Below are 57,671 nucleotides of genomic sequence, written 5' to 3'. Positions count from 1 at the left end.
TCCATACCGATGTCAGACGATCCGCGTGAGGACGTTCGATAGCTGGACTCGTTACTTGAATTGAAAGGCGCGTTAGCGTCAGATCTCAAGGATGACACGTAGGCTCATGGCAATTACTGTTCCCCAGGAAGTAAAATTTGGCAGCTTGCCGCTGCGACGCTGGGCATGGAGAGCTTGGCGCACCTGGTTGCTGAGCTCTTGGCCAGCTACGTGAAAACCCGCCCAGTGGATATCCTCGGTTACCTACGAAGTGAGTGGTTGGGTGCTGAAGCGTTGCAGGCTCTGCGTGAAGGACAGCGTTTGGCTGCAATGGGGCCCCGGTTGTTCGAAGACAATCCAGACGCAGTCGCGTTGCCTAATGGCCAACGCTACCATCTGTTGCGCGGTATCGTAGTTGCGTTGCCACCAGATACGTTGACGAAAGACTTGTTGGAGTGGAGATTGCAACTCGACCTCGGGGTGTGAGGCTCAGATCACTGAAACAAACTTTTCATGCTTTAGGTGGCTTCCTGTCTTCCGTCGGCAGACGTTGCGTCGTGCGTATAATGCACGCCCCCTAATTTTCTAATGTTTTCCAATGAAAAAACTGCTGTCCGTAGTAACGCTCTTCCTCGCAGTAATTACCCCCGCCTTCTCTAGTCCTCCCTCGACCTTCTCCGAAGCCAAGGTCATAGCAAAGCAGAAAATCTACCTTGACCAGGCTAACAGTGCCTTTGGTGAGCTGTATTGCGGATGCAAATGGACATGGGTAGGCAAGTCAGGTGGCCGGATCGATGCTGAATCTTGCGGTTATCAAACCAGGAAACAGCAGAACCGAGCTGAACGAACTGAGTGGGAACACATTGTTCCTGCCTGGACTTTCGGTAACCAACGCCAATGCTGGAAGAACGGCGGACGGGAGCACTGCGTAGACGATGATCCCGTGTTTCGAGCAATGGAGGCAGACCTGTTCAACCTCTACCCATCTGTTGGGGAGGTGAATGGCGACCGTAGTAATTTCAACTACGGTATGGCCTCCGGGATAGCGCCGCAGTATGGGCAATGCAAGACACGGGTTGATTTCGATCAACGAACTGCGGAGCCGCGTGACGAGGTTAAAGGGCTGGTCGCCAGAACAACCTTTTACATGTTCGACAGATACAACCTGAGCATGTCTCGTCAGCAGCAACAGCTACTGATGGCCTGGGACAAGCAGTACCCGGTTTCGGCCTGGGAGAAAGAGCGGGATAAACGCATTGCGGCAATCATGGGGCACGCCAATCCTTTCGTAACCGGTGACCGACGTTGGTCGCAAGGATACAAAGCGGTTGGTGATGGGGTAGTTAGCGCCCTTCCCGTTAATCCTCCGCGAGCCGCAGCCCAGCCAACCCTGGCGAGCTCGACCGGGGTAGGTACGATCATTGCTAATAGGAAGAGTCAGGTGTACCACCTCTCAATGGGGTGCCCTGGTTATGGTCAGGTGTCGGCGAAAAACCAAATTACTTTTGATTCTGAATCTGACGCCCAGGCGGCGGGATATCGAAAGGCTGGCAACTGTAAATAGCTGCTCCTCACGGAGTGAACGCAGGCATGACATTAAGACTGCTCAAAGCTTAATGGGTCAAGGGACACCTCGGCGGGGGCAGATGCAGACATGCTCTCTCACTCCCGCTGAAGAGCAAAAATCAGAAGCGCAGGGATCGACCACAGGCTATGCTCGATTCACCAACCCGTTCTGGGAGCGTCGCCATGTTGATTGAAATAGCTGACCTACCGGAGCTGATGCACACCGCCGACGAAGCCATGCAAAACCTGCAGGCCGCTCGCGAGCAGTGGCTGACGCTACAAGCCAAGCTGTTTGCCGTTCCACCGGATCCGGTCGACGTCGCCGCTTGCGAGGCCCAGGCAGAGGTGGTCAAGCAAGCCAAAGCCGACTATGACTTTCACGCCGGTTACGTTTTGGCCAGCCTGCGCAGCGCGCTCATCAAGGCTAACGTTCGAGTCAAGGCGGAGGCAGAGCGCTCGGAGTAACACCGCTTGTGTTTCTTCACTCGTCCTCTCGTATGCTGAAAGTTGGCTACGGATGCTCACCCGAATTTTTTACACAATGACTGCTGGGTGCGGAGCTATTCAGTAGCTAGCACCATCTACGTTGGTATCGCCATCTTTGATGGGTGGAACGCCAGTGAGATGCTTACCGAACATCTTACAGTTTCATATCGCCTCGGCATGCCTAGGCAAGGCGATAGAAATTAGGGCGGCCAACAACACGAAGGCCGTGGAAACCCACAAGCAGGCCTCCAATCCGTAACCCTGATAGATCCAGCCGGACAGCACGGTGCCGAGCAATCGGCCCAGGGCGTTGGACATGTAGTAAAACCCCACATCCAGTGACACCCCATCCTCTTTGGCGTACGAGACGATGAGGTAACTGTGCAAAGAGGAGTTCACCGCAAATAGCGCACCGAACACCATCAACCCACCCAGCAGCACAATGTGCGGCGACCAACCCGTCGAGAGACCGAGAGCGATTGCTGCAGGCAGGCCCGCGAGCAAGGCCGCCCACTCGAATGCAGCCTTTCCATCCGGGACGTGGCCACGCTTCTTACCGGTTATGTTTGGGGCCAACGATTGAATAATGCCGTAGCCGATGACCCAAGCCGCAAGAAAGCCACCTACCTTCCAGAAGTCCCACCCGAACACGCTACTCAGATAGACAGGCAGCGCAACAACGAACCAGACATCGCGGGCACCGAATAGGAACATTCGCGCCGCCGAAAGGATATTGATTGCTCTGCTCTTGGAGAGGATGTCGCGAAACTTCGGTTTGGCTTTGGCCTTGCCCAGATCCTTCTTCAGCAGGAACAGGCTGGCTATCCAGATCAACGCCAGAGTCGCGGCCATCGCTAGCACGGCAACCGTAAAGCCCAGCAATGCCAGCAGCGCACCGCCCAGGAAGAAACCCACGCCTTTGAGCGCGTTCTTCGAGCCAGTGAGAATTGCCACCCATTGATAGAGGGTGCCTTGTTGGTTGTCGGGCACCAGGAGTTTGATGGAACTCTTGGCGCTCATCTTGTTGAGGTCTTTGGCTATGCCCGACAACGCCTGGGCCCCCATTACCCAAGGTATGGTCAGCCAAGCGGCGGGCACAGTCAGCATCAACAAGGCTGCCACCTGGAGTCCCAAACCAATGTTCATGGTGCGATTCAGACCTAGACGGGCACCCAAGTAACCGCCGACCAGATTGGTGATGACACCGAATATTTCATAGAACAGAAACAGGAACGCAATCTGTAACGGGCTGTAGCCCAACGCATGAAAGTGCAACACCACCAACATGCGTAGCGCACCGTCGGTGAGGGTAAAGGCCCAGTAATTGCCGGTCACCAACAGGTACTGGCGCACTTGCGGTGAAAGGGCTGACAACGCGTTCATGATCTCTTCCTGTTAATCGGCCAAACCGACCAGTTTGGCCAGCTCAACAGCGCGGTTGGCGTAACCCCATTCGTTGTCGTACCAGGCATAGATCTTCACTTGAGTACCATTGATCACCATCGTCGACAGCGCATCAATGATTGATGAACGCGGGTCGGTTCGGTAGTCGATGGACACCAGTGGGCGCTCCTCATAGCCGAGGATATTTTTCAGTGGGCCTTCTGCCGCCGCCTTGAGCAACGCATTAACCTCATCCACCGAGGTGGCACGCTCCACTTCGAACACACAATCGGTGAGCGAGGCGTTGGCCAGTGGTACACGCACCGCGTGACCATTCAAGCGGCCACGCAGTTCGGGGAAGATTTCCGCAATGGCGGTGGCCGAGCCGGTACTGGTCGGGATGAGGCTCATGCCTGAAGCGCGGGCGCGGCGCAGATCCTTGTGCGGCTGATCCAGGATGCTCTGGGTGTTGGTCAGGTCGTGAATGGTGGTGATCGAGCCGTGGCGAATGCCCAGGTTCTCGTGGATCACTTTGACGACCGGGGCCAAGCAATTGGTGGTGCAGGATGCAGCGGTCACAATGCGGTGCTGCGCCGGGTCGAACAAGTGCTGGTTAACGCCCATCACCACGTTCAAGGCGCCTTGCTCCTTGACCGGCGCACAGACCACCACACGCTTAACACCCTGATCCAGGTAAGCCTGTAACACCGCCACGGTTTTCATCTTGCCGCTGGCCTCAATCACCAGATCGCAACCCGACCAGTCGGTATCGGCAATCGCTTTGTTCGCAGTGACCTTGATGCGCTTGCCGCCAATCACCACATGATCGCCATCTGCGCTGGCTTCGTTGTGCCAACGACCATGCACAGAGTCAAAGTTGATCAGGTGCGCATGGGTTACTGCATCGCCTGCCGTGTCATTGATTTGCACAAACTCGAACTCTGGCCAGCCCCAGGCTGCACGCAGGGCGAGACGACCGATGCGACCGAAACCGTTGATACCTACTTTGATGCTCATGCTGTTGTTCTCTTGGGACTGCTGTCTGGGGGCAATTGCGACTTGGCGATGTCGAATTGGCTGATGTAGTTGATATGCGCAGGGTGTTGAATCGCACGCGGACGCAGCGCTTGTACTTCGCTTACTGCCTCGCGGAACGGCACTCCGCATTCGATCAGCAGTTGCGCTGCAATCAATCCGGTACGGCCCGAGCCGCCCTTGCAATGAATGGCAATATTCTTGCCTTCGGTGAGCAGTTGCTTGATCCGCTCACGATTGGCCTCCCAGGCAGCCTGGAACGACTCAGCAGGCGCTTGGTTGTCTTCCACGGGCAGGTGAAACCACTCGATGCCGTGCTGTTGGCATTGCTCTGGCAGATTCTCGGCTTCGTTCTGGCTCAACTCTTCGCTGGGCATCAGCGTCAGCAATGCCGACGCACCTGCGGTCTTCAGAGTGTCCAGCGCCTCAGCGACCGACGCGTCTTTGGTACCTGGGCAAGGAGTGAAGATCAGTTGGCCTTGCACAGCTGTCGTGGTGAGCACGGAGTACGGATGTAGGTGCACGATCAATCGTCCTTCAGATAGAGCGTTGATTAACGCGTTTGGAAAGTTCTTCCGCCGATTCCTTACGCTCGGAATAGCGGTCGACCAGATAGTCCTGCCGTTCGCGCAGCAGCAATGTGAACTTCACCAGCTCTTCCATTACGTCCACGACACGGTCGTAGAATGAGGAAGGCTTCATGCGCCCGGCCTCGTCGAACTCCAGGTAGGCCTTTGGCACCGAGGACTGGTTAGGGATGGTGAACATGCGCATCCAGCGACCCAGCACACGTAGCTGGTTAACCACGTTGAAAGATTGCGAGCCACCACAAACCTGCATCACCGCCAGCGTCTTGCCCTGAGTTGGGCGCACCGCGCCCATGGTCAATGGAATCCAGTCGATCTGCGCCTTGAACACCGCGCTCATCGAGCCATGGCGCTCGGGGGAGCACCAGACCTGACCTTCTGACCAGAGCACCAGTTCGCGTAGCTCCTGCACTTTGGGGTGGCTGTCCGGTACGTCATCTGGCAACGGCAGCTCAGATGGATTGAAAATGCGTGTTTCTGCGCCGAGGTGCTGCAACAGGCGCGCAGCTTCTTCAGTCAGTAGGCGGCTGAACGAACGCTCGCGAGTCGAGCCGTAGAGCAGCAGGATGCGCGGCTTGTGCGTGGCCGACAACGTACTGCCGAGCTTATCGAGTGTTGGCAGATCGACCAGTTCGGCATCGAGGTTGGGGATCATTTCTTCAGTCATACATTTACTCCTGAGCGAGGGCACCCTTCGGATGATCGAACCAGCGGCGCTTGAGCCAGAGGGCCACGCCGACCAGGGAGATCAACACCGGCACTTCAACCAGCGGGCCAATCACAGTAGCGAAGGCCACCGGCGCGGCGAGGCCGAAAGTCGCGAGGGCGACGGCTATGGCCAGTTCGAAGTTGTTGCTGGCAGCGGTAAAGGCCAGTGCAGTGGTGCGTGGATAGTCAGCGCGGAGCAGCTTGCCCATCCAAAAGCTGATGAAAAACATCACCACGAAGTAGATAGTCAGCGGGATAGCGATGCGCAGCACATCCAGCGGCAACTGCAACACCATGTCGCCCTTGAGGCTGAACATCGCCACGATGGTCAACAACAGCGCGACCAGGGTCAGTGGGCTGATGCGCGGAATGAAGCGCTGGCTGTACCAGGTTTCGCCTTTGCGGCTAATGAGGATCCTGCGCGTAAGGAAACCGGCCAGAAACGGGATGCCCAGATAGATCAGCACGGACTCCGCGATGCTGACAAAGTTGGTGTCAATCACACTGCCCTGAAGGCCGAACAATGGCGGCAGTAGACCTAAGAAGATCCATGCATACACGCTGAAGAACAGGATCTGGAAGATGCTGTTGAAGGCCACCAACCCGGCGACATATTGGTTATTGCCGCCTGCGATCTGATTCCACACCAGCACCATGGCGATGCAGCGAGCCAAACCGATGAGGATCAGGCCGGTCATGTACTCTGGCTTGTCAGCGAGGAAGACGATGGCCAGTACGAACATCAGCACTGGGCCAATCACCCAGTTCTGGATCAACGATAGCGCCAAGATGCGCTTGTCCTTGAATACCTCCGGCAGCTCTTCGTACCTGACCTTGGCCAACGGCGGATACATCATCACAATCAGGCCGATGGCAATCGGGATGTTGGTCGAACCCACCGAAAGGCTGTTAAGCCAGACCGGTAGCCCTTCGAACAGACTACCCAAGCTCACACCAATCGCCATGGCGAGAAAAATCCAGACCGTTAGGTAGCGATCTAAAAAAGAAAGACGACTTTTACTCATTGTCATATCCCCAGAGTCAGAAAGTGCCAATCAAGGCCAGTTCGGCCTTGAGTTGCTCGGCGCTTAACTGCTTGAGTGGTAACGCCAGGAAGGCTTCAATGCGGGTTCTGATCTGTTCCAGAGTGGCTTCGAAAGCCGCCTCCATCTCTTCTTGAGTCCCTTGATACTCAGAAGGATCTGCCAGCCCCCAGTGGGCCTTGGTGGCCGGGCCAAAAAAGACCGGGCAGGCTTCGCCGGCAGCCTTGTCGCAAACCGTGATGACAAAATCAGGGGCCAGGTTCACATGGACATCGCTGGACTTGCTGTAGAGCCCTGCGGTCGAGATTCCAGCCTTATTTAACGTTTTCAGGCTCAATGGATGGACTTCGCCCTTTGGCTGGCTACCGGCGCTGTAGGCTTGCATCTCAGTCGGAGCCAAGTGATTGAACATAGCTTCACAAAGAATGCTGCGGCAACTGTTGGCGGTGCAGAGAAACAGAATCTTCATCGGGCTATCTCGTAAAGGTCGAGCGCTGCTCGGGCAGGCGTTAACTCAGCAACAAGCGGCCAAGCGCTGTGGGCGATCACCCATCACGTCGAGGCGTTTGGCGTCTGGACTGAGCCAGTGCTGGTTGGCATCCAGTGTGGTTTTCAGTACGGCAATCACCCAATCCGGCAGACTGGGATGCAGGCGGTAATACACCCATTGACCTTGCCGACGATCCTCCAGCAAACCGCAACTGCGCAATTGCGCCAGGTGCCGGGAGATTTTCGGTTGGCTCTCATCGAGTGCGCAGGTCAGTTCACAAACGCACAGCTCTTGCTCACGGGTGATGAGTAACATCAGACGAACGCGAGTTTCGTCAGCCAAGCATTTGAATACGGTGGTCGGTGTCAGATGGTCAGCCATAGGGGGTCTCAACGTTTGGTTTTCACCAACACGAACATCTTGATGCGTTCATGGATCTCGTGAAGGGTGTGACGGAATGCATCGTGCTTGGCGCTGGTCACCGGATCTTCAAAGTTCCAGGCCAGTACCTCTCCGGCGCCTGGAAGGGCATGACATTCCAGAGATGATTTATCGCATAGCGTGATGACGTAATCGAAACGCTCTCCCGCAAACTCATCGATAGACTTGCTGTGCAACCCTTCAGTACTCACACCCAGGTGCTGAAGCGATCCCAAGGTGCGGGGATCGATCTCGCCGGGCGCAGTACCTGCACTGAATGCGTCGAATTGTTCGGAATCAGTGTGCCGCAGAAGTGCTTCAGCCAGTTGCGAGCGGGCAGCGTTAGCCACACAAACAAACAGCACGCGGGTCTTATCGGTCATCGCCAAGTCTCGAATTGGATATGGTTTTCCGAATATACGTTTTTTCGAATATACAGTAAATCCGCAAAGGCGAATACGCGCACATGCACAGCATCCAACCCCATACGCTCACGACTCGAAGCAAAATCTCGGGAAACGAGCACACATTCAGCTGCATTACATACGCCTTCTCGCATATACGCGAGGTAATTATTCTGTCATCACCGTGGCTTTAGGCTGTCCAGCATCTCAATCCCAGACAGGAGCCTTGATGAGCAGAATGAACTTGGCTGTCCACTGATGAGGCGTAACGCCACCCTCCGAGAAGCGCTTTACATGTGCACGAAGACGCACATATATTGTCGATATGAACGTCACCACTAGCCGATCTCAAGCCATTGAGTCTGCCATTGAGTCTCTCGATGGCGCATTCTTCAAAGCCCTTTGCGAGCCGCCAAGAGTCGCCGTACTGAAGCGCGTGATGCAATTAGGTCGAGCAGATGTAACCGCGATTGCAGCTGATTTACCCCAGGAGCGCTCGGTGATATCTCGTCATCTTCAGGTGCTGCTGGACGCTGGGATCGTGCGTGCGACGAAGGTGGGGCGCCAAGTCTTCTATGAGGTGGACGGCCCAGCCATCGTCAAGCGACTGGAGGACATCCTCCATCACACCAAAAGCATTGCGTCGTTGTGCTGCCCAGGCGGATCTCACTGATTTTTATTTATCGCAATATGTGTATAGGTGCGCATATATGAACGCAATAGATCACCGATTCGATGTTGTCGTAATAGGCGCAGGGCAGGCAGGACTGGCCTGTGGCTGGCATTTGAAACAGCAGGGACTCGACTTCCTGATCCTGGATGAGCAGCAGCAATCTGGTGGTAACTGGCGCAACTATTACGACAGCCTCGAACTCTTCTCGCCGGCAGCATACTCCTCACTACCGGGGCTGCCGTTTCCTGGAGAGCCGGCGCACTACCCCTCCCGAGATGAAGTAGTGCGCTACCTAGAGCAGTACGCCAATTTCTTCCAGTTGCCGATTCTTCCAGGGATACAGGTCATAACGGTGGATCAGAAAGCTGGGGGGTTCCAGATAGTGGCTGCCAATGGGCAGAGCTGCTTTACCAGGGCTCTGGTCGTGGCGTCCGGGGCATTTAGCCGCCCCTTTACCCCGGACATTCCGGGGCTCGAAAGTTTTCGGGGCGTTCAACTTCACAGCGCCGAGTATCGAAATACACAAGCGTTCAGAGGGCAACGCATCGTGGTCATTGGCGCGGCGAACTCGGCAGTGCAGATAGCTTACGAGCTAGCCACGGTGGCCGAGGTCACGCTGGCCACACGCGAGGCGATTCGATTCTTTCCGCAGAAACTACTCGGCGCGGATTTCCATGCTTGGCTGAAATGGACAGGCCTGGAAAGAACCCGCTGGCTCAATGATCAGAGCACGCCAGTACTGGATGACGGCACTTACAAAAAGGCGCTGAAGTCGGGCCTTTTCAATCAGCGGTCGATATTCGAGCAAGTACCCCCTACCGGCGTTGTTTGGGCGGATGGTCAGCAGGAAGCCGTTGATTGTCTGTTATTCGCCACTGGGTTCCGCCCAAATATTGCCTTTCTTGAAGACTTAGCGGTAACGGATGATCGGGGGAGGCTAATGCAGCGTGATGGACAAGCGCGCCATGTCCCAGGCCTGTACTTTGTGGGTCTACCGAAGCAGCGCAATTTCGCCTCAGCAACCCTCAGAGGTGTGGGGCCTGACACTGAGGTCATCCTCCCACATTTGCTACGCCATCTGCGTTCCACAGACACTGAAGCAGTGATCGCAGCGCAGCGATGAACAGCTAAAGCAACAAAACACTATGCGAATTCCGTCCCCTTACCACAGCGTTGCATTGCCATTGATCGGCCATGTGAAATCACCCGAGATCTAAGTCGGTGCGGCTGATGATTAGTGCACTTTCAGGAGCAGCATTTGGAGCTGACTTTGATCCCGGATTCGGCCAGCGCTTCGACGATGGGGCAATCGGGTGCCATTGTTCCGGGACAGCAGCTTTGGCAATCCTTGGCCATAGACAGTAATTCTTGTCTGATGGTTTGCAATCGGGCCATTTTTGCTTCCACGGACTCCAGATGCTTTCTGACCACAGACAATGCCTCACCGCAAGAACGCTGCTGATCGCCTGACAGGCTAATCAGTTCGCGGACTTCATCCAGAGGGAATCCAAGCTCCCGTCCTTGGCGGATAAACAGCAGTCGCGCTCGGTGCTGTTCCGTGTAAACCCGGTGTCCTCCAGATGAACGATTGGCGACGGGTAGCAGGCCAATCTTTTCGTAGTACCGGATGGTTTCGATGTTACATCCGGTCTGCTTCGACAAGGCGCCGATTCCCCACATATCGCTTCTCCAAAGAAATCGCTTGAACCTGTAGTAGCTACAGATATTACTCTGGTTCGGCTTGATATTGATAACCAGCGCACGGTGATCAGCTCAAGCTTTGTTTTTCTAAAGAGATGCTCAATGATGAAGGCCACAAGCCTCAATAGAATAGGCGGTGCAGTGGGCCTAGGTTGCCTGGCCTGTTGTGTCACCCCGGTGCTTGGGCTCATGAATGGGCTGATAGGGCTGTCTGCAGTTTCCATAACAGCCAGAATCGCCAATGACCTCTGGCTTGCGCTGACCCTAGTGGCCCTATCGGTTGGAACCCTGGTGTATCGCAATGTCCGCCGCAAAGGGAACCGTTGCGCGAATTCGCAAAAGCCTTGCAAAGGAGCGGAGTGCAGTGGTCACTGATATCGTGGGCACCTCCCGCTTGATCGCCCTGCACAAGCACTTGGTACGCGTATGCCTTACGTTGTTGCTCGGTATCTACGCGGGCGCGCTATGGGCATCCACTGCGAGCAAGGTAGTCACAACCGAGCACATGAGTGCGCAGTTGGTGGCAGAACACCAGGAGCTGACGCCGGGAAAAACATCGTCAATTGCGTTGAAGTTAAACCACCACCCACAGTGGCACAGCTATTGGCGCACCCCTGGCGATTCCGGCTTGCCGACGCAGATCAAGTGGAACGTGCCTGCAGGCATCAAAATGGGCGCGATTCAATGGCCCGCTCCCAAGCGAATACCGTTTGGCCCACTGATGAACTTTGGCTACGAGGGTGAAGCTTGGCTCATTAGTGACATCACCCTGCCACCGGACTTCGCCAAACCGTCGGTCACGCTGAGTGGTCAAGTGGAGTGGCTTGTTTGCAATGACGTCTGCATCCCTGAAGAGGGGCAACTGACACTAACCCTACCAGTTGGATTGCCGAACTCTACTCCCATCGCCAATCCCGAGGCCGTTCGGGGCTTCGAGACGGTGCGAACCCTGTTGCCAAAAAAGGCGAATGATTGGAGCTTTACTGCGGAATCGACGAGTGCCGGTAGTACCCTTTCTATCGTGCCTCCACAGGGGCGATCCCTCCCTCAGAGCGTCAGTTTTTTTCCTTATGATGAAGGTGTGATCGAACCGAGCGCGGCTCAGACCTTGTCACACGATGGCGCTGGCTATCAGCTTTCCATCACACGTGCAGTTCAGCCAGTGGCTCCCCTGGTGAGACTTCGCGGCATTGTGGTAATGGAAAATGGCACGGCCTCACCAGAAGCTCTGGAAATCGATATTCCAGTCCAGGGTGCAGTAGCTGACAAGCCGGACACCAGCCTCGATACAAGTGCTCAACTGGGGTTGGTTGCTGCTGTGTTGCTGGCTTTTTCAGGCGGGATACTGCTCAACCTGATGCCTTGTGTCTTTCCGATCCTCTCGATGAAAGTGTTCGCATTTGCTCGCGAAGCAGATGCTAACAAATCGCGTCGAAATGGCCTGTTTTACTCAATCGGCGTCGTCATATCGTTCTGGCTACTTGCGATTGTGCTGATGGGATTACGGTCAGCAGGGCATGAATTCGGATGGGGCTTTCAGCTTCAATCACCGGTAATAGTCGCCAGTCTTGCGGTGTTGTTTTTTGTGCTTGCGCTCAATCTTTTGGGTGTTTTCGAGATGGGCAGCTTGCTGCCGAGCCCTCTTGCATCCATCAGCCCTCGTCACCCAGACGTCAGTGCATTTTTCTCCGGTGTGCTCGCTGTTGCCGTTGCCTCACCCTGCACCGGCCCGTTCATGGCAGTGGCGCTTGGTTATGCGGTGACCCAGCCCGGATGGACTTCGTTGGCCGTCTTCACCTCGCTGGGCCTCGGTATGGCCTTGCCATATTTCCTGCTGGCTTGGTTTTCCGGCATCAGGAAGTGGTTGCCACGACCAGGGCCATGGATGGTGCAATTACGTCAATTTCTAGCCTTTCCACTGCTTGCAACCGTCATTTGGCTCGCCTGGGTGCTGGGCGTTCAGGCAGGTGTAAGCCCGTTGATCGACCTTCTTTTGGCACTCTGGTTAATGGGTCTTGGCCTGTGGTTTTTCGGCAGGTTTCCCTCTAGGTTGGGTAAAACAATTTCGTGGGTTTTGGCGTTAAGCGTCCTGATACCGATGGCCAATATCGCCGGCTCCGCGACCTCCGGGTTAACACCCCAAGCTGGTAAGTGGGAGGCCTACTCGCAAGCAAAGGTTGAACAGCGACTGGGCGATGGGAAGACCGTATTTGTCGACTTTACCGCTGCCTGGTGCGTGACCTGCCAAGTCAATAAAAAGCTCGTGCTGAATTCCGATGAAATCGACCAGGCCTTTGAGCAAAGCGGCGTGGTCAGAATGCGGGGCGACTGGACAAATCGAGACCCTGAAATCACCCGTGCCTTGGCGCGCTATGGCCGCTCTGCGGTTCCTATGTATCTCGTTCTCCGTCCAGGCCAATCGCCAGAAATGCTGCCAGAGTTGCTGACTAAATCACTGGTGAAGGCTGCACTAGCTTCGCCCGTGTCACCTGGCAACGAATCGTCAAAGCCCATTCTGGGCACTCTTTAACCGAGGAAATCCCGACATGAAAACGTCCATCGTCGCTTCAATGACATTACTGCTTGTATCGCTCTGGGCGAACGTAGCGAGCGCGACGGCAGTCGTAGGGCAAGCTGCTCCGAACTTCACCGCCACGGACAGCAACGGCACTTCTGTCTCGCTGGCGGACTACAAAGGGAAGTACGTGGTTCTGGAGTGGATGAATCCTGTTTGCCCGTTTACCCAAAAACACTATCGCAGCGGCAACATGCAGGCCTTACAAAGCGAGTACCGCGCAAAAGGCGTGGTGTGGTTGTCAGTCAACACAGCAGAAGCAGGAAGCTCTTCTTACCGTCCAGGCTCAGAAATGAATGCATGGGAAACTGAGATGAAAGCAGCCCCATCTGCCTTATTGATGGATTCAGACACCAGCTTAGCCAAGCTGTACGGCGCTAAAACGACCCCTCACATGTTTGTGGTCAACCCTGCCGGCATGGTGGTATACGCGGGGGCAATTGATGACAAGCGCAGCACGAAGCTTGAGGACGTCAAAATCGCAAAGAACTTCGTGAAAACAGCTTTGGATGAAAGCCTGGCTGATAAGCCGGTCAGCATTTCTTCGACACAACCCTATGGGTGTTCCGTCAAATATCAGTGATGGCCTTCGCACGACGCTAGAAATGCACACATCACTCGACGGACATGCTGTGGTTGCTTAGGCTGACGACCTTTTTGATACTAGGGGAGCACGATGGACAGGGATGCACTTGAACAGAACCAAATACCGATCTATTTCGTCGCGGTTATAGCCGCAGCAGTCGGTGGATTGATGGTTCCTTCAGCGGCGCAGGGACTGAATGCTCTGGTGACTCCGACTATCGCCGTGCTGATGTATGCGATGTTCCTGCAAATTCCCTTTCTTGACCTGCGCGAAGGCCTAAGCAACAAACGCTTCATGTCAGCCCTGCTGATCGCCAACTTCGTACTGATTCCGCTGTTGGTGTGGGGGCTTACCAGAGGACTCACGGATCATCCGGCGATCCTTGTTGGTGCTCTCCTGGTACTGCTGACACCCTGCATCGACTACGTGGTGGTCTTTACTCATATTGGCAAGGGCGACTCTCGTGGAATCCTTGCGGCGACACCAATCCTGCTGCTGCTTCAGCTCGTTCTGCTACCCGTGTACTTGGCCTTCATGTTGGGTGGAAAGTCCGAAGTCGTGATTTCGGTAGGCCCGTTTGTTGAAGCCTTTCTCGTGCTGATTGTCGCGCCGTTGTTGTTGGCCGTGGTTACAGCGGCGTTGGCCAAAAGGTCGAAAATCGTCGGCGGTTGGAACGCCGCCTGGGCCTGGCTACCCGTTCCAGCAATGGCAGCAGTTCTGGTCGCGGTGGTCGGTTCTCAAATCTCCTCGGTCGTTCGCGACATCGACAAACTTGCTCCGGTTATTCCTGTGTATATCGGCTTCACGCTGCTGGCACCGCTGGTGGGCGCCTTGGCTTCGAGAGCTTTCAAGCTACCTTCCACCGCTGCCAGGGCGGTCACTTTCAGTTCGTCAACGCGTAACTCTTTGGTCGTTCTTCCACTGGCCTTGGCATTGCCTGAAGAAATTCGAGGCCTTGCGGCGGCGGCGGTGATCACCCAAACGCTAGTCGAGTTGGTGGGTGAGCTGATCTACATCCGAGCAATACCGGCTCTGGTTTGGCGTAAAAAATCGCAAATTGAGTCGATGACTTAGTAATTACATCAGCTGCGTGCAAGTGGTCAGGACGAACTCAAATGCCTGACTTATGCATGTAGATTTGCACACAGTTACGAGCAGCAGGAACCCTTCAACACAGGCGAAACTTCGGCAACCTTAGCCGAATCGGTGCAACAACTTGGCTCGCAACAGCCAGAGCTTGCCGCTCGGTCGCAGCACTCAGAATCATCGAACTGCGTGCTGCACACACCTGTCTCTGGCAAGACCAATTCAACTCGCTTGGCAGCATCCCAATCACCGGCCAACGCCGCTACCACCGAACGCACCTGCTCATAGCCTGTCAGGAGCAGGAAAGTCGGGGCTCGGCCATAGCTCTTCATTCCTACGATGAAAATCCCTTCATCAGGGTGAGCCAGTTCGACGGCACCATGTGGGCGAACAGTGCCGCAACTATGCTCATTCGGATCAATTAGCGGGGCAAGATTAATGGGGCTTTGAGTCGCCGAATCCAGCGCCAAACGCAGCTCGGCAAGCAGCTCCAATTTAGGTCGGAAGCCGGTTGCGACCACGACTTCATCCACCACCGGGAGAGCATGGCCGTCCGCCTCAACAACGACGCCGTCGTCAGTTGCGAAAACCTTGTTGATAGCGATGTTGGTGAACAGCTCAATGGCCCCATCGTTCAACAACTGGCGAATCCTCTGCCCTAGTTTCCCCCGTTCCTCCAGTTTGTCGTTGGCCCCTCCGCCCAATATGCGATCCAAAGAGGAGCCGCGAATTACCCAGAAAATCTTCGTGCCAGGCTCCTGGAGGGCAAGCCGGGTCAAGTCTTGCAAGACGCTGAACGCAGAGTGCCCACTGCCTATCACCATGACACGCCGATTGGCATAGCGTTGGCGTTCACTATGAAGCACTTCGGGAATGCCATAGGAGATACGTTCAGCCAAATCCTTCTCGCCCACCGCAGGAATACCATGAGCTCCCATCCAATTTGGCGAGCGGAAGGTGCCGGATGCATCTATGACGGCGCTGGCGAGCACATCCTTTTCGCCCTCTGGAGTCCTGACCCGTAGCAGAAATGATGTGGCTGCACGGTTCTTCGTCTTCATGACGTCCTGGCCGAACCGAGTCACCGCCAAGACTTCGGTGTTCAGGCATAGATAGCTATTCACGGATGGCAGTGCTGCAAGTGGATATATGTAGTCATCCAGCAGTTCACGCCCGGTGGGATAAACGTCCTCAGCGGGCGCCACCCATCCTTGGGCCGTGAGCAGCGTGGCGGCCTGCTTGTCGATGTTGAACCCCCATGGAGAAAACATCCGCACGTGTGCCCAGTTTTCGATGCTTGCCCCGGCACTGGGCCCTGCCTCGAAGATCGAGGGAGTCAGCCCTCTCGCGATGAGATGGCAGGCAGCAGCCAACCCCACAGGGCCGGCGCCAATGATGGCGATAGGAAGTTTTCTGTCCATGACTTACACCTCGCTTTAGTGCGGCTGATTAGCAGGGATTAGATGCTCGACGATCACACAATCAAGCCACTGGCCTTCTAGGCAAGCGTGTTTTTCGTACACACCCACCTCCCGAAATCCACACGAACGGCACAACGCCAAACTGGCCGCATTAAAGGTGAAGATGCGTGAAAGCACCTTCCAAAAGCCTTGAGCCTGGGCCTCGCCCAGTAGCGCTTGAAGCAAAACTCTTCCTAACCCCTGACCTCGAATGCTCCGATCCAGATAGATCGAGAAGTCTGCGATACCGTCGTAACAGGTGCGGGAACGGTAACTACTCAAGCCTGCCCAAGCGACCACCTCGTCCGCATCGCTGACCATTACCAGGGTCGGATAGCGCTCCATCAACGCGATGCGCTCAAGCATGTCCTCTGGCCTGCGCGGCGTCGTCTCAAATGTGGAGCTTCTCTCTTCAATACCCTGGTTATAGATGTCAGCTATTGACGCAGCATCCCTGACTTCAGCGTATCGAATGTGCATACCTGACTCCCTCCAGTTGGTAGTAACAACATTTCAGACAAAAAAGGGGCTTCCCCCTCATTTCAGCTCGGACACCGGCGGGCAACAGCCACTGACCAGGCCGCAGCGAATCTCAGTCGTTCGAGTAATCTGCTTCAGCAAGCTCAACGCGCCTTGCCGTGCTTCAGGTGACAAATGTTCGATCATTGCCCGCTCTTCATTGATCAGGTCAGTGCGGATTTTCTGGTAAAGATCATGACCAGATTCAGTAACTTCAACCTGCACTGCCCGACGATCCTCACTGTCCTCCACCCGAGATACATAGCCCTTGCGTTCAAGCGTATCGACCACCCGGCTCGCGGTGCTTTTATCCAGGAACATCTCTTCTGCCAGCGCTTGTAGGCGGAGTCGGCCTGTTTTGACCAAGGTCTCAATGGCATAGCACTGCGTGACCGAAACGTCATAGCAGCAGATGCGATCCCGGTCGCGGAACTGATACACCCGGACGAGCTGGTTCAAGGCTTCGTATAGATCCTCGGAGTCTTGAGTCAACTGGTCTTTTTTTCGCTTTGCCATGGTCGCCACAAATTAGTTGTTAGATACAACGATAGTCCCGACTTCAGGAAATGGTCAACCGCTCCTTCATTTTGATTGACGACGCTGCACCGGTGTAGCTAATTTGTTGCACCTAACAACTAAAGTGGGCTCGCACCTTGTGAGTTATCCAATCAGCCGTCCTCACACAATCAACCGAACTGGATTGGTCTGGGCGATGGGCATCGCACAGATACTGGCGTGGAGTACAACGTACTATTTGCCCGCAGTCCTTGCGACGCCGATTGCACGAGATATGGGATGGTCAATTACCAGCACTGTAGCCGGACTATCATGGGGTCTGTTGGTCGCAGGGGCTTGCTCTCCTATGGTCGGGAGACAGATAGATCGGCATGGTGGCCGTCCCGTCCTGGCAACCAGTTCAATACTGATGTCACTGGGACTGCTGCTGATGGGCATGGCTAGCAACCTGGGCATCTACTACCTGGCCTGGACATTCATTGGCGTCGCTATGGCTGCCGGACTGTATGACGCTGCCTTCTCGACTCTCGGACGTCTATTCGGAGAAAGTGCACGGACTTCAATGACCGGTCTTACTCTGTTGGGTGGCTTCGCGAGCACTTTGGGCTGGCCACTGATAGCCAGTCTTGAGCAGCAGATTGGCTGGAGATACAGCTGTGTGGCGCTAGCTGCAACTCACCTGGTCATTGGATTGCCAATTCATCTCTTTGTAATTCCAAAGAGTGAGAGGATTTCGAACAGCGGAACGACGCCTATCCGTGATCCCTCCACCACCACTGCCCACCGCACGAAATCCTATAATCGCCTCTTTCTGCTACTGGCAACTCTTCTGACACTCCAGTCGCTAGTGGTTTCTTCAATTTCTGTCCATCTGCTTGATGTGCTGAAGCTGCTCGGCATCGCTACGGCCACCGCACTGGCCATCGGCATGATGATAGGGCCATCTCAAGTCGTAGCCCGTCTTGCAGAGTTCTCCCTTGGGCGAAACTTGCATCCGACCACATCCGCCAAGGCCGCGATATTGCTAAGCGGGATAGGAATCGGGTTACTGCTACCGGCTATTCCATGGCTGGCATTCGTTGCAATGGCGCTGTACGGCGCTGGAAATGGGATTCTGACCATTACACGTGGGACGCTACCACTGGCTCTCTTTGGGCAAGATGGCTACGGTGCTCGCATGGGCTTATTGGCCCGTCCAATGCTGATCGCACAGGCCGTAGGCCCAGTGGCAGCTGCTATTATTCTGGACAAACTCGGCTCAACACCATTGCTTGTTGTGATGTGCACTCTAGCGACGGCAAGCCTCATCGCCAGCTTCGGCCTTCCGTCAAAGTAAACTGTTGATTGAGGGAAAGAGTCCAACTTGAGCCGAAAGCAATTCGTTAAGGCCGGTAGGTCTGCCATCTAAAGCCAAAAGCTTAGGAAACTGCTCTGTCTCTCAATTTTTCTCCATCCTCCTAGCCGACAAAAAGAGCCCTCAACGGGCCCCTTTGTTTGTACTCAAACAAAAATCACTTGGTCAGCCAGGACTCAACGGTCGCGGAGCCGTGCTCAGCTTTCCATTCCTTCAGAGTCTTGTGATTACCGCCTTTGGTTTCGACGACTTCGCCGGTGTGAGGATTTTTGTAGATCTTCACTTGGCGTGGTTTACGAGTGCCTGTCTTGGACTCGGTTGCTGGTGCGCGACGACTGGCCTGCGGATCAAGCAGATTGATCACGTTTTTCAAGCTGTAGCCGTACTCACCAAGCAAAGCGCGCAGTTTGCTCTCAAACTCCATTTCCTTCTTAAGGCCGGAATCACTTTTCATGGACTCAAGTTCCGCCAGTTGGGCGGCCAGTTGCTGTTCAAGTTTGCGGTATTCAGCCAGACGAGACATCGGTAATTTCCCTCAATTTGGATAACACGTAGTGTAGGGACTCATAATAGATCGTTTTACAGCCCCAAATCTCTTTGGAGTTGCTCCTCTTGGATCTCCTCAGTTGCATGTCCACCCTTCACCAGATACCACTGGAGCTGAGAGCGTAGGTGGTCTTTGAGTCGAGACCGCAGTTCAAGGTAACCAGGAACATCAATACAGGACTCAGGATCAAGCCCTCGTTGCTGCAGCACTGCACGCAGTACCTGAACACCTTGCGGGCCAATGTCGGAAGCATGCAATCGCACTAGAGGATCAAATCCCGGGTGCCTCTTGAAACTATCCACGGCCGCAGAATTAATGCTTCAAACGCTATGGCGTCACATGCTTGCTGAACCGATAGCCACACTTTAGATTCGAGTTCATTCTGCATGCATACCTCACTGCTCGCCCACTGAAAGCCCCATCCAGATGTTGTCCGACATGGGTCTTTTTTTCAAAAAAATGGATCGTTGTTTGAAATCAAACTGGAAAGCAGCGGCTTTCGCCGCGCAGGGGGCGATTTTGCTATGTCCATACGGCAGTCATACATCAGCGTCAGCAGGATACATCGCAAGAAAAGGCCAGAAGCAGGAGCACCGCAAAGCAAAAACCAACACCGTTTCCTCAGCAGGATCGGCGGCAGGTGGAGCGCCGAGATCGCTGCTTTTTTGTTGCTCTCAAATATAAAGATCCGTTGCTGAAAAAAATTTTCAAGGGGCCTTCTAAAAAAATATTTTCGTTGACACTGCCCAGCAATAATTCACGACGCTCCGATATTCTTTTTGCTTGAAGAGTGTGCGATACGTGCATTCAGATCTAAACGCCCAACAGCGTACAATTGCGCTTCCCGTAGAAACGTCCGGGTCGTCCAAGAAGGTGGTGGCGGAAATTGAATCCCCTCCTGCCGATACGCGCTAGCGCAGAATGTTAATTATTAAGGAAACCTTGATGGCGGTCGATTTGAAAAGCCTGTGGCAGCGTGAGCGTGCAAGGCGGGCGGCTCTATGGGATCTGGAGGAATTGCGACCCGGCGATGACCGCGCAAAACCTCACCTGAGCATTCTCGATGAAATTGATCGGCAAGATCTCGAACAACCTCATGAGGAAGCTCAGTTTATGACGATTGAGGAGTTGAGAGATTCTGTGCCGGAGACGCAGTTCGAAAGCAGCGATGGCCACCATTTCGTGATCGTTCTAGACCAGCACATTCCGGAAATTTGGCGAACGAGATTTGAAGCAGCCAATGCACTCGCTGAACGTTTTTCGGAAGGAAGCTATGCCCACGACTGGCGTCGATTTCTGAGGGGCTGGATTCGAGACATGGAGCATTTAGCGGCTCACCGTCTCTCATAATTTCTCTTGGTTCGCGACGGCGACTATCCCCTCCTCGCCAGCAGCCTGTCGCACACAAAAAATCAGTCCTGAAAGCTGACCTGGTTTGGTAACGCAAGACTGCTTTACCCGAGCCTCAAGGTGTGGGCGGAAGTAAATGAAGCGCATGAAAAAGTTTGGCTCGAAGATACGGCGACGCGTCAGCAAGTGGCCCGGTTACAGACCTAAATCCATGCCCAATTGATCCTCCTTCATTTCGTCGGTGGCCAGGTCATTGACCACTAGATGCCATTGCAGTTGATGCGACAGATGATTTGTTAAACGCGATCCGATCTCGATGTAGTTCTCTGAGATGCTGGCATATAAATCTCGACCGCTCACTACGTTTTGCAATACCTGAACGCATGGTAACCCGAGTTCGGATACGTGAACTCGGGTCGGCCAATCATATATAGGTACACGCTTGTAGCTGTTGAGCGCCTCTCCAACCAGCCGCACAAATTCAGTGACACCGCATGTCTCATACACTGAATACCAAATGGCTAAATCACGTTCCCTATACATCACTTTCCTTTATTACGAGGCTTTGCGTGGCATGAGCCGGTGAAACCCGAATTGGACGAAGATCAGAAAGCTAGCCTGCATCATTCATCATCGAACACGAGCGGCACTTTCAGATCAACGTCTACATCACCGACTAGCGAGGTGATGCGTGCGATCAACCCTCAGTGCAACGGCTGCAACCGTTCGGGCCTGTGAAAAATGTCAGCGCTCAACAAAGTCAGCATCTGGACTACTGCCCAATACTCTTTCAAGAAGCTCCCTGTTCGGCGTCGTGTTTTTCAGCGCGTAAAAAAGGAAACCATTCAGGTGAGCACGCCGTGTTCGAGCTGTCCGATCAGATCGATCACTGCGCTCGCGCCCTCATCGGTAATGAGCATTTCCAAAGGTGCCTTTGAGTTAAAATAACGCAGCGGCGAGAGTAAGAAAGCCCTGGCTGCCTGGATATCGCCTTCGAACAGTTCGCAGGACGCTTGTAGAGCAACAATCAATCCATATAGGCGTCTGCTCTCGTACAAAGAAAAAAAACTTTCGGTCATCGCGTTCGACAAGAGTTCGGAAGAAATCCCCATGTGCTTACCAAGCAGCTCTTCATCGATACACAAAATCTCAGCTAGAAATTGAAATGAGGGAAAAGGCATACGGCGCCGAACGACATCGTGAAGTTCAATGCCTGGCGAAGGCAAATTCACAGTGACCCAAATGTCTGTTTTCATGGATTCAACAAGGTGCTTTCCGTGAGCTCATGCGCAGTCGCCTGAGGGTGACCAGTTGACGTGATCGAGGCATCGTACGCTGAGCCAACGTTCCCCTCCCAAAGTCCCAGCTTGCCCACAAACCTCGCAGATCGACATCGATCTCTCTTCTGAGCAAGCGACCAACTCTCGGCACGTCGTATCACCACCAGAATAGTAAAACCGCAACCCCCCGAATTTTTCCTTGACCTGACGGACTTGGATTGGCGGCATCTCAGGGTGAGTATCCATGTGATTTTTCAGGGTGCGGCATAGCTCATCTATCAAATCCAGCCAGCCCGGCAAACAGGCGATTTCGCGAAGTGGCGCGTGGGAGAAAAACTCCGGATAGCGATCGCGCAAGATCGGCAACAGATTTTCAACCATAGGTTTTCTCTACTCGCTTTATGGCAGCGGCTATTGCTTCAACAGCGGGAAGGCTCGCGTGCTTGCGTGCTCCACGACCGGCCAAGATGTAGAGGGTATCTTTGCTTTCAAAAAAACAACCGTGGAAATCTTTTTGATAGCCTGTGACAAAACCATTGCCGATAGAGACGCGGGCTTCGCTATCGAATATGACACGATGGAAGTATAAGACTGTGGATTGTAGCCCCTGATTTTTGATTTCATTTTCTTGGCCCTCGGGGAGCATAAGGTCGAGAATCATCCAGTCACGGACGACGCAAAAAGCTCTATCCTCAAACTCCTCGCGCGCTAGTTTAATCAAGTCATCATCATCCATTCGTGAGCCGCCAAGCATCCTGGCTGGGCCGAAAAGCACTTCTGAAACCAATTCCGCTTCCACACCACCGCCTACATTTTCAAACTTTTAAAAAGCTGCTCGAAAGCCATTCACACGCGAATCCTGGCTAGCTTTACCTGTCAATACCTGCATTTTTCAGTGGATCATATTGACCATGGGCACGGCGCCGTTCTCGTGCCACCAATGGCAGATTACATATCGGCTACCGCTAAACGTCTCGCAGAGCAGATAGCCCTGGAGCTGAAAGACCTTTTCGATCTTGGACGTACGGATCTTTCTTCCATCAACAAAGCGGCCCTGTGCGTCTGTAAAAATAATGCCAATCAAACACGGCGGTTGGAATTCGGTGCAGCACAGGTACCCAGTAATGTTGACGCCAAAATCAATATTTTGGGCATCCAGAATGCTTCTCGGGACAGCCATTTTTACTTCCCTTTACCTTCGATTTTTTGATACACAGAAACGCCCCTGGACGACATCAATGAACCCTGTCGAATCGATCTAAAGCACCATTCTCGAAAAGCCAGTGAGCGACGACGTAAACGCCGCCATCGATTGTGGTAACGACCTCATATCCTGCCCGTCGGCATCGATCGGCAATGGCTGGTGTATGGATGGGTAGCCCTTCCGGAAAGCCCCGCGTGTGATCACAAAACAACAGCCCGGTCATTCTTGGAGGCCTTTCCAGCGCACACAACAGATACCCGACAACATTTGGATCAGCGATAGCCGCTCGCGCTCGCTCTATGACTGTCGGCAATCTGTGTAGCCGAAAGTCGGAAAGCGCTGCTCCGAATGTTTTGATCCAGTACATCCGGTTGATCCCTCTTCGTGATCAGATTTCAATCGTGAGATCCGAAATGAAGCCTGTTTCTTCTCTGGGATAACCACGCGGATTTGAGATGAGCCGGCAACCGCTCAACTCGATATCCACGGCTCGATGCGTATGTCCAAAAATCCAAACGTCCACCAACGGCAGTAGCGAGTGCCATTGGTTCGAATAGGCCGCGCTCAAGTGCCCGTCATGCTTATCACCAGCAGCCTCCAGGACTGGGCAATGGTGCGTCACCACGATGGTTTTTCCTTCAAACGGCTTACCGAGCTCGCCGACCAAAAAATCAAAAGCTTCGTGGTTTCGCTCGATGACGTCTGACGGGCGTAGTCGTCGAAATCGCTCCTCTGCTCTGATCGCTTGGAAGTCATTCATCCACAGCCCGCAGGTCACCATCGCTTCCACCGGGTCTCCGGTGGATGAGAAATCCGTCCAAGAAGTTGTGACCAAAAAACGTATTTGGTTGCAAATCCAAACTTGGTTTTCCAGGACGTGCACGTGAGGTGCAGCCATCTCTCGCATTTTGCGCAGCGTGTGATCGATGTGGCCTTTGTAGAACTCGTGGTTGCCGGCGCAATAAATGACGGGACAGCTAAACGTCTCGTTTGCCCTTCTGACGCCTCGCGATTGGATGTCGATGTCACCGGCCAACACGACGATGTCAGCATCCGTTGTAGACGGTTCGAACTGGGCGAACTCGTTGTGCAGATCCGAGAAAATCTGGATTTTCATAATAAATTGCCGATTTCAATTGGCTGGTGTGTGGCGCCCTGCCAGCCTATGTGAGCTGTAGATCGGATGGTCAAGGACGACGATATGGATTAGCCATAAATCGCGAGGCAACGCTGTGCAGTCATTCTGCGCCGATGCCCAGAAACGCCAGAAATCGGGTGAAATTTCGATTTAGCTCTATATTGAATTCAGCATCCTATAGGCCATTAAGCACATCCGGGCAGCCGCATCCTGGTTGATCGACCTAGCTGAGACAAAGGCACAAGAAACGACGAAAGGCCGCAATTCCCGCACGAATGATTATATGCATTTGTGCGGGAATGGGCAATCGCGGCATATCGTTCTGTTTGTAGAGACGCTCGACATGCCGCTTCGCCAAGCTTTCGCAAATGCCTTAAAGTTCGCACGCGGGCGGCAAGGCCTATCGCAATTGCAAATCTCTGGCTCGATGGATGCTTCATACGTCAGCCGATTGGAAGCTGCGCAAAGCGCGGTGACCGTCGAAGCGAGCGACGAACTCGCTCAAGGCTTGAACTTGCACCCCCTCTCGCTCCTATCTCTGGTTTACGCGGCCGAGCAAAATTTGACGCCAGCCGAGGTACTTCAGCGCGTCAGTGATGAGCTGAGTAGCTTGGAGCTTTTGAATGCCTGTGTAGCGGCCGAAAAGATCGTTCATCCGCGTACGGCAAAAGGGAGTGAGACGACACGCGATGTCCTCACGCTGAAGCATCAGGGATTGAGCCAGTCAGAGGCCGCTAGGGAGCTCGGAATATCTACTTCGACTGTTGGCCGGCACTGGAATAGGTCTGAGTGATAGAAAAGCTCCTACGCCTTAGCGGCCGACAAACTGTTTGAAACGCTCTCAATCGAGTGAAACACTGAGTGCGCATTCGAAATGTCTATGATCGAAGCCCAAGGACTGACGCTATCGTGACCCTCCCGCCATCCGCTCAAGCCACATATCAGCCCGACTTTTCATTGCATACTCTCGGCTGGAAAGCGTTCCAAGATCTTTGCGCCCAGGTGTGCAGCGAATCCCTCCACAGAACTGTTTCAACCTATAGGGAAGCCCAAGATGGGGGGCAGGATGCAGTGTTCTTGCTAGCGGAGGATGAGACGCTCCAAGAGGCAACCGTACAATGCAAATTCAGCGGGAAAGTCGAACGACGCTTGAAAGTGAGTGACGTCCATTCCGAGCTGGGGAGTGTCGCCTCCTTGGTCGAGAAAGGTCTTGCAAGCACTTACTACTTCATTACAAGCATGGGGGTAGATGCACCTGTAGCGGCGGAAATCAGGGATCTCTTGCGAGTTCAGGGTGTTCAAGAGCCCTATGTTCTTGGTAAGGAGTGGCTGACAGGCGAAATCCGAGCCAGCGCTCGTCTGAGGGCTCTGGTACCACGGGTATATGGTCTAGGCGACCTGTCTTCGATTATTGACGAGAGATGTGCCGCACAGACCCGGGCGTTATTGGGTCATCTTCTACCATCCTTACGAATCTACGTCCCTACAGATGCACACAGAGCAGCTGTCAGAGTACTAGGGGAGCATCGACTCGTATTGCTCCTGGGGGCACCAGCTGCCGGAAAATCCATGCTTGCAGCTATCCTGGCTACGATGGCAGCTGACACTGATCAACTAGAGTGCTTTAAATGTGACGGCCCGCTGGAGATGAGATCGCACTGGAATCCCAATGAGCCCAAAAGGCTTTTTTGGGTGGACGACGCATTTGGCCCGAATCAAATGAGAGAAGACTACGTAGATGCGTGGACTGAATTTCTTCCCAAGATGAAAACCGCGCGGGATCAGGGTTGTCACTTCATACTTACATCCAGGACACACATCTGGAATGAAGCCAATATCAGACTCGGAACCCGGAACCACCCTTTGCTTTCGAGTAGAAAAGCTAATGTACACGTGGGTGATCTTCTTCCGAACGAGCGTGAGCAGATCCTGTACAACCACATCAAAGCAGGCGCGCAAACTCGTGACTGGAAGAGTCGGGTCAAACCTCATCTCGCGAGTATCTCTCAAGACCTCAACCTGCTCCCCGAAATCGCACGTCGACTAGGTGATCCGGCCTATACCGCAGCTATTACTAAGCTACCAGATGATCTTGTTCGATTTATCGATGAGCCCCAAGAGTTTTTGAAGGACACGATTAATGAGCTTGCCCCACCTCAACTGGCGGCCATGACAACGGTATTTCTGGCCAGGTCAAACCTGCCTGTCCAAGGGAGTCTTGAAGAAATACAAATAGTTTCGGAAAAATTCGGGACATCCGAGTCATCTATCACGCAGGCCCTGTACCAACTGAAGGACTCCTTTCTGACGCAGAAAGAGGAAAACGACCAGCTTTATTGGTCTTTCGTCCACCCGACATTTGCGGATGCCATCAGCAGCATATTAAGCAGCCGACCAGACCTCGTCGGCTTGTACCTGAAAGGAGCGAAAACCGATGCGATTTTGACGGAAGTCATATGCGAGGGAGTACCTGCAGTGAGGGATGCTGTGTTCGTCCGCCCAGAACACTTTGAAACATTAGCAGCAAGGCTCTTGGAGGTTCCTAACGAGGCCAGGCAGAATGAGAATCTATTCAGTTTTCTCAACAGACGCACCCCTTTAAGCTTTCTAAAACGACTCCTTGAGTTGGAACCAAAACTCATCCGACGAAGAGGACGATCCAGTAATTGGTACAAGGTATCGTGGCATGCAGAATATCTAATGCATGCACGCGCGCATTACTTGCGACTCCTCCCCGAGGAGATCAGGACTCGGAGCTGCCTTGAGCTGGAACAGGCCGCACTTCAAAAGCTGGACATCTCCTTTATTCCTGAAGAAGAGGTACTCTCCCTCTTCAAGCCGCACGAGCTCATCGCCCTGACTCTAAAGATCGGCGATCTCCTACGAAACTCCGTCTCTGAAGAAATCACGACGATTGAGGAAAATCTCGATTTCGAATCTGACATAGATGATCAGTTCGATAAGGTCACATCTTTCATCGAAAACGCAGAAATACTAGGTAATCATGACTCTGATCTGGAGCAGCAGTTACAGGATCTGTTAAGTGAGGTACGCCACGCGATTGCCATAAGTGAGCAAAGAAAAGAAGACGTGGAAAGCACTAGTGTGTTTCGCGATGTGCCCTTCGCCGAAACCCCAAGTGGGCGAAGCAATCGTTCTACATTCAGTGATATCGACGAATAATCCTCCTGACTTCACTCACTCAGTGCCCGCTCCGTCCAACCTGGAAATCACAGTGGATTACCCCGACGTGGTTGCACTCCCGCTCATGATCAAAGCGCATCGAGTTTTAGGGAACCTAAGTAATCCATTAGGTGCTCACGAACAAGTGAGCGGGTAAACGCCACATAAGGCTCACTTGGCGAAAGCATGGAAAGCAAGTCATCCAAATCCGCGCCAGGGTCATTGTCACACTCAATCGCCGCGACAATATGCCTTATAGCTGCCATGACAACTCGCCTATGCCGGGCGCGCATCTGCAGCAACTCTGATCTGGCTAACCCACAGTAGCGAATAGTTGCCCTCCCTTTCTCACTAAGATCGTCTCCCACCTTAGCCGGCTCTATTCGACCATCGTCCAGAAATACCAAATGCTCGTCAGGATCGTCTATGCAAGGATTTAGGAGCAGTGGCTCTTCTAGCCAAAGGCTGGCAGGGCCTTTCGCCCGAGAAGCCTCCTTGCGTAAAGGAAAGAAATTTGCCTTGCCTATCACTCGATTCACGTGATCATGATCTGGCTGGGTGCGCGGCCGATTGCAGTCGGCACATGAGATCAACAGATTTGACCACTTGGCAGCCAACCAATGGTAGCCAGGCTTGGAGGGCTGGACTGGGCCCACTGCCCCATCAAGGATCACTTTTCCCTTGGGACGATAGTGTTCAACATCTCCCGGCTGCGTGCCTGCTATAACCGACTCGCAGAATGCACACTTGCGTGAGAATATTTCATTCAACTGGATCTTGGCAATAGGGTCTAGATAGGCACCAAATTTAAGCTTGGTGCCGCTCTTCAACAACAATCTATTCTTACGCAACTCCCGAGCCGCGGCCTTGACAAATCCTGGGGGAATACTAGCTTTTAACTTCACAACTTTAATCATAAAGTATTGTCCCCAGTAGATTTCACACCCTGCGACGGTTGAATCTCCTTCATCAAGTGTTGCAACTTAGCGACCGTAGACTCTGAAAGTTTTTTTGCACTTACCGTTGATTCGAGTGGTACGTCCGGCATGTACTGTGTATCGATAAGCTGCAATGCAAGACGCTCCCGACGGCTTCCACCAAGGTATCGGGAGTCAGTCAGGTAACTGGTTAGCTCATCCAGACGAAGATTTTCTTCGGAAGTTCGACTCCCGCTTTCAACCAGCGCCTCATACTCCCGAACCCTCTCTTCCATTTCAGGATCAACCGTACTTCTTAGCCCGAAGTGCTCAGATGAAAGAATTTGATCAACTCGCAGTCTGTCAATCGGAGGCAGCTCCTCCAGCGCATATACTCTTCGAAGTTTATCGCGCATCAGAACAGCAACTTCCCCTTCATACAAGCCGCGCAGACAGAGGGGATCATGAGACGTGAAGATGAACTGGGTGCGCGGAAAAGCTTCACGAAGCGCACGAACGCATCTCAAACGCCAGGCAGGATGGAAGTGATTACCGAGTTCATCAATCAACACTACTCCCTCAGCTGACTCCATGGAAGAGTAAGCAAGGTACAACACCTGCATTATATCTACCGCCATACCCAACATGGACTGATAACCATCACTTAGCTCGTCAATTCTCCTTTGGGGATCTCCGGCAACGACGACTCGAACATTATCTCCCTGTTGTATGACCTGAAGCTGCTGCTCCTCAGGGAGCAGGCTTGCCAGCACGCTATTTACGTCCACGAGGCGCGCAGGATCAAGACTTGAAAGCCACGCATTCGGATTAGTTAACGGAAGGAAGGGATCGAATAGGTTGTCAATCTTGGCGTGCCTTTCTCCCGCTTTAGCCTTATGCCGACCCCGAGGCAGCAAGCGAGTAGCCCCGTACGCTAGAACCAATGAGCTAGACTTCTCTTCATTGAATATAATCTTACGGTTACGCTGCAAGGACATTACAATGTCATTGGCTTGACCATCGATCGTAACGCGCACCTCTCCCCTATAGGCGTTCTCGGCTAGACAATCATTACTCTTCAGGCGAAGCCGCTCGACATATGCTTGGCCAGAAAGCGCCATCGCTAGCGCGCGCAGCAATGTACTCTTTCCGACTCCATTCTCACCCAAGAGCGCAAAACACGGTGCATTTGATGACCCAGATTTACTCAAGTCTAAATCGAGCGCATGTATCGGGCCAAAATTTTCAATTCTAAGCCGAACAACAAATTGAGCGACTGCTCGATATTGTTCCAAGCCAACACCATCCTCCGTCGATATATCCGACTTCGGCAAATTAAGCTCATTACTCACATTCACCGAAACTAAACCTGAAGGACTTCGCCTTCCTTCAGCCTTTAACAAATGCCTAAAAACCGCAGAATAAGGCTCTGCGTTCTCAATATATTCCAAGCGTTCTTTATGACTGAAATAATCGAACCGCCGCGCTACTTCAGCACGTGCATCTACAAGTCCCCTTCGATTAAGGATCAGCAGATCAACGGTAGCTTGGCCTCGCGCTGTTGCGCCGATGACAGTACCATCCGGAAGAAATATTAGTTCCTCATCTGGATCATTTAAACAAGGGTCAAGCAAAAGATTGCTTTCCAATTCTACGACATAACCGTATGGCACACCCGTAAAACCTCGCCCCCCCATTACTGGAAACCGATTACCTTTATTTCTATTACACGTCGGGCACGACAGATAGAGATTCCGCCAATCATACATGAGATACAAGTACGGATTCAGCATCTCGCTATTTTTCACTTCAAGAAGCCTTCGAGGCCGAAACTGATCAATCACACCATCCGTGGCAGTCCCCAGCTTGGATTCACAATATGCACACTTCTGGTGAAACAAACCCATTAAGTGCTCAAAAAGTTTCTTTCGGTCGAACGGGAACACCCTCGATAAACTTCTTTGATTTCTAGAAAACTCTTCAAACAAGGTTCGGAACGGGTGCTCCTCCATTGGCCCGTCTGCCAGATAGGGCACCATGAAGTCCGGGCAATCAGGGCGTTGAATCGAGATCATTTCGTACTCACTAGAATCCATTCGGGATGTTGTTAGGCCTGATGCACTCTGATGAAGGCCTTCTTTCGAGATAATAGCGATTCACCACTATGGGTGGCTACAATATACTCACCCCATCCTGCTGTTAACCAAGCGGGCTCTTTCAGGGGCAGGTAGCTGTCAGAGCACGAACCATCCCAGTCCAATGCCGAAATATTTGATGCGCCTGGTGTTTAAAAGGACAACGCCGAAGCCAAACCGCGAGCTATCGAAGCTCGCCTTCGCTTTGAAGGCATCACTTTTCCGCTGATCCGCCTTCTGCGCGATGCCTCAGCCGAACATTGGGCCGCAGACGATGCAGACAATGCCAGAGGAGGTATAGTCGGCCAATTGCCATTAGTGGTAGCTTGGTTGGACTATAGGCGCGTCCGCTACTCCTTGGTTTTCCTCAGAGAGCCTACGCAATCAGCTCGATTCCAGCGTTACAAGGATGTCATGGTGCTTATTCCTCGCCCATCCAACAAAGGTGGGCCCGCCGCTAGACAGGGTTTCAAATACCAAGATCACGTTGCCGTGACTTTCATCTTGAAGATGCTTCGCGACTCCAGGTACATACAGGTTGAGTGCGAGACTGCTGACGACATTGTCGTTGTATCTGAGGCGTCCAGGCAGATCGTTAACGAGTACATCCAGGTCAAGACTACTGAAGGCGATTCCAAATGGAACCTGAAAGAGGCAACGACCCTAGACAGTGGAAAGCCAGACACCTCACTCTTTCAAAAGTCTTTGCTATGCGATCTGCGGCCGGGTTTGGCCAGATTCAGAATGGTATCCAGGCGAGACATCGCGACGGTTTTGGGCTGTTTCAGGCATGAACTGGAAAAGCGAACACTGCCTGATGACGGCTCAGTTCGAGGCGACGCCTTAGTAGCAAAATTCAAAAAAACATTGTCCCCCCAAGGTAGAAATTTTCGCTACTGGGCGGACAATTTCGTTTGGCAAGTTTGTGGCACCACGGAAGCGCTTGAATCTTTGAATCTGCGTAAACTCGCCGAAATCATTGAGATTCACGGTGGCAGGCCTACTCATAAGCAACAGCAAGAAATTTATGAGGATTTTCTAGGCTGGGCAGATGATGCGGCAACGGCGAACGTGATCACCGCACCAGCCGACAAAATAATCCCTCGTCAGGCTGCAATGGATCGTTTCAAAGCTCTCTTAGCTGCAGCTGAGAAAGCAGGCAATGCGTTCTCCAAACCTTACAAATCTAAGCCGGATCCGTTTCTAGTCGAATTTCACGCTGCGACGGAATCGGGATTGTTGCGATCAATCGCTGGCTATGACGTCGAATATGATTTTGAGGAGTGGCGATGCAAAGACTTAGCTGAACACCTTATTCAATGGTTACCAGAGTTCTGCCTAAGGGCCAGCGAGATCGTCAACTTTCAGGTGCACCACGCAAAAACCATGCTCGCCAAAGCGGTCAACACATTTACGCAGACCAATATGCAGCGTGACCAGCTGATCGCCGAACTCATACTCCATGTAATTTTAAGAAACAGGAAGAACAGCGAACCCATTGCTTGTAAAGTGTTTTATGCGGCGAATGGGAAGCTATCCGAATTTGGAAATGCGCATATCGTTCAACATCCCGGAGAGACTGACCAGCTCTGGCTGGGTCTATCTCGAATGATCCCCGCAGGTTCCATGTCGCAGACGATTACTGAGATCTGTGCAGTATTAGATGCCACCATCTCCAAAACCGCACTTAGCAATGAACGCGACATCATTATCAATCTGAGAGAACCACACCATCACCTACCCAACGCAGAAGAATTCAACAAAGCGTTGCAGAGAAATTCTCCAGCTCAAGAATTATTGAAAGTACTTTGCTTCCCTATTTTATTGGCATATGACAGTGATGCATTAGCATCCGGTTTCCTCTCAGACTACATTGCAACATTGAAGACAGAAGTAACCAACCACTACAGCTCGCTAAAAGCACTCCTGCCTAGGAATGTAGAACAAGTAAAAGTTGCGGTATTTCTAGTCCCCATAGAGAGCATTCAGAAGTTGGTAGATGAGTTCAACTCTCTTTGCGAGGTCGCTTCCTAATATGAGATATGAAGCAATTAAAAAGCGCTTGGAGAAGCTGAGCATTCAAGACTCATCTAAGATTGAAATTCTTCAAGCCATAAGTAATTCTGTCAATTTAGGAGATCCCGAATGGGAAGGTAGAGACCTTGTCATCCGAGCGCTGGATAAATTTAAGGTTTTTGACTCTGCTGAACAATCCCTGATTCTTAGCATGGTTCGGTCAGTTGGGTTGTTCCCCTACGTTAGTCCATTTCTTGATGAAATATCGCCGTCTGACCGCCTGGCATATGAACTTCACCGGGTAGAAGGCGTTGAACCTGGCATGGTGTTTCATCGCCTACAGGCACACGTATTTAGCCTGCTAATGCAGGGTAGGAATGTGGTACTCAGCGCGTCTACCAGCGTTGGTAAAAGCTTGGTCATAGACGCCGTGATAGCGACGGAAAAATTTCGGAAGATCGTAGTTATTGTACCGACGATTGCCTTGATTGACGAAACTCGACGCCGATTGGTCAAACGCTTCAAAGGTAGATGCAACGTCATTACTCATCCCACTCAAGAGGCTGACGAGGAGTTGATCAACGTCTATTTGCTTACGCAAGAGCGCGTACTGCAGCGTGACGACCTAGATGACGTCAAATTTTTCGTCGTCGACGAATTCTACAAACTCGACCTTTCGAGTGACTCGGAGGAAGGCAGCAGGGCTATTGACCTCAGTCTCGCGTTCCACAAACTTGCGAAACGGGGGGCTCAATTTTATCTGCTCGGGCCACATATCCAGAATATTCAAGGTCTCGCTGCCTACGAATATAACTTCATTCCTTCAAGCATCTCTACAGTTGCTGTTGACGTGCATCACTTCAACCTTCCAACAAAGGGTAACCATCGCAAAGAGAAATTACTTGAGCTTTGTGGTCAAATAACTACTCCTACGCTGATCTACTGCCAGTCCCCTGCTAGCGCAAACCGGATTGCCCAGATACTGATCGACGAGGGGAAGCTTACTAAACAAGCTGATACACAAGATGTCGCAGACTGGATCGCAAAAAACTATCACCCCGAGTGGAACGTGGCAAAGGCTATATCCCTAGGTGTAGGTATTCACCATGGTGGCGTACCCCGCGCCCTACAACAGTATTTTGTTAAGCTATTCAATGAAGGAGTGATAAAATACATTATTTGCACTTCAACGATGATTGAAGGTGTGAATACTTCTGCGGAAAACGTCATCATATATGATCGCAGAGTCAGTAACTCTCCATTTGACTTCTTCACTTTTAAGAATATCTCCGGTCGTGCAGGCCGGATGAACCGGTATTTTATCGGGAAAGTTTTCATGCTAGAGGAGCCGCCCAAAGAAAAGGATCTGAACGTTGAATATCCAATTGGTCTCCAAGACGTGGACTCGCCGATGGGACTACTTCTAAAGTTAGAACCTGAATACCTGACTGACATATCCCGGGAACGACTGGAGCGTGCTTATGCTACTCCGCTGATATCGACCGCCACTCTGATTGAAAATCGACATATTCCGATTGACCGACAATTGGAAATTGCTCAGACGATAATCAGAGATCTGCCTTTGAGCCGCCAGCTACTTACTTGGAAGGGTAACCCAGATCAAAGTCAACTTGAGTACATCTGCCGACTCGTTTGCGATCACCTTGAAATCAAGCTGGCTGACTATGGAATACATTCTGGCCCACAACTCGCTTGGAACATAAACGCCATTAGAGCCCAGAAGGATTTTCCTGCATACCTTCAAGATGCTATCAACGACAGAAATTCAAAAACCACTCCCAGTGAGGCAATCGGTACGCGACTTAAATTCATACGAAACGTCCTTTGTTATCGTCTCCCACGCGATTTCATGGCCATAAGCAAAATCCAGACAGATGTGTTTACTCAGCGGAACATTGAGCCTGGAGACTTCAGTTTTTTTTCGGAACAACTGGAAAATCTATTTCATGATCCTCTTCTGACTGCCCTTGATGAATATGGGATCCCTACTCAGATCTCCACGAAAATCAAAGGCACGATTCTCCCTTCGGAAAATCTGAACGATATGCTGAATAAGCTTCGGGCTCTGACCCCGAAAATAGGCGTGATGCGCATAACAGAATTCGAACAAAGCATCATGCGCTGGGCCATCGCCGAAATGTGATGTTATTGATAGGCCCTACCTGCCGAGAATCCATATAGGGCCGCCCTCGACCGAGGGTGAGACCCGCAGGCCGATAATCCAACTCAGCCCAAGTCAAAGGCAAGGGAGTGTCCCTTGGAAAAGCCAGCTATCTACTCCGTTCGCTCAAGCTCTGAACTATGTGATAACGCCGTCTCAGCGTACCGACAACCAACCCCATACAAGATTGGTCGTACGCTTTCCCACATCGATAACCCGTAACGACAGGTGTTAGAGTTGGCGCGAGCGCCTACTAGATCAACTGAATGGCGCCAACAAGACAACCAGGAAAGGAGTACCGCGTTGAGCTTCTCGAAAATAATGGGCGCCGCAATGGAGCTTTTGAAAATTGTAAATTTTTCCGACTTAGCGAACGAATCTTCGTTCAGATCATGGACGTCCCTAGATGGCACATCCGTAGTCACCACTGATAGCGCAGCTTACAACAACGTCCTAGAGAGCTTGGCATCTGACAACTCGAAGATCGCAAGTCGCTTCAGCCGAAAGACGATTCACAAATTCATCGAAGATCGCCTCCCGAGCTTGAAGCGTTCCGGTCAAATACCAGAGTCATCTGAGTGTTTTTTCAAGGAGCTTCTAGACCAAGAACCTACATCCATGGTGGTAAGCGTGCCGATCTCCGGGATACGACTTGACGGGGGTGTCAGATCATTCGAACTCGCATGCTTCCGCTTTGGTTACCTTCAGGATCTGGAGATCCCCATGGCTAACCAATTGGGCATGTATATCAGCACAACGATCAAAGACGTTTACGATAAAGAAATCGCGTTCCAAAAAGCTGAGAACGCTTTCCTTAATTTCGCGAAATTGATCATTTTCCTGAGCGGCAAGCAAGACAAGAGCATACTTATCGAAACGGGACTCCCGCTAAAACCTGACATGTCGCATGAGAAAATGTATGTCAGCACTAACTCGTATCAGATTCAGGACGAGCAAGGAAGAATGTCTTCCGCAGATGTGAAAACCATTCACATCGAAAAAATCCCTGTGAACAATGATTTCTTCACCTCTAAGGAAGTGCTCGGAAAGCTCTGGGGGCTTTACGAGCGCAAGCACGCAGGAGCAAAACTAGGCGATCTTGAAGCACGAATCCTAAATACCGCACTAGCCTTGGGGGAATCGGCATCCACTAAAGATATCCGCAATTCCATTCTCTACACCTGCATCGCCCTGGAAATTCTATTTTCTCGCGATGAGGGCGCTCTTTTCCAAAAAAGCATCGGTCAAAATGTGGCAGACCTATTCGCGTTCATCGTGGCCACGGACGCTCCAGCTCGTAAAGAAATCGCCAAGCTTACAAAAAAGGTTTACGGCATGAGATCTGCCATTGTTCACGGTGGAGATAAAGAGATGTCGAGCGAGAATTTGATTGTCAATCACTTCATGCGTGGTGCTCTGGGCGAACTGCTCACTGCAGAGCGATTCAAGGATGCCAAGCGCCTCAGCACAATTTGCGAAATGCTGTTGGATGCGCAGTATTCGTACTAGGAGCTTTCAGGTGGGGGCGATCATTTCGCACTCACCTCACACCAGCAGCGAGCCTGCCCAACATTACTCGTACCCTCTACAGTAGCTCTCATATCAACTCATGCGTTAATTGGTCAAAAAAAACGAGCGTCTCGAAGAAATGAGGAACTGAAAGACCTTCATTGGATGATCTAACTTCACATTTCAACCAGATGGACAGATCAAAATCCATAACTTGTTGTATTTGAAAGACTTTACCTGTCCATTAGCCGATGACAGTTGGTAGCCAAAGCTGCCACACCAACAAATGCCCCACCGGCGTCGCCACCCAGGACACCCTGCGCCAACGCGCCCTGGTGGTTCCGGACAAGGCCCAGCGGGTCTACAACTTCCACCGCAACACCCTCAAGGCTCTGGCCGAAATGCTCGCCGCCGCCGGGCTCGACCATCCGTCGCAATTGCAGCCAAAGCATTTGGTGCGGCGGATGTCGGCCACCGAGGTGAAGTTATTCTCACAGTTGCATGTGTTTTTGAAGCCGGGGGAATTGCTCACGGGTGAGGTCAATGGGGCGTTTTATTCGCGGATGTGGCAGATGGCGCGGGCGGACAGTTTTGAGCCGCGGGAGGTGGTGGCTGCGTAAGGGGCTTGATTGCCTGCCTCGGTTGAGGCAAGTGCAATCTATCAATTGCAGCCCTGGCTCTCATTGCATGTTCAATGCTTGCGGAATATCACAACCCGTGAAAATAGAAAATCTAGACGGTTCCTTCATGACGATGAAGCCATAATCGCCGAGCAGATAGATCCGGTAATATTGATTGTCCACGAGGGGTGTATATCCCTGGTAACCGACACGGGTCGCGTTGCGCCGCTCGCGTTCGATCACCACATTGGTGATACCCATGAATAACGGGCTTTCCGGAAGGATGAAGTAGTCGATATTAAGCAGATAATGCAGAACCGGCAGCTGTTCGAACGAACCGCAAGCACTGACCAGCCAGTGGGAGGAGTAGGTAAGCGACATATAGATCCGCTTCGCTTCGTACAACTCCCGGCGTGAAGTAATGTCGTAGCTCAAACTGTAGAGCGCACCATTGGCAAAGGTTTTTTCCAAGGTCAGGACTCGGCCGTAAGCAAAGGACAACGAAAGCGTCGCCAAAAGCGGAATGACTAGCAGCACCGGTAGTTGGCGATGGATCGGAATAAGGGCTTGGTACGCAAGATAAAACAGCAACATCAACAGTACCCCGAAACCCATCAAGGTGCGGGCGCCTTCATTGAAGTCGCGGAAAACCACGGTGATACCAGGCACCAGAAAAACTAACAAACAAAGTGCCAGTAAACAGATCAGACTCAAGACGATTGTCTTCCACCGCGGCTCTCCACGGGCCCCTATCCGGCGTCCCAGACGTAAGGTACCCATCAGGGGACACAACGCCAGCATGGCAAATACCCAGGCATATCCACCGTGGAACAACAACGCAATTTTTTCCAGCACCGTGCCGATATTGAAAGCAATCTGTCCGAGTGGATCAGTTTTCCAGTTCAGTAATGCAGTCCGCGTCGTCTCTATGGACGAGAACGTCATGACGAAGTAAATCAGGATGGCCAAGCCAAGCTGAGCGAGCCTGCCCCCCAACATTGCCCACCACTGTCGCCATGACAGCGGTTTGCATGCAGCCCTGAACAGGTCCAGGCAAACCAATCCCAAGAACACGTTGAAACTGATCTGATAGAGCCCGAACGCCAATACCAACAAGGCCACCGGCACCCACCACTGGCGCATGGGCGAGGCGCTGCGAAAAGTCGTTGCGTAAATAACCGCCACCAGACTCAGCGCCATACCGGGCCCGTCGTATTGATACGACAGGTTCTGCAATAGGAAGGGGTTGTACCAGAGGGGCAAGGGCACGAAACAGCAGACTAGCGTCGGCGTGGGGAAATAGTGATAGGTCAGACGAGTCAGGGCCAGGGACATCGCCAATACTGCCAGCAACAAAGGCAGCGGGAAAATATCCGGCGCGGCGCCGGTGAAAGAGAGCGCCTGGTACAACAGGTCGGTAAACCAGCGCCCTTGGCTGGCCCAGGCGTTGCCGGCTTCCAGTGTCCGCCAGCTATCGTCGATATAACGAAAATCAGCCAGGATCAACGGCAGAACATACAGTAGGGTCGCCACCAGAAAAAAGGACACGACCTGGCGCCGGTTGAGTTTGCGGTACGAAATCAGCGAAACGCTCATACGCAATGCCCTCGAAGTACTACGAACCGGGGCAACAGAAAATCAGGGATCGGCCAATGAATATTTTATTGACCAGCCCAACCATTAATTAGTTGAGAACGCACCTACAAAAAAGCCCCAGTCATCGGACCAGGGCTTCCTCATACATCGCAGTGAACCTACGAAGCCGAACGCACCGACCCCGTTACATCTCCGGTCGGTTGCAACTTGAAGGTGTAGAACAACAACGTCAGCAACACCAGGAACGCCGGGCCGATATACAGCGCCACGCGGGTGTCAGGGAAGTACGCCATCAAGCCCACCACCAACACCAGGAATGCCAGCGCCAGGTACGAGCTGACCGGGTACAGCCACATGCGGTACTTCAACGCCGCACGCTCGGAAGCGCTCAAGCCTTTGCGGAACTTGAGCTGGGCCAGCAGGATCATCACCCAAGTCCAGATCGCGCCGAAGGTGGCAATAGACGTCACCCAGACGAAGACTTTCTCCGGCACCAGGTAGTTGAGCAGCACGCCCAGCAGCAACGCGGCGATGGACAGCAGCAGTGCGCGGCGTGGTACGCCATTGCTGGAGGTCTTGGCGAAGCCGGCCGGGGCCTGGCCGTTCTGCGCCAGGCTGTAGAGCATCCTTCCGGTGCTGAAGATCCCGCCGTTGCAGGAGGACAGCGCGGCGGTGATCACCACGAAGTTGATGATGCCGGCGGCGGTCTTGATGCCCAGGCGCTCGAAGGTCATCACGAACGGGCTGCCCTGGGTGCCGATTTCGTTCCATGGGTAGATCGACAGGATCACGAACAGCGCGCCGACGTAGAACAGCAGGATCCGCCAGAACACCGAGCCGATGGCGTTGGGGATGGTTTTCTGTGGGTTCTTCGCTTCACCGGCGGTCAGGCCGATCATCTCCACGCCCAGGTAGGCGAACATGACCATTTGCAGGGACATCAACACGCCCGACACACCGTTGGGCATGAATCCGCCGTGGGTCCAGAGGTTGGAGATTCCCAAGGCCACGCCGTCGTTGCCGCAGCCGAAGGCAATGATGCCGACGCCGCCGATGACCATGGCGATGATGGTGACGATCTTGATCAGGGCGAACCAGAACTCGAACTCGCCGAAAGCCTTGACCGCGATCAGGTTGATCGAGCCCATGCTGACCAGCGCGGCCAGGGCCCAGATCCAGCGGGGCACGTCGGGGAACCAGACGCCCATGTACACCGCCACGGCGGTGATTTCCGCCACGCAGGTCACCAGCCACAGGAACCAGTAGTTCCAACCGGTCAGGAAGCCTGCCAGTGGGCCGAGGTAGTCCTGGGCATAGCGGCTGAACGAACCGGCCACCGGGTTGTGCACGGCCATTTCACCGAGGGCGCGCATGATCACCAGGATCGCCAGGCCACCGATGATGTAGGACAGCATGATCGCCGGCCCGGCCATTTCGATGGCCTTGGCCGAACCGAGGAACAGCCCGACACCGATGCAGGCGCCGAGCGCCATCAGGCGGATATGCCGCTCACCGAGTTCTCGTTTGAGCGGACCACCCTGGGCGGTCTCGCCATGGGGCAGATGATTGCCGACAGGCATAGGGATAAACCTCGTCTTGTTATTGGATTAGCCACCGAGTGTCCAAGGCTGCGGGCGGGTGGGCCTGCGAGCATTGCCGAAACCGGGCCTGCCTTGTGGGCAGACCGTCCTGTAGGAAAATTCCTCAAGATCAGCGGGCCGTGCAGTATAAAAAGCCGGGAACAGAAAGTTTCACCATAAAAGCAGGTTAATTCAGGGAATGCGCCAGCCGAGGACGGCGTTATGAAGAGGGATTGCCTGAGCTAATGGCCTTTTAGAAGCAGCGCCGAGTATTGCACAGTGAGGGTGCAACGTCATGTCTTTGCAGGCGGCGAAGGCTCTAGCGCGAGGTTTTCAGGACACCACCGCCCCCGTGGCGAGGGAGCTTGCGCCCGCTCGGCTGCGCAGCAGCCGCCTGCATTCAAAAGCCGCAAAGTGAGGGCGGCTTCGCCCCCCAGCGGGAGCAAGCTCCCTCGCCACAAAAAGCGACTAAAGCCACACCGTGTCCCACAGTGGGTAATCGCCGACTCGATCTACTAACCCTGCACGAAGCGGATTGGCAATGATGTAGCGGGCGGTAGGTCGCAGGTCCTCGTTGTCGCGGATCGCGCGGTCATGGAAGCCGCTTTGCCAGAAGGCACGCTTTCTGTTCATTGCTCGATTGATTGTTAGGGTGCTGCGGGATTTAACTGTCTGCATCACTTGGGTGAGCTGAGCTTGCTCTAGCTGCACCAGCCAATGCAGATGGTCCGGCATCACAACCCATGCCAGCGAATTGATCTGACCTCGCTCATGAGCCAGGCGCATTTCTGCAATCAATAAGCGGCCCAGTCGCCAGTCCTTGAAAATCGGTATGCGTCGGTGAACGACCGTAGTGATGAGATAACCTCGCCCCGGTTCCGAAGAGCGTCCGCGACGTAAGCGATGAGAGTTTGGGTGTGGAGGATGCATTCCTTGGCTTCCTGTGGTTGGGTGTCTACTTACGGTAGCCTCACCCGCAACGATCCGACGCGATGATAGTTGAGCGACTTTTCCGAAGACGGCGTAGTACCTGTGGCGAGGGAGCTTGCTCCCGCTGGGTGGCGCAGCCGCCCCGCTTTTTCAACTCCGAAACCGCTTAAGCCATGCCACCGTCGCGTCTGCTGCGCAGCCGAGCGGGAGCAAGCTCCCTCGCCACAAAAGCTCATCAGCCAATGACCTCTGACAAGCGTTCGCATGTCGGCTGTCCACAATTTCCCCTCCCCCCACGCCGACCCCCGGCTACGCTGCAAGCAAGTCCGATCAATCTGCTTAATGGATCAGTCGACTATGGGCGCTTTGTGGCAAACCGATTCGAATGAACCTGTGGTCCCGACTGAACGTATGGAAGAAGCGCCTTTACCTCAAGAAAAACGCCGCGCACGGCATGGCTGGCGGGCGTTCTGGTTGTTGTTGCTGATTATCGTCGTGGTGGTCGGCCTGGCGGCGGCCAAGGAAATGCGCACGTCGCGGTTTCAGGCCCGGGAGATCAGCAAGTACGCCGAGTCCCTGAACTATTCGGTGCAGCCGGGGCCCAGCGATGCCATCGCCTATCCGGGTGCGGGCCCGTTCGACCGGCGCTTGGGCTACAGCGCGCTGGGGGAGTTCCTGCCGCGGCTGCTCAAGCGCGACTACGTGATCCAGGCCCAGGCGAGGTTCTCGCCGGCCTTGATGGGCTACGTCGAGAAAGGCCTGTTCGTGCCGTATGTGGAAAAACTCCAGGCCGGGCTGACCATCACCGATTGCCGCGCCGCGCCGGTCTATCAGTTCAAGTACCCGCAGCAATTGTATGCAAGCTTCGAAGCGATCCCGCCCGTGGTGGTGCAGAGCCTGTTGTTCATCGAGAACCGTTTTCTGCTCGACCCCAAGCAACCCTTGGCCAACCCGGCCGGGGACTGGCCGCGCTTCGGCATGGCGGCCTGGTCGCAAGTCGCCAAGCTGTTGAGCCTGCCAGGGCAGTCCGCCGGCGGCAGCACCTTGGCGACACAACTGGAGAAGTACCGCCACTCGCCCGAAGGCCTGACCGTGTCCGGCGCGGAGAAGATCCGCCAGATGATTTCCGCCAGCGTGCGCGCCTACCAGGCCGGCCCGCAGACCCTCGAGGCGCGGCAGCGGATCATCCGCGACTACCTCAACAGCGTGCCGCTCTCCGCCGTGCCGGGGCATGGCGAGGTCCATGGCATGGCGGAAGGGCTGCGGGTCTGGTATGGCGCGGATTTCAAACGGGCCAACGAACGCTTGTTCAGCACCGCCACCGACCCCAAGAGCCTGGCGGAAAAAGGCCTGGCCCTGCGGGAAATGCTGTCGTTGATGATCGCCCAGCGGCGCCCGTCGCATTATCTTTCGAAGGGTCATGATGAACTGGCGCGCCTCACCGACAGCCACATCCGCCTGCTGGCCCAAAACGGCGTGATCGACGCCGCGTTGTCCGAGGCGGCCCTGGCCAGCAAGGTCAGCTACCGCGACTGGGTCCAGGACCCGACCGTCCAGCCCATCGAAACCAACAAGGGCATCAGTGCCGCCCGCAGTCGTATCGCCGCGCTGCTCAACCGCCCGCTGTACGACCTCGATCGCCTCGACCTCTCCGCCACCAGTACCTTGCAAAGCGATTTGCAGGCCCAGGCCACCGAGTACCTCAAGCGTTTGGCCGACCCGGCCTTCGCGACCGAGATCGGCCTGATGGGAGAACGCCTGCTGACCCCCACCAGCACCACGCAGGTGCGCTACAGCTTCACCTTGCTGGAACTGACCCCGGACGGCTCGCGCGTGCGGGTACAGACTGACAGTACCGACCAACCCTTCGACATCAACGAAGGCAGCAAGCTGGAACTGGGCTCCACCGCCAAATTGCGGGTGCTGACCACCTATTTGCAGATCATCGCCGAACTGCATGAGCGTTATGCCCAACAGACGCCGGCAGCCTTGAAGAAAACCGAGATCGCCGACCAGGACCGCCTGTCCCGCTGGGCCGTGGACTACCTGATCGAAAACACCGACCGCAGCCTGCCGAAGATGCTCGAAGCGGCACTGGACCGCACCTATTCAGCCAGCCCCGGCGAGGCGTTTTTTACCGGCGGCGGGCTGCACACTTTTCATAACTTCCGCAAGGAAGACGACGGCCGCATCCCCACGCTGCGCGACTCTTTGCGCGAATCCATCAACCTGCCGTTCATTCGCCTGATGCGCGACCTGGTGCGCTACGCCACCTACGCCGGCCCCAACAACAGCTCCGAACTGCTCAAGGACGACAAGGACCCGCGCCGCCAGGAATACCTGGCCCAGTTCGCCGATCGCGAAGGCACTTCGTTCCTGCTCAGGTTCTGGAAGAAGTACCAGAAAAAGGACACCGGCCAGCGCCTCGAAACCTTCCTCGACGGCATGCGCCCTACCGCCATCCGCCTGGCCGCCGTGCACCGTTATTTCTTTCCCAACGACAGCCAGGAAAACTTCAATCGCTTCGTGCGTGCGCACTTGAAGTCAGCCAAGAGCGCCGAAAAGCTCACCGATGAGCGTCTCGAACGGCTCTACCAAAGCTATGGTCCCGGCGCCTATGACCTGCCGGATCAAGGCTTCATCGCCAAGGTCCATCCCTTGGACCTGTGGCTGATGGGCTACTTGTTGAACAACCCCGAGGTCAAGTTCAGCCAGATCGTCAAGGCCAGCCAGTTCGAGCGTCAGGAAGTCTACAGCTGGCTGTTCAAGAGCCGGCACAAGAGCGCCCGGGACAGTCGCATCCGTACCATGCTGGAGATCGAAGCCTTCCTGGATATCCACCAGCGCTGGCAGCAAGTCGGTTACCCCTTTGACCACCTCGTGCCTTCGTTGGCCACCGCGATCGGCAGCAGCGGCGACCGCCCCGCCGCACTCGCCGAGCTGGTGGGCACCATTCTCAACGACGGCGTCCGCCAGCCGGCGCTGCGCGTCGACAGCTTGCAGTTCGCCGTCGACACGCCCTATGAAACGCGACTGGTCAACAACCCGGACAGCGGCAAGCGCGTGATGCCGCTGGAGGTTGCCCGGGCGTTACGCGGTGCATTGTCGCAAGTGGTGGATGCCGGCACCGCGAAAAGGGTGGCCGGCAGCTTCAAACTGGCCGATGGCACGCCATTGGCCATGGGCGGCAAGACCGGCACCGGCGACAACCGCATCGAAGCCGTGGGTTCCGGTGGACGGGTGATCAGTTCCAAATCCATCAACCGCACTGCCACGTTCGTGTTCTACATCGGTGACAGCCATTTCGGCACACTCACCGCTTACGTACCCGGCGCGTCGGCGCAGAACTTCAAGTTCACCTCGGCCTTGCCGGTGCAGGTGCTCAAGGGCATGGCGCCGTTCCTCTCGCCCTACCTGCAACCCGGCACTCACACCCAGTGCCAGCCGTTGGTGACGAGCCGTTAGGCCAGGCCACCCGCCATTGAGCTGCGGCCTACGGCGCAATGGCATCGAAAACCATGTGCACAGTGCCGTGGTACTGGCCGGACGGATAACCGCCGGCCGGCTTGATGGCGGCGATTTCCAGATCCACGATCTTGCCAATAGTACCCGCGGCGGCGGCTGACACCACTTCCCTGGACTCGAGGTTCAACTCCACATTGTTGAACTTTACCCGTAGGTCGATGCGCTCGCGACCGTCGGACAGGTAGGCCAGCTCCCCAAGGCGGGCACCAATGGCACCGTTGGCATTCTTTACACGATAAGGAGCCCGCAACGGTCCTAACGCTCCGGTGTTTGAATTGTAGGGTAGCCTCTGTTCCACGAAGGTCAGGCTCGGAGCGACCGGCCACACATGGAATCGATCCGACGGGGGGACGAAGGAAACTTCAAAGGTTTCCCGTTCAACCGCGCCCCAAGCCATGAAACTCGAGATCATCAAAAAAATGCAAAGGGTCGGACGTGCCAATGTCTTGGACATAATGATTACCTGTAGCGAACGACGGCGAGCCATAAGCCCTTGAACTCGATTTCTTTCTTTTGCTCACCCTCGACCAAGGTGAAGCGGTATTCACGCCCCGGCTGCTTGTCGATGGAAAAGGTCCGCCCGGCCATGACGTGATGCTTGGTGCTCGGCTCGCAGTCGTTCGCTTTCAGGACCGCACAGTTCTTTAACTCGTCGATCACCACCACACTATTGCCGTTATTACGCAACGAATAGCGACTGTCGGTGCTATCGATGACGGTCTCGAAACGGGTGTCCTTGGGGCGAACGAAAAACACCGTGCCGTAGCCGGCCAAGACCTTGACACCAGCCTCCATGCGTTCTTTCTTGTATGCCTCGCGCTCCTCGGCGCTGACGGCGAACTCGTCCTCGTCCTCGGGCACCACCGGCACGAAGCGCAACCTGAAGTAGCGTTCCTTGCTCCGATCGCCCATGAACAGCAAGCGGGTGCCCTGCACGCCGTTGGCCGGCACGATCAGGCGCGCCGGGCTCGCCATCAGACCATCGCGGGCGATGACACCGGCCTGATTCTCAACGGGCACTTCTTGAAAGCTGCCGTCGTCGTTGTAAATAATCTCCAAGACACTGACCTTGACGAACGCGGTAGAGGTCCCGCCATTGAACACCCGCTTCATGTAGGTGCTCTTGTCACCTTGGAGGTAGTCATACACCACTCCGACACTGATCTGCGGCCCGGCCAGAGCCATGCCGCTAAACATAGACAGCCCGATCCATACCCATAAATGCTTCATCACGTCTTTACCTTATGTATTAAATGCAACTCACGGACACTGCCAGCTGGCGGGCCATTCAAACCTCTGAATTCCAAATCACCGTGACGGTGCCGATATTGGTGCCGTCGTAACGCAAAGATCTATTGGGGGATGCCTCGAAATGTAGGGTTGCGGGTTGGCGATCGATATATTTGAGTGGGCGAAAATCGTTGGTGAAGGCTGTCCCTGGTGCAAGCCAGACGTGATTGGCCGGATACTCAGCTCCATCGTGTACCCACACAGTGCCAGGTAACGTCACATAGAGATCCAACTGAGTCCATGCGTTGTTCACGGTGTTCGATAAACCGCACTCGCCTTGGAGGCCGGTGCATTCAAGGGTTATCGAGAAAGGCGAAGACGTCGAGATATAGAACAGCTGATCCTGGTACAGCTTCGGCGTAGATCCGCCAATCCAGGTTGACCAGCCCCCTCTAGGCGCCAGATCGATCCGGTTTCCTCCCGGCGGCACTTCAATCTTGAGAATATGTTCGACATCCAGCGTGAAATTGAGTGTGAGCACCGGATCATTGGGGATCACAACATCACCGAAATCGAAATCCTGGCCCGGCCCTACGCTAAGCGTCAGCGAACCCTGGTAGCGGCCGCCGGCCATTCCGATGGGTTTGGGCGTGCGCAACTCGTAGGCAAAGCTCATGCCGTCGTAGGACAGACGAGAAATCTGATACTGAGACCGCTTGGTACAGACGCCTTCTGTTGGCGTCCCCCAGAAAAATCCCTGGGGCGACAGGTTGTTATTGCTACCGGTACATGGCGAGGGTGCTTGCCAAAAAGGAGAACCAAAAATCATTGGCCTGGCGGCTGGCTCATCGACGCCGCCACCGACGATTTCGCTCGCACGAGGGGTAAGCCCAATGCTCCCGCCGATCCCGACCACGCGAAACTCAAGCGTCTCGGTACGGCCCGTACCGGTATGGGTGACCTGCACCTTACGCCAACTGGCCGGGGCTTTAAGCATCACACCTTGCCGGACGTCTTCATGATTGGCTTGGACAGGCCCGCCTGCCGCCCCCACGGCCCAACTCAGGCTGGCGATCCCCGCCGACTCGCAGTAGGCGGGAAATTGCGCGCAATACCCGCTGTTTCGCGTGGTATTGACGAATGTGTTCTCGCGGGGTTTCGAGCTATCGGCCTTGAAGCGCGCGGTGATATCCAGCGTGGCGGCATTGACAGCCGGCAAGCCGGCCAACCAGGCCACCGCAGCCGCGCCGCTTGCCAGTCTCCTTAAAAACTTCATCTATACAACCTCATGCATCAAAGCGAATCGTTGCGAGCCATCGCCGGAAAAGCGCAATCCCGGCATTCAAGCGGCTCATGAAGGCCGTTTGGCCGCGCCGGCATCGGTAATCGTGGTATCGGCCAAGGTGTCTGGCGTACAACGCAAGTCACCGATCAACAACACATCCTCCTCGTGGCCGGCGCTGTCCGGATCGAGACGGAACTGGCAGAGCAACTGGTTGCCGTAACGCACTTCCAGCGTTGGCGAGCCGGCATTCATTTCCATGGAGAAGAACCCGTCCACCTCGCTGACCCCGCGACTGGCGTGGTTGATCACGTGATGGCCCTTGAGCGGTTGCCCCTGTTCGTCCAGCAGGCGACCTAGCACGGTCACGGTTTTCATCACGCTGATCCGGCGGTAGTCCACCCCGCCCTTGTTCAGGTGATAACGGGTGCGCGACGGCGCGATGTGCGCCGCCGGTGGATGCACGCCATCGAAGTCGAAGGTGACCATGCTGTTCTGATAGGCGGTGATCGGCACGATGTTACGGCCCGGATGCAACACGGTGCTGCCACCGGTCAAGTCGTCGGCGCGCAGGACGACATCCTCCAGGTCGGTTTCCACGTCGACGATCATCCCCGCGCCGCGCCCCTGGGGCTCGCCAGTGAACGCGGCCTTGCTGCCGCCGACGGCCACCGTGCTGCTCAGGTTCAAGCCGCCGGCCAGGTTGTCGTTATAGGACGAGCGCTGGACAAAACCGTCGCCATAGAGAGCGTCGGTCTGGAAACTGGCGAGGCCGGACAGGCCCACGCCATAGGTGTCGGCCAGCACCGTGCCGGAGACACTCTGCAAGACGTGGTCCTCCAGGCTGCGCCGATAGGACAGCGAGGCATTGTTGTCCCGCTCGCCATCGCGCGAAGTGCGGGTGCCTACGCTGCCCGACCAATACTCGCCCCGTCCACCCAGCGCAACGCTGACACTCAGGTCCAGACCACGATTACGTTTGTCGCCGGTGCTCGACGTACCGGGGCGGTCGAACACCGACAGGCGCCAGTTGGCGTCGCTGCCGCGCAGCTTGCCGCGCTGGGTCCAGCCCAAGTCCAGGCCCGTGCCCTGGACATTGCCTTCGCTGTAAGCGAGCCGGCCATTGAGGGAGGTCTTGTTGCTCAGGCGATGATTAACCGACAGCGACGAATTGCTGGTCTGGCCGATGAACACATTGCGCTGGCGGATGCGGGTGCCGTCCGGCAAGGTCTCGTAGGTGTTGCGGGTGTCCAGCCAAGTGCGGCTGTGGCTGGCGACCACGCTGCCATGGCCGTAGCCGTACAAGCCCTGCACATCCATCCCGGTGCCGTACTGCTGGGTCTGGTAGACATTGGCGTACAGGCTGGTGCTACTGCCCAGGGTCCAGTCCACTGATGTGCCGACCTGCAATTTATCCTGCACTTGGCGCGTAGAGGCGCCCAGGATCAACCGGGGATGGAGCAGGTAGTTGACCCCCAGTCCCGCGGTGTTGAAACCCGAGGGCTGGTCTTCCCAGTTGCTCCACAGCCGGGTTTCGCGTCCGGCGAACAAGTTGTAGCGCCAGCGGTCCTCGGCGTTGGTCCAGTTGTTGGGCTTGTAGACCAACTCCTGGCTGGTGGCAGTGGTTTGCCCGTCCTCGACCAGACGGACTTCCACTTCATAAATCCCGCCGGGCAAGGACCGGGTGTCGAGGCTCTGCAAGCCGGCGCTGACCGCTTGAGTGTTGATCAACAGGCCGTTGCGATAAATCTCCACCGCCGCCTGACGACTGGCGGTGACATAAATGGGGTAGACGCTGGGTTTCGGATTCTCGATCGCCAAGCTGTCGGAGCTGCCATACATCACGCCCAGCGCGGTGTCGGGGTTGGCGCCGAACGCGCGAATCTGGCGGTTCAAGCCATCGGAGCCGGGGGTGAAATACCCCAGGCGAAAAAAACTGCCTTCCAGCTCGCGCTGGGTGTAAAGCTCGTGGACGGCGTGGTACAGCTTGTCGTCCGGGCCGCCAAGGCGAGACAGCTGGAGGTCGAGCGATTGGCTCCAGTTTCCGAGGCTGGAACTGGCGTTGAGACCATAACGCCCGCCGGTGTCCTGTTCCTGGCCGCCATTGATATTGAGTTGGTTATTGAAGATCAGGCCGAAGCTACCGTCTTGCGGTTGATCATGATAACGCTTGGTTTCGCTGGTTCGCTCCACGTCCCGGGTGAGGATCGAGACCAAGGAATTTTCAAGGCTGTAATGTATCGCGAGCAACCCTGACACGCAGTTGGCTTCGCATGCGCCCAGCGGCTGCCCTCGCTTGAGCAATTGCTCCCATTGATCACGCTCGACTGGTTTTATCAGGCTGTCCTGGGTGTCGGTGAACTCGAGCAAGGTGACCCGATCATCCCGGGTCAAGACCACCATGGCCTCGCCGAGATAGCGTTGATTGAGTTCAACACGAACCGCCAAGGGCACGTCAAAGAAGTGCGATTCGAACTCCGCCGGCAGTCCCTTGGCCTGGGATAACAGGCTTGTCGGCGTCGTACCGGGGGCAGTCGGCGCGGCCAATGCGTTCGCGCATAACAATAGCGCGAGCGCACCCGCGATGGGTGTCATCGAAAACATCAACGGACTCTCATAATCAGCGAGTGATCAGGGCGTTTCAGGTACAGGCCGGTCGGTTGGGGAGGACCGGCCGGCCTGCGGTCATGCCATGGAACGGATGAGCTCCATCAGGCAATCGATGGCATCACGGGCGAGGTACCGCGTCGAAGATGACCGTCATGTCAGCGACATACCGGCCAGTCTGGTTGGCCAAGGGCTTGGCCACGGTGATCACCATGTCAGCGGTGGTACCCGGGGTCGACGATGCGTCGTCCACCACTTCTTGAGACGTGGCGGTCAACGTGACGCCGTTGAAGGTGGTGGTCAGGCCAATGCTGTCGCTGCCATTGGAGAGCGACTTCGGACCGCCGTCGATGTAGGCATTGACCGAACCGTCGGTGTTCTTCACGTCGAAAACCTGTCGCAACGGAGTCAAGGTGCTGCTAGTCGGGTTGTAGCCCATGTATTCGTCCCTACCGAAGTCCGGGTTGCGCGGCAGGACGCGGAACGAATCGGTCGGGATGTCCGCAGTGATATGGATGGACGAGCGTGCATCATCAGCAGCGAATGCCCACGACGAACTCAGCGCGGCGGCGGTCAGGGAGGCAGCGGTTACGAATTGCTTAAGCATGTTGTTAACACCTGTTCTTAGCGTAAATAGAAGGTTGGGCTTGCAGACCAAGAGCAACTTGGCCCGCCTCTCCAACGCCGAGCATGATCGGCTTTCTTCCGCTAAAAAAAAGCAGGCAACTTCCTATAGCCTTGTAGTAACTCCAGCATACGCAAGAGCGAAAAATACGCCGTTATTTATAAAACTTAAGTTCCGCTGTCAGAAACTGCCCACATTTTAAGTTTTCACCATTTTCATCATTGGAAATCCATGCCGCCGCCCCGCAAACATTGAGCTTTGATGTAAGGTCCGCTCCCGCCGCCCAACTAACCTCCGACGAAAACAAGATATATCTCAGCTCGCAAAAACCTCAAGCAAAAAGATATATCTTTTATTGGAGATATATCTGGGTGCTTTTTCTATATGCAGAACGGAGACAGCATATGAACGTCCTTTATTCCCAACCCGACTCTTGCTCCAAACGTGAACACGACGGTTTCGAACGACGCCCTACTGGTTCGCGAGGCAGCAAGGCCCCCCGGGTGTTCGCCCCTGGCGATTTAAAAGTATTATTGCTCGCGCTGATTGCCGAACAGCCCTGCCATGGCTATGACCTGATCCGCCGGATCGAGAACCTGTTCGATGGCGCCTACAGCCCCAGCCCGGGCGTGATCTACCCGACCCTGACGTTTCTGGAAATGAACGCCTTGGTCAGCTGCAGCGTCGAAAATGGAAAAAAAAGCTACAGCGTGACCGATGCCGGACGTCTATCACTGAAGAACCAGGCCGAAGCGCTGGATGAAGTGCACTCGCGCATCGAAATCAGCAAGCGCACATTGCGCGGCCATGACCGCCCCCCGGAAATCCATGAAGCGGTGTATAACCTGCGGCATGCATTGCAAATGCACCATGGCCGTTGGAGCCCTGACGAAATCCTGCGGGTGCGCGACCTGCTCAACGACACCGCCAAAGCCATTGTCGACGGCCCTGGCCGTCCAACCGTTTCGGAGTAGAAGCATGACTGGAGTCGATCCAAACACCATCCACCGCGTCAACCACGAGATCAAACGTCGCCGCCTGCAAGTGCTGCGGGTGGTCGACCTGACACCGCGTATGCGCCGCATCACCGTCGGCGGTCCGGAACTGGCCGGGTTCGCCAGCCTGGGCACGGACGACCATGTGAAACTGCTGTTCCCGCAGAACGCCGAGGAACAGGCCGCCCTGGATAATTTCAACCCCAGCGCGGGCAAGGCCCAAGGCCCGATGCCCGAGATGCGCGACTACACGCCGCGCCGCTATGACCTGGACACCTTGGAGCTGGACATCGACTTCGTGCTCCACGGCGACGGCCCTGCTTCGACTTGGGCCGCCCAGGCCACGCCCGGTCAATACCTCAACATTGCCGGGCCACGGGGATCGATGATCGTGCCGGACATTTTCGACAGCTACCTGCTGGTCGGCGACGAAACCGCCCTGCCGGCCATCGCCCGCCGCCTCGAAGGGCTGGCGCCCAACCGGCGTGCGCTGGTGGTGGTGGAGGTGGAAAACGGCGCCGAGCAGCAAATCCTCCAGAGCCCGGCGCAGGTGCACGTGATCTGGGTACTGCGCGAGGGCCGCCAGGACAACCTGCTGCGCACCGTGCAACAGTTGGACATGCCTGGCGGCAAGCTGTACGCCTGGGTCGCGACCGAGAGCAAGGTGTCGCGGCAGATTCGCAAGGTGTTGCTGGAAGAGAAAGGGTTGGATCAGGATTTTGTGAAGGCGGTGGGGTATTGGAAGCTGGATGACAGTGAGGAAGATTGAGGGACTGGCGGTACCTGAAGTACCCTCCCTACACTGACGCCACAGGGCTATCACTGTCCTTTAATATTTTATCCATCCCCACCAGGTACCCCGCCCCATGCTTTTCCTGCTCGCCTACATCAGCAGCGTCGTGCTGATCAACTTCGCGTTTTCCGCCGCGCCGCACCTGGACATCATCTGGTCGGCCTGGGGCGGACTGGTGTTTATCCTGCGGGACATGGTGCAGACCCGTTTCGGCCATGGCGCCATCGTGGCGATGCTGGCGGCGCTGGTGTTGTCCTATGTGACATCGGACCCGACCATCGCCCTGGCCAGCGCCACGGCGTTCGCGGTGTCCGAGTGCATCGACTGGCTGGTGTTCACGATCACCAAGCGCCCGCTCCATGACCGGTTGTGGATCAGTTCAGCCCTGAGCATTCCCCTGGATACATTCATTTTCTTCGGCCTGATCGATGCCCTGACGCCCGCCGTGGTGATCACCGCCCTGCTCTCGAAATTCGCCGGGGTCACCGCCGTCTGGCTGATCATGGCCTGGCGTCTGCGCAAACAGGCCGTCGCCGGCTGACGCGGTTCATGTAAAATGCCGCGCTTTCTCCCATGGGAAGCTCGCCCGGCGCGCGCCCCCGATGATCCGCTCCTGTTTGAGGACCTTCAGATGACCCGTATCGGAACCCCATTGTCGCCCACCGCGACCCGCGTTTTGTTGTGTGGCAGCGGTGAGCTGGGTAAGGAAGTGGTGATCGAACTGCAGCGCCTGGGCGTCGAAGTGAGTGCCGTGGATCGCTACGCCAACGCGCCGGCCATGCAAGTGGCCCACCGCAGCCATGTGATCAACATGCTCGACGGCGCGGCCCTGCGTGCGGTGATCGAGGCCGAGAAACCGCATTTCATCGTGCCGGAAATCGAAGCCATCGCCACCGCCACCCTGGTGGAGCTGGAAGCGGAAGGCTTCACGGTGATTCCTACGGCCCGCGCCGCGCAACTGACCACGAACCGCGCGGGCATCCGTCGACTGGCCGCCGAAGAGCTGGGCCTGCCCACCTCGCCGTATTTTTTCGCCGACACCGTGGAGGACTTCCGCAAGGCCGGCGAGACTCTGGGTTTCCCGTGTGTGGGCAAGCCGGTGATGAGTTCCTCGGGCAAGGGCCAGAGCCTGCTGCGCAGCACTGATGACGTGCAGAAAGCCTGGGACTATGCCCAGGAAGGCGGCCGTGCCGGCAAGGGCCGGGTGATCATCGAAGGTTTTATCGACTTCGACTACGAAATCACCTTGCTCACCGTGCGTCACGTCGGCGGTACCACGTTCTGTGCACCGGTCGGCCACCGTCAGGAAAAAGGCGACTATCAGGAATCCTGGCAGCCCCAGGCCATGAGCCCGGTGGCCCTGGCCGAATCCGAGCGCGTCGCCAAGGCGGTGACCGAAGCCCTGGGTGGGCGCGGCCTGTTTGGCGTCGAGCTGTTCATCAAGGGTGACCAGGTGTGGTTCAGCGACGTCTCGCCACGCCCGCACGACACCGGCCTGGTGACGCTGATTTCCCAAGCCCTGTCGCAATTCGCCTTGCATGCCCGCGCCATTCTCGGCTTGCCGATCCCGCTGATCCGCCAGTTCGGCCCGTCGGCCTCGGCGGTGATTCTGGTGGAAGGTCAATCGACCCAGACCGCCTTCGCCAACCTGGGCGTGGCCCTGAGCGAACCGGACACCGCCCTGCGCTTGTTCGGCAAGCCGGAAGTCAACGGCCAGCGCCGCCTGGGCGTGGCCCTGGCCCGCGATGAATCCATCGAAGCCGCCCGCGCCAAGGCGACCCGGGCTTCCCAGGCGGTCAAGATCGAGCTGTAAAGCCCAGGGCTGAGTACAAGTCCTAGGCTGAGCACGATCCCCTGTGGCGAGGGAGCTTGCTCCCGCTGGATGCGTCAGCATCCCCTGCGGTGGGATGGCTGGCAAAGCAGGGGGCCGCTTCGCAGCCCAGCGGGAGCAAGCTCCCTCGCCACAAAAGCTCAGAAGCTCAGAAGCTCGGAGGCCTGGGTTCACAGAGACTCCGCGCTGCTAAAAAAGGCGACACCCTTGCGGGTGTCGCCTTTTTCATGAGCGCCGGTTGGGCTTAATCCGGCAGCTTGTAGGCAATCACATGATCACCCTGCTTGGTGCCCAGGGAACCATGACCACCCGCAACGACCAGCACGTATTGCTTGCCGTCCTTGCCTGTGTAGGTCATCGGCGTGGTCTGGGCGCCGGCGGGCAGGCGACCTTCCCACAACTGCTTGCCGTTTTTCACGTCGTAGGCGCGCAGGTACTGGTCCAGCGTACCGCTGAGGAACGCCAGGCCGCTGGCGGTGGTGAAGGTGCCACCCAGGCTCGGCACGCCCATGCTCAACGGGATCGGTACCGGCGAGCTGTCGCGCACGGTGCCGTTCTTGTGCTTCCACAGGGTCTTGTTGTTGGTCAGGTCCACGGCCGCGACATAACCCCACGCAGGCGCCTGGCACGGCAGGCCCATGGGCGAGAGCAGCGCTTCGAGGATCACGCCATAGGGCGCGCCCTTGTTCGGCTGCACGCCTTCGGTTTCGCTCTTGCGACCCGGGCCACCGGCCACTTCCGCCGCTGGCACCAGTTTCGACTTGAACGCCATGTAGCTCGGGTTGACGAACGCGATCTGGCGCACCGGATCAACCGAAATGCCGCCCCAGTCGAACACGCCGAAGTTGCCCGGGTAGACAATCGAGCCTTGCAGCGACGGCGGCGTGAACATGCCGTCGTAACGCAAGGACTTGAAGTCGATCCGGCACAACATCTGGTCGAACGGGGTCACGCCCCACATGTCGCGTTCCTGAAGGACCGGCGGCACGAAGTTCAGGTCGGACATCGGCTGGGTCGGCGAGGTGAAGTCGCCTTCCACCGCGCCTTGCGGCACCGGGATCTCCTTGATCGGCACGATCGGCTGGCCGTTGCTGCGGTCCAGCACGTAAATGCTGCCCTGCTTGGTCGACGCCAGGACGGCCGGTTTAACGCCATCGGCAGTCTTCAGGTCCATCAGGGTCGGTTGACCGCCGACGTCCATGTCCCACAGGTCGTGGTGGGTGAACTGGAAGTACCAGCGCACCTTGCCGGTGGCGATGTCCAGGGCGGTCAGGCCGGCGGCGTATTTCTCCGATTCCGGTGTGCGGAATCCGCCGAACTGGTCGGGGGTCTGGTTGCCCATCGGCAGGTAGAGCATGCCGAGTTTTTCATCGACGCTGAACATGGACCACATATTCGGCGAGTTGCGGGTGTAGGTCTTGCCTTCGGCAATCGGCGTCGTGTCGTCGGGGTTGCCGCTGTCCCAGTTCCACACCAGCTTGCCGGTGTGCACGTCGTAGGCACGGATGACACCGCTTGGCTCGTCGGTGGAAACGTTATCGGTGACGTGACCGCCGATCACCACCAGGTTTTGGGTGACCGCCGGTGGCGACGTGGAGTAGTAACCACCCGCGGTGAAGCCACCGATATTGGCGGTCAGGTCGACCTGGCCCTTGTCGCCGAAGTCTTCGCACATCTTGCCGGTGTCGGCATTGAGGGCGATCAGGCGGGTGTCGGCGGTCGGCAGGAAGATCCGCCGTGGGCACACGGTGCTGGCCGGCGTGGTGCTGGCGGTGCCGGTCGGGCTCTGCTCGGCGGAGGCGTACGCGGCGTCATCGTGGGAGGCCACGCCACGGCAGGTCATGTGGGCCCAACCCTTGAAGTTTTCCGCTTTTTGCGTGGAAAGCTTCGGATCGAAACGCCAGATTTCCTTGCCGGGCTCAGGCTCCAGGGCAATCACCTGGCTGTGAGGCGTGCACACGTAGAGCATGCCGTTGACCTTTAGCGGGGTGTTTTCGGCGGTGGTTTCACCCGGGTCGTTCGGCCCTGGCAGGTCGCCGGTGCGATAGGACCAGGCTTCCTTCAACTTGCCGACGTTCTCAGGGGTGATCTGCGCCAGCGGCGAATAGCGGTCGCCATGGGCACTGCGCCCGTAGGAGTTCCAGTCGCCGTCCGGCATGGCCGGTGCGGTGTTGGCCATGCCCGGCACGCTGTCACGGTCCAGTTGGCCCTTGATCTCCCCCGGGTTGGTGAACTGGCTGGCGAGCGCGGCGATACCGGCGATGACCACGGCGGCACCCAATGCGCGGGTGCCCATGGCCGAGGCATCGGCGGCCAACAGCGGGCGACGGAACCACGGCAGCAACATGACGATGCCCAAGGCAAACAGCATCGCCAGGCGCGGCACCAGTTGCCACCAATCCAGGCCCACTTCCCAGAGTGCCCACACGGTGCTGGCGAACAGCACCAGCGCGTACAGGCCCAGGGCCGCGCGACGGGCCATGATCAGCAACACGCCGGTCAGCGCCAGGCCGATACCAGCCAGCAGGTAATACAGCGAGCCGCCGAGCGTGCTCAGCTTGATTCCTCCGGCCAGCAGGGCCAGGCCCATCAATAGAAGCAGAATGCCGAGCAAGCTCGGTAGCAGACGGCTTCGACTCAAAGCACCCTCAGTGCTCATAGTGTGATTCTCCGTGTCGTTTTGAAGAGTCCCGCGCAAGTAGTCACTTTAGATGACGATCTTGAGGGGCCATGGTTCAGTTGGAAAAAGGCAAATTCGGTTGCCGCGATCCCTGTGGGAGCGAGCTTGCTCGCGATGACGGCGGGTCTGTCGGCTTCAATGTTGAATGTGCAATGGCTATCGCGAGCAAGCTCGCTCCCACAGGAATCCATTGAGACAGCGCTGTCTTTCAGGATCTGAACATTGAGCATTGTTTTGATCTTTCAGCAGGGAATGAGCTGTACCGCAGAGGCTCTGGCACCAGAAGAAGCGTTTCAGCAAGCGGCGCAAGGATAATGTCCAGTTACAAATAGAGAAAGCGCTTTTATTGACATGAATCATTTCGGATTCAGTAACAGTGCGCCTGGCTTGGGAGGTCACGATGAAGGCTATGCTTTCCACCACAAGGGCACCTCGGCTAAGGTGCGCGGCTTTACCCTTTTTCCCGCGAAGGCCTCCGATGACCGAACCCAACAACAACCCGCTGCACGGCGTGACGCTGGAGCAGATCCTCAATGCCCTCGTGCAGCATTACGAATGGTCCGGCCTGGCTGAACGCATCGATATCCGCTGCTTCAAGAGCGATCCGAGCATCAAGTCGAGCCTGACCTTCTTGCGCAAGACGCCGTGGGCGAGGGAGAAAGTCGAGCGCCTGTACATCAAGCTGATGCGCACCAAACGGCCGGTCTGAATAGCCGTGGGGATTGTGAGAGCTCACCTCACCCTGCGACAGCGCTTCGTGTCGGTGGCGGCGCTGCTGGCCTGGGCGGGGTTGCGCATCCAGCTGTATCTGATTCTGCTGGGCCGCTGGGAACTGGGCGCGAGCCTGCTGGGCGGGTTGGTGAGTTTCTTCAGCTTCTTTACGGTGCTGACCAACCTGTCGGTGGCGGTGGTGCTGACCTGGGAGCTGACCCTGCGCCCCTCCCCGGCCCGACGCTGGTTCCTCAGGCCCAGCGTACGCAGCGGCATCGCCGTGAGCATCGCCCTGGTCAGCCTGGCCTACAACCTGTTGCTGCGCCATCTCTGGCAACCCGAAGGCTGGCAGTTCGTGGCCGATGAATTACTGCATGACGTGGTGCCGTTGCTGTACATCGCCTATTGGTGGCGGTGCGTGCCCAAAGGCAGCTTGCGCCTGGGGCACATCGGGCTGTGGATGATCTACCCCTTGGTCTATTTCGCCTATGTCCTGCTGCGCGGCGATTTGCTGGCGACCTACCCCTACCCTTTCATCGACGTGGCGAGCCTGGGTTATCCACAGGTGTTCATCAATGCCGGGGGGAGATTGGCGGGGGTTGTGGGAATTGGGCGGGGGGGGGGGGGGTGGGGT

General features: G+C 55.5%; 51 protein-coding genes and 1 pseudogene. 23 read left to right on the top strand and 29 right to left on the bottom strand.

Annotated elements, in window-relative coordinates:
- The first annotated feature begins 577 nt into the window (after positions 1-577).
- Both HGO40_RS07415 and HGO40_RS07410 read left to right on the top strand, forming a co-directional pair.
- Positions 578-1,543 (top strand): endonuclease, encoded by a 966-nt coding sequence (locus HGO40_RS07415; protein WP_250962488.1) that lies wholly within the window; start codon positions 578-580, stop codon positions 1,541-1,543.
- Between the two features lie 185 nt (positions 1,544-1,728).
- On the top strand, positions 1,729-2,010 hold the full coding sequence (locus HGO40_RS07410; RefSeq protein WP_250962487.1) for a hypothetical protein: 282 nt from the start codon (positions 1,729-1,731) through the stop codon (positions 2,008-2,010).
- A 183-nt stretch (positions 2,011-2,193) separates the two neighbouring features.
- Here HGO40_RS07410 and arsJ read toward each other — a convergent pair whose 3' ends face one another.
- Genes arsJ through HGO40_RS07370 form a run of 8 tightly spaced genes read right to left on the bottom strand, consistent with a single transcriptional unit; the run spans position 2,194 to position 8,080 of the window.
- Positions 2,194-3,414 carry an organoarsenical effux MFS transporter ArsJ gene (gene arsJ / locus HGO40_RS07405; protein WP_250962486.1) on the bottom strand — a complete coding sequence of 407 codons (1,221 nt, stop codon included), beginning with the start codon at positions 3,412-3,414 and terminating at the stop codon, positions 2,194-2,196.
- Positions 3,415-3,426: 12 nt separating this feature from the next.
- Complete coding sequence (locus tag HGO40_RS07400) at positions 3,427-4,431, bottom strand: ArsJ-associated glyceraldehyde-3-phosphate dehydrogenase (protein WP_250962485.1); 1,005 nt, start codon at positions 4,429-4,431, stop codon at positions 3,427-3,429.
- The gene (locus HGO40_RS07395; RefSeq protein ID WP_250962484.1) at positions 4,428-4,973 is read right to left on the bottom strand and encodes a cyclin-dependent kinase inhibitor 3 family protein; all 546 of its coding nucleotides are present in this window, start codon (positions 4,971-4,973) and stop codon (positions 4,428-4,430) included. The genes HGO40_RS07400 and HGO40_RS07395 overlap by 4 nt, the downstream gene beginning before the upstream one ends.
- A gap of 13 nt (positions 4,974-4,986) precedes the next feature.
- Positions 4,987-5,703 (bottom strand): arsenical resistance protein ArsH, encoded by a 717-nt coding sequence (arsH, locus tag HGO40_RS07390; protein ID WP_250962483.1) that lies wholly within the window; start codon positions 5,701-5,703, stop codon positions 4,987-4,989.
- A gap of 4 nt (positions 5,704-5,707) precedes the next feature.
- Positions 5,708-6,769 (bottom strand): ACR3 family arsenite efflux transporter, encoded by a 1,062-nt coding sequence (arsB, locus tag HGO40_RS07385; protein ID WP_250962520.1) that lies wholly within the window; start codon positions 6,767-6,769, stop codon positions 5,708-5,710.
- Between the two features lie 16 nt (positions 6,770-6,785).
- The gene (locus tag HGO40_RS07380) at positions 6,786-7,256 is read right to left on the bottom strand and encodes an arsenate reductase ArsC (protein ID WP_250962482.1); all 471 of its coding nucleotides are present in this window, start codon (positions 7,254-7,256) and stop codon (positions 6,786-6,788) included.
- 45 nt (positions 7,257-7,301) lie between these two features.
- On the bottom strand, positions 7,302-7,658 hold the full coding sequence (locus HGO40_RS07375) for a metalloregulator ArsR/SmtB family transcription factor (protein ID WP_053159464.1): 357 nt from the start codon (positions 7,656-7,658) through the stop codon (positions 7,302-7,304).
- 8 nt (positions 7,659-7,666) lie between these two features.
- The gene (locus HGO40_RS07370) at positions 7,667-8,080 is read right to left on the bottom strand and encodes an arsenate reductase ArsC (protein ID WP_250962481.1); all 414 of its coding nucleotides are present in this window, start codon (positions 8,078-8,080) and stop codon (positions 7,667-7,669) included.
- 346 nt (positions 8,081-8,426) lie between these two features.
- Between HGO40_RS07370 and HGO40_RS07365 the strand changes: the two genes are divergently transcribed.
- The gene (locus HGO40_RS07365) at positions 8,427-8,774 is read left to right on the top strand and encodes an ArsR/SmtB family transcription factor (RefSeq protein ID WP_250962480.1); all 348 of its coding nucleotides are present in this window, start codon (positions 8,427-8,429) and stop codon (positions 8,772-8,774) included.
- Positions 8,775-8,811: 37 nt separating this feature from the next.
- Entirely contained in the window at positions 8,812-9,897 is a 1,086-nt protein-coding gene (locus HGO40_RS07360) for a flavin-containing monooxygenase (protein ID WP_250962479.1), read from the top strand.
- A gap of 122 nt (positions 9,898-10,019) precedes the next feature.
- Here HGO40_RS07360 and HGO40_RS07355 read toward each other — a convergent pair whose 3' ends face one another.
- Complete coding sequence (locus tag HGO40_RS07355; protein WP_250962478.1) at positions 10,020-10,454, bottom strand: MerR family transcriptional regulator; 435 nt, start codon at positions 10,452-10,454, stop codon at positions 10,020-10,022.
- 322 nt (positions 10,455-10,776) lie between these two features.
- Here HGO40_RS07355 and HGO40_RS07350 point away from each other — a divergent pair, with 322 nt between their 5' ends.
- The 3 genes from HGO40_RS07350 (at position 10,777) to HGO40_RS07340 (ending at position 14,710) form a co-directional block, all read left to right on the top strand.
- Positions 10,777-13,005, top strand: coding sequence for a protein-disulfide reductase DsbD family protein (locus HGO40_RS07350; RefSeq protein WP_250962477.1), 2,229 nt, complete (start codon positions 10,777-10,779; stop codon positions 13,003-13,005).
- A gap of 16 nt (positions 13,006-13,021) precedes the next feature.
- Positions 13,022-13,633 (top strand): redoxin domain-containing protein, encoded by a 612-nt coding sequence (locus HGO40_RS07345; protein ID WP_250962476.1) that lies wholly within the window; start codon positions 13,022-13,024, stop codon positions 13,631-13,633.
- A 93-nt stretch (positions 13,634-13,726) separates the two neighbouring features.
- Positions 13,727-14,710: an arsenic resistance protein gene (locus HGO40_RS07340; RefSeq protein ID WP_250962475.1), complete on the top strand. Its 984-nt coding sequence runs from the start codon at positions 13,727-13,729 to the stop codon at positions 14,708-14,710.
- A 74-nt stretch (positions 14,711-14,784) separates the two neighbouring features.
- Here the strand turns inward: HGO40_RS07340 and HGO40_RS07335 are convergent, their stop codons facing one another.
- Genes HGO40_RS07335 through HGO40_RS07325 form a run of 3 tightly spaced genes read right to left on the bottom strand, consistent with a single transcriptional unit; the run spans position 14,785 to position 17,217 of the window.
- Positions 14,785-16,143 carry an NAD(P)-binding domain-containing protein gene (locus HGO40_RS07335; RefSeq protein ID WP_250962474.1) on the bottom strand — a complete coding sequence of 453 codons (1,359 nt, stop codon included), beginning with the start codon at positions 16,141-16,143 and terminating at the stop codon, positions 14,785-14,787.
- Between the two features lie 15 nt (positions 16,144-16,158).
- Entirely contained in the window at positions 16,159-16,662 is a 504-nt protein-coding gene (locus HGO40_RS07330) for an arsinothricin resistance N-acetyltransferase ArsN1 family A (RefSeq protein ID WP_250962473.1), read from the bottom strand.
- A 57-nt stretch (positions 16,663-16,719) separates the two neighbouring features.
- Complete coding sequence (locus HGO40_RS07325) at positions 16,720-17,217, bottom strand: MarR family winged helix-turn-helix transcriptional regulator (protein ID WP_250962472.1); 498 nt, start codon at positions 17,215-17,217, stop codon at positions 16,720-16,722.
- 196 nt (positions 17,218-17,413) lie between these two features.
- Between HGO40_RS07325 and HGO40_RS07320 the strand changes: the two genes are divergently transcribed.
- A complete protein-coding gene (locus HGO40_RS07320) occupies positions 17,414-18,553 on the top strand; it encodes an MFS transporter (RefSeq protein WP_250962471.1) in 1,140 nt (379 codons plus the stop codon).
- 175 nt (positions 18,554-18,728) lie between these two features.
- Here the strand turns inward: HGO40_RS07320 and HGO40_RS07315 are convergent, their stop codons facing one another.
- A complete protein-coding gene (locus HGO40_RS07315; RefSeq protein ID WP_250962470.1) occupies positions 18,729-19,094 on the bottom strand; it encodes a histone-like nucleoid-structuring protein, MvaT/MvaU family in 366 nt (121 codons plus the stop codon).
- Positions 19,095-20,063: 969 nt separating this feature from the next.
- On the opposite strand from HGO40_RS07315, the gene HGO40_RS07310 reads away from it, so the two are divergent.
- Complete coding sequence (locus tag HGO40_RS07310; protein WP_250962469.1) at positions 20,064-20,468, top strand: hypothetical protein; 405 nt, start codon at positions 20,064-20,066, stop codon at positions 20,466-20,468.
- Positions 20,469-20,663: 195 nt separating this feature from the next.
- Here HGO40_RS07310 and HGO40_RS07305 read toward each other — a convergent pair whose 3' ends face one another.
- The 4 genes from HGO40_RS07305 to HGO40_RS07290 all read right to left on the bottom strand — a co-directional run bounded on the left by HGO40_RS07305 (position 20,664) and on the right by HGO40_RS07290 (position 22,547).
- Positions 20,664-21,011 (bottom strand): hypothetical protein, encoded by a 348-nt coding sequence (locus tag HGO40_RS07305; RefSeq protein WP_250962468.1) that lies wholly within the window; start codon positions 21,009-21,011, stop codon positions 20,664-20,666.
- Between the two features lie 302 nt (positions 21,012-21,313).
- The gene (locus HGO40_RS07300) at positions 21,314-21,724 is read right to left on the bottom strand and encodes an antitoxin Xre/MbcA/ParS toxin-binding domain-containing protein (RefSeq protein WP_250962467.1); all 411 of its coding nucleotides are present in this window, start codon (positions 21,722-21,724) and stop codon (positions 21,314-21,316) included.
- Positions 21,725-21,751: 27 nt separating this feature from the next.
- Positions 21,752-22,129: a hypothetical protein gene (locus HGO40_RS07295; protein ID WP_250962466.1), complete on the bottom strand. Its 378-nt coding sequence runs from the start codon at positions 22,127-22,129 to the stop codon at positions 21,752-21,754.
- Positions 22,122-22,547: a DUF6957 family protein gene (locus HGO40_RS07290; RefSeq protein ID WP_250962465.1), complete on the bottom strand. Its 426-nt coding sequence runs from the start codon at positions 22,545-22,547 to the stop codon at positions 22,122-22,124. The genes HGO40_RS07295 and HGO40_RS07290 overlap by 8 nt, the downstream gene beginning before the upstream one ends.
- Positions 22,548-22,643: 96 nt before the next feature.
- Here HGO40_RS07290 and HGO40_RS07285 point away from each other — a divergent pair, with 96 nt between their 5' ends.
- On the top strand, positions 22,644-22,958 hold the full coding sequence (locus tag HGO40_RS07285) for a hypothetical protein (protein ID WP_250962464.1): 315 nt from the start codon (positions 22,644-22,646) through the stop codon (positions 22,956-22,958).
- Positions 22,959-23,340: 382 nt separating this feature from the next.
- Here the strand turns inward: HGO40_RS07285 and HGO40_RS07280 are convergent, their stop codons facing one another.
- Positions 23,341-24,069, bottom strand: coding sequence for a metallophosphoesterase (locus HGO40_RS07280; protein ID WP_250962463.1), 729 nt, complete (start codon positions 24,067-24,069; stop codon positions 23,341-23,343).
- A gap of 364 nt (positions 24,070-24,433) precedes the next feature.
- Between HGO40_RS07280 and HGO40_RS07275 the strand changes: the two genes are divergently transcribed.
- Positions 24,434-24,883 (top strand): helix-turn-helix domain-containing protein, encoded by a 450-nt coding sequence (locus HGO40_RS07275; protein WP_250962462.1) that lies wholly within the window; start codon positions 24,434-24,436, stop codon positions 24,881-24,883.
- Between the two features lie 68 nt (positions 24,884-24,951).
- Positions 24,952-27,273, top strand: coding sequence for an nSTAND3 domain-containing NTPase (locus tag HGO40_RS07270; RefSeq protein ID WP_353050716.1), 2,322 nt, complete (start codon positions 24,952-24,954; stop codon positions 27,271-27,273).
- 89 nt (positions 27,274-27,362) lie between these two features.
- Here HGO40_RS07270 and HGO40_RS07265 read toward each other — a convergent pair whose 3' ends face one another.
- Together HGO40_RS07265 and HGO40_RS07260 are read right to left on the bottom strand one after the other, a co-directional pair.
- Positions 27,363-28,190, bottom strand: coding sequence for an HNH endonuclease family protein (locus HGO40_RS07265; protein WP_250962460.1), 828 nt, complete (start codon positions 28,188-28,190; stop codon positions 27,363-27,365).
- Positions 28,187-30,265, bottom strand: coding sequence for an AAA family ATPase (locus HGO40_RS07260; protein ID WP_250962459.1), 2,079 nt, complete (start codon positions 30,263-30,265; stop codon positions 28,187-28,189). The genes HGO40_RS07265 and HGO40_RS07260 overlap by 4 nt, the downstream gene beginning before the upstream one ends.
- 474 nt (positions 30,266-30,739) lie before the next feature.
- On the opposite strand from HGO40_RS07260, the gene HGO40_RS07255 reads away from it, so the two are divergent.
- The 4 genes and pseudogenes from HGO40_RS07255 to HGO40_RS07240 all read left to right on the top strand — a co-directional run.
- Complete coding sequence (locus HGO40_RS07255; protein ID WP_284739024.1) at positions 30,740-32,359, top strand: HamA C-terminal domain-containing protein; 1,620 nt, start codon at positions 30,740-30,742, stop codon at positions 32,357-32,359.
- Positions 32,325-34,505, top strand: coding sequence for a DEAD/DEAH box helicase (locus tag HGO40_RS07250; RefSeq protein WP_250962457.1), 2,181 nt, complete (start codon positions 32,325-32,327; stop codon positions 34,503-34,505). The genes HGO40_RS07255 and HGO40_RS07250 overlap by 35 nt, the downstream gene beginning before the upstream one ends.
- Before the next feature lie 741 nt (positions 34,506-35,246).
- Positions 35,247-36,032 (top strand): HEPN domain-containing protein, encoded by a 786-nt coding sequence (locus HGO40_RS07245; protein WP_250962456.1) that lies wholly within the window; start codon positions 35,247-35,249, stop codon positions 36,030-36,032.
- Positions 36,033-36,289: 257 nt separating this feature from the next.
- A pseudogene (locus HGO40_RS07240) lies at positions 36,290-36,652 on the top strand (glutamate synthase-related protein); the annotation flags it as partial.
- Between the two features lie 60 nt (positions 36,653-36,712).
- On the opposite strand, the gene HGO40_RS07235 reads toward HGO40_RS07240, so the two are convergent.
- From HGO40_RS07235 to HGO40_RS07225, 3 genes are all read right to left on the bottom strand, one after another.
- A complete protein-coding gene (locus HGO40_RS07235) occupies positions 36,713-38,248 on the bottom strand; it encodes a glucosyltransferase domain-containing protein (RefSeq protein WP_250962455.1) in 1,536 nt (511 codons plus the stop codon).
- Positions 38,249-38,406: 158 nt separating this feature from the next.
- Positions 38,407-39,828, bottom strand: a complete 1,422-nt coding sequence (locus tag HGO40_RS07230) for an amino acid permease (RefSeq protein WP_250962454.1) — start codon at positions 39,826-39,828, stop codon at positions 38,407-38,409.
- A gap of 468 nt (positions 39,829-40,296) precedes the next feature.
- Positions 40,297-40,758, bottom strand: coding sequence for an REP-associated tyrosine transposase (locus tag HGO40_RS07225; RefSeq protein WP_250962453.1), 462 nt, complete (start codon positions 40,756-40,758; stop codon positions 40,297-40,299).
- A gap of 357 nt (positions 40,759-41,115) precedes the next feature.
- On the opposite strand from HGO40_RS07225, the gene HGO40_RS07220 reads away from it, so the two are divergent.
- On the top strand, positions 41,116-44,223 hold the full coding sequence (locus HGO40_RS07220) for a transglycosylase domain-containing protein (RefSeq protein ID WP_250962452.1): 3,108 nt from the start codon (positions 41,116-41,118) through the stop codon (positions 44,221-44,223).
- A 28-nt stretch (positions 44,224-44,251) separates the two neighbouring features.
- Here the strand turns inward: HGO40_RS07220 and HGO40_RS07215 are convergent, their stop codons facing one another.
- The 5 genes from HGO40_RS07215 to HGO40_RS07195 form a co-directional block, all read right to left on the bottom strand.
- Positions 44,252-44,680 (bottom strand): CS1 type fimbrial major subunit, encoded by a 429-nt coding sequence (locus HGO40_RS07215; protein ID WP_284739027.1) that lies wholly within the window; start codon positions 44,678-44,680, stop codon positions 44,252-44,254.
- A 62-nt stretch (positions 44,681-44,742) separates the two neighbouring features.
- Positions 44,743-45,513 carry a molecular chaperone gene (locus HGO40_RS07210; protein WP_250962450.1) on the bottom strand — a complete coding sequence of 257 codons (771 nt, stop codon included), beginning with the start codon at positions 45,511-45,513 and terminating at the stop codon, positions 44,743-44,745.
- 58 nt (positions 45,514-45,571) lie between these two features.
- Positions 45,572-46,789, bottom strand: coding sequence for a hypothetical protein (locus tag HGO40_RS07205; RefSeq protein ID WP_250962449.1), 1,218 nt, complete (start codon positions 46,787-46,789; stop codon positions 45,572-45,574).
- Positions 46,790-46,864: 75 nt separating this feature from the next.
- Positions 46,865-49,399 carry a CS1-pili formation C-terminal domain-containing protein gene (locus tag HGO40_RS07200; protein ID WP_250962448.1) on the bottom strand — a complete coding sequence of 845 codons (2,535 nt, stop codon included), beginning with the start codon at positions 49,397-49,399 and terminating at the stop codon, positions 46,865-46,867.
- Positions 49,400-49,523: 124 nt separating this feature from the next.
- Positions 49,524-50,009, bottom strand: coding sequence for a CS1 type fimbrial major subunit (locus tag HGO40_RS07195; RefSeq protein ID WP_250962447.1), 486 nt, complete (start codon positions 50,007-50,009; stop codon positions 49,524-49,526).
- A 422-nt stretch (positions 50,010-50,431) separates the two neighbouring features.
- On the opposite strand from HGO40_RS07195, the gene HGO40_RS07190 reads away from it, so the two are divergent.
- The 4 genes from HGO40_RS07190 (at position 50,432) to purT (ending at position 53,628) form a co-directional block, all read left to right on the top strand.
- Positions 50,432-51,001 carry a PadR family transcriptional regulator gene (locus HGO40_RS07190; RefSeq protein ID WP_250962446.1) on the top strand — a complete coding sequence of 190 codons (570 nt, stop codon included), beginning with the start codon at positions 50,432-50,434 and terminating at the stop codon, positions 50,999-51,001.
- 4 nt (positions 51,002-51,005) lie between these two features.
- The gene (locus HGO40_RS07185) at positions 51,006-51,791 is read left to right on the top strand and encodes a siderophore-interacting protein (RefSeq protein ID WP_250962445.1); all 786 of its coding nucleotides are present in this window, start codon (positions 51,006-51,008) and stop codon (positions 51,789-51,791) included.
- Positions 51,792-51,888: 97 nt separating this feature from the next.
- Positions 51,889-52,356 (top strand): preQ0 transporter, encoded by a 468-nt coding sequence (locus HGO40_RS07180; protein ID WP_186709959.1) that lies wholly within the window; start codon positions 51,889-51,891, stop codon positions 52,354-52,356.
- Positions 52,357-52,446: 90 nt separating this feature from the next.
- Positions 52,447-53,628, top strand: a complete 1,182-nt coding sequence (gene purT, locus HGO40_RS07175) for a formate-dependent phosphoribosylglycinamide formyltransferase (protein ID WP_250962444.1) — start codon at positions 52,447-52,449, stop codon at positions 53,626-53,628.
- Positions 53,629-53,890: 262 nt separating this feature from the next.
- On the opposite strand, the gene HGO40_RS07170 is transcribed toward purT, so the two are convergent.
- Positions 53,891-56,305: a glucose/quinate/shikimate family membrane-bound PQQ-dependent dehydrogenase gene (locus HGO40_RS07170; RefSeq protein WP_250962443.1), complete on the bottom strand. Its 2,415-nt coding sequence runs from the start codon at positions 56,303-56,305 to the stop codon at positions 53,891-53,893.
- Positions 56,306-56,804: 499 nt separating this feature from the next.
- Between HGO40_RS07170 and HGO40_RS07165 the strand changes: the two genes are divergently transcribed.
- Entirely contained in the window at positions 56,805-57,035 is a 231-nt protein-coding gene (locus HGO40_RS07165; protein WP_003205228.1) for a VF530 family protein, read from the top strand.
- Between the two features lie 15 nt (positions 57,036-57,050).
- Positions 57,051-57,671 (top strand): Pr6Pr family membrane protein (locus tag HGO40_RS07160; RefSeq protein WP_250962442.1); only part of this gene is annotated, 621 nt, incomplete at its 3' end.

Source organism: Pseudomonas sp. CG7 (assembly GCF_023701885.1).
Taxonomy (GTDB): domain Bacteria; phylum Pseudomonadota; class Gammaproteobacteria; order Pseudomonadales; family Pseudomonadaceae; genus Aquipseudomonas; species Aquipseudomonas zanjanensis.
This window is presented reverse-complemented; position numbering and strand designations above follow the sequence as displayed.

Excerpts from the sequence above, each read along its gene's own strand:
- HGO40_RS07225 (WP_250962453.1), bottom strand. The coding sequence starts at position 40,758 with ATGCATCCTCCACACCCAAACTCTCATCGCTTACGTCGCGGACGCTCT.
- HGO40_RS07235 (WP_250962455.1), bottom strand. The coding sequence starts at position 38,248 with ATGAGCGTTTCGCTGATTTCGTACCGCAAACTCAACCGGCGCCAGGTC.
- HGO40_RS07280 (WP_250962463.1), bottom strand. The coding sequence starts at position 24,069 with ATGAAAATCCAGATTTTCTCGGATCTGCACAACGAGTTCGCCCAGTTC.
- purT (WP_250962444.1), top strand. The coding sequence starts at position 52,447 with ATGACCCGTATCGGAACCCCATTGTCGCCCACCGCGACCCGCGTTTTG.
- arsH (WP_250962483.1), bottom strand. The coding sequence starts at position 5,703 with ATGACTGAAGAAATGATCCCCAACCTCGATGCCGAACTGGTCGATCTG.
- HGO40_RS07370 (WP_250962481.1), bottom strand. The coding sequence starts at position 8,080 with ATGACCGATAAGACCCGCGTGCTGTTTGTTTGTGTGGCTAACGCTGCC.
- arsJ (WP_250962486.1), bottom strand. The coding sequence starts at position 3,414 with ATGAACGCGTTGTCAGCCCTTTCACCGCAAGTGCGCCAGTACCTGTTG.
- HGO40_RS07260 (WP_250962459.1), bottom strand. The coding sequence starts at position 30,265 with ATGATCTCGATTCAACGCCCTGATTGCCCGGACTTCATGGTGCCCTAT.
- HGO40_RS07275 (WP_250962462.1), top strand. The coding sequence starts at position 24,434 with ATGCCGCTTCGCCAAGCTTTCGCAAATGCCTTAAAGTTCGCACGCGGG.
- HGO40_RS07250 (WP_250962457.1), top strand. The coding sequence starts at position 32,325 with ATGAGTTCAACTCTCTTTGCGAGGTCGCTTCCTAATATGAGATATGAA.
- HGO40_RS07165 (WP_003205228.1), top strand. The coding sequence starts at position 56,805 with ATGACCGAACCCAACAACAACCCGCTGCACGGCGTGACGCTGGAGCAG.
- HGO40_RS07230 (WP_250962454.1), bottom strand. The coding sequence starts at position 39,828 with ATGCCTGTCGGCAATCATCTGCCCCATGGCGAGACCGCCCAGGGTGGT.
- HGO40_RS07365 (WP_250962480.1), top strand. The coding sequence starts at position 8,427 with ATGAACGTCACCACTAGCCGATCTCAAGCCATTGAGTCTGCCATTGAG.
- HGO40_RS07300 (WP_250962467.1), bottom strand. The coding sequence starts at position 21,724 with ATGAAAACAGACATTTGGGTCACTGTGAATTTGCCTTCGCCAGGCATT.
- HGO40_RS07355 (WP_250962478.1), bottom strand. The coding sequence starts at position 10,454 with ATGTGGGGAATCGGCGCCTTGTCGAAGCAGACCGGATGTAACATCGAA.
- HGO40_RS07220 (WP_250962452.1), top strand. The coding sequence starts at position 41,116 with ATGGGCGCTTTGTGGCAAACCGATTCGAATGAACCTGTGGTCCCGACT.
- HGO40_RS07340 (WP_250962475.1), top strand. The coding sequence starts at position 13,727 with ATGGACAGGGATGCACTTGAACAGAACCAAATACCGATCTATTTCGTC.
- HGO40_RS07210 (WP_250962450.1), bottom strand. The coding sequence starts at position 45,513 with ATGAAGCATTTATGGGTATGGATCGGGCTGTCTATGTTTAGCGGCATG.
- HGO40_RS07410 (WP_250962487.1), top strand. The coding sequence starts at position 1,729 with ATGTTGATTGAAATAGCTGACCTACCGGAGCTGATGCACACCGCCGAC.
- HGO40_RS07310 (WP_250962469.1), top strand. The coding sequence starts at position 20,064 with ATGGCGGTCGATTTGAAAAGCCTGTGGCAGCGTGAGCGTGCAAGGCGG.
- HGO40_RS07375 (WP_053159464.1), bottom strand. The coding sequence starts at position 7,658 with ATGGCTGACCATCTGACACCGACCACCGTATTCAAATGCTTGGCTGAC.
- HGO40_RS07315 (WP_250962470.1), bottom strand. The coding sequence starts at position 19,094 with ATGTCTCGTCTGGCTGAATACCGCAAACTTGAACAGCAACTGGCCGCC.
- HGO40_RS07185 (WP_250962445.1), top strand. The coding sequence starts at position 51,006 with ATGACTGGAGTCGATCCAAACACCATCCACCGCGTCAACCACGAGATC.
- HGO40_RS07345 (WP_250962476.1), top strand. The coding sequence starts at position 13,022 with ATGAAAACGTCCATCGTCGCTTCAATGACATTACTGCTTGTATCGCTC.
- HGO40_RS07215 (WP_284739027.1), bottom strand. The coding sequence starts at position 44,680 with ATGGCTTGGGGCGCGGTTGAACGGGAAACCTTTGAAGTTTCCTTCGTC.
- HGO40_RS07205 (WP_250962449.1), bottom strand. The coding sequence starts at position 46,789 with ATGAAGTTTTTAAGGAGACTGGCAAGCGGCGCGGCTGCGGTGGCCTGG.
- HGO40_RS07400 (WP_250962485.1), bottom strand. The coding sequence starts at position 4,431 with ATGAGCATCAAAGTAGGTATCAACGGTTTCGGTCGCATCGGTCGTCTC.
- HGO40_RS07330 (WP_250962473.1), bottom strand. The coding sequence starts at position 16,662 with ATGCACATTCGATACGCTGAAGTCAGGGATGCTGCGTCAATAGCTGAC.
- HGO40_RS07195 (WP_250962447.1), bottom strand. The coding sequence starts at position 50,009 with ATGCTTAAGCAATTCGTAACCGCTGCCTCCCTGACCGCCGCCGCGCTG.
- HGO40_RS07415 (WP_250962488.1), top strand. The coding sequence starts at position 578 with ATGAAAAAACTGCTGTCCGTAGTAACGCTCTTCCTCGCAGTAATTACC.
- HGO40_RS07380 (WP_250962482.1), bottom strand. The coding sequence starts at position 7,256 with ATGAAGATTCTGTTTCTCTGCACCGCCAACAGTTGCCGCAGCATTCTT.
- HGO40_RS07180 (WP_186709959.1), top strand. The coding sequence starts at position 51,889 with ATGCTTTTCCTGCTCGCCTACATCAGCAGCGTCGTGCTGATCAACTTC.
- HGO40_RS07305 (WP_250962468.1), bottom strand. The coding sequence starts at position 21,011 with ATGTATAGGGAACGTGATTTAGCCATTTGGTATTCAGTGTATGAGACA.
- HGO40_RS07190 (WP_250962446.1), top strand. The coding sequence starts at position 50,432 with ATGAACGTCCTTTATTCCCAACCCGACTCTTGCTCCAAACGTGAACAC.
- HGO40_RS07325 (WP_250962472.1), bottom strand. The coding sequence starts at position 17,217 with ATGGCAAAGCGAAAAAAAGACCAGTTGACTCAAGACTCCGAGGATCTA.
- HGO40_RS07360 (WP_250962479.1), top strand. The coding sequence starts at position 8,812 with ATGAACGCAATAGATCACCGATTCGATGTTGTCGTAATAGGCGCAGGG.
- HGO40_RS07295 (WP_250962466.1), bottom strand. The coding sequence starts at position 22,129 with ATGGTTGAAAATCTGTTGCCGATCTTGCGCGATCGCTATCCGGAGTTT.
- HGO40_RS07350 (WP_250962477.1), top strand. The coding sequence starts at position 10,777 with ATGTCCGCCGCAAAGGGAACCGTTGCGCGAATTCGCAAAAGCCTTGCA.
- arsB (WP_250962520.1), bottom strand. The coding sequence starts at position 6,769 with ATGAGTAAAAGTCGTCTTTCTTTTTTAGATCGCTACCTAACGGTCTGG.
- HGO40_RS07265 (WP_250962460.1), bottom strand. The coding sequence starts at position 28,190 with ATGATTAAAGTTGTGAAGTTAAAAGCTAGTATTCCCCCAGGATTTGTC.
- HGO40_RS07170 (WP_250962443.1), bottom strand. The coding sequence starts at position 56,305 with ATGAGCACTGAGGGTGCTTTGAGTCGAAGCCGTCTGCTACCGAGCTTG.
- HGO40_RS07255 (WP_284739024.1), top strand. The coding sequence starts at position 30,740 with ATGGTGCTTATTCCTCGCCCATCCAACAAAGGTGGGCCCGCCGCTAGA.
- HGO40_RS07200 (WP_250962448.1), bottom strand. The coding sequence starts at position 49,399 with ATGTTTTCGATGACACCCATCGCGGGTGCGCTCGCGCTATTGTTATGC.
- HGO40_RS07245 (WP_250962456.1), top strand. The coding sequence starts at position 35,247 with ATGGCTAACCAATTGGGCATGTATATCAGCACAACGATCAAAGACGTT.
- HGO40_RS07320 (WP_250962471.1), top strand. The coding sequence starts at position 17,414 with ATGGGCATCGCACAGATACTGGCGTGGAGTACAACGTACTATTTGCCC.
- HGO40_RS07335 (WP_250962474.1), bottom strand. The coding sequence starts at position 16,143 with ATGGACAGAAAACTTCCTATCGCCATCATTGGCGCCGGCCCTGTGGGG.